This is a genomic window from Croceibacterium xixiisoli (assembly GCF_009827305.1).
Lineage (GTDB): Bacteria > Pseudomonadota > Alphaproteobacteria > Sphingomonadales > Sphingomonadaceae > Croceibacterium_C > Croceibacterium_C xixiisoli.
Map to the genome: position 1 here is coordinate 55,633 of NZ_WTYJ01000001.1, position 54,612 is coordinate 110,244.

The following is a 54,612-nucleotide window of genomic DNA, read 5'->3' on the forward strand; positions in this document are numbered from 1 at the left end:
GCCCGCGCAGACTGGATCGACGCCTGCCGGGCCAATTATGGCGATGCCGATTACGACAATGGCAGGCGCAGCAATGGTGGTGTGATCGGCGGCGTGGTCGGCGCGGTCGCCGGCGGCGTGATTGGCAACCGGGTCGGCGGGCGCGGCAATCGCCTTGCTGGAACGGCGATCGGGGCCGGTGTCGGCGGTGTGGCCGGCGCGGTCGCCGGTGACGCGATCGATCGCGGTAATCGCCGGCGCGACGACGAACGCCGTTATGACGAATGCGAGGATTACCTCTATCGCTACGAACAGGGCGCGTATTCCTATGGGCAGCCGGGCTATGGCCATCAGGCCTATGGATACGGCTATGGCTATCCGGTGATGATGGTCCCGGTGCCGATCACCACCACCTACCGCTATTCCGCACCCCGCGAGTATATCGTGGAAGATATTGAAATTGTTGAAGAAGAAGTGATCGAGGAGCGTCCTGCGGCACGCCCCGCCCCGCGCCGGACCATCCGCCGCGTCATGCCGGACAAGCGCGTACCGATCCGCTGATCTGCCAAAAAAAAGGGGCGCCGGCGGCGCCCCTTTCATATCGGTCTCAGATGTCGCCGCCGGTCAATCGCTGGCAGATCAGATCCAGCTGGTCGAGCGTGCGATAGCGGATCGTCACCGACCCTTGCTTGGGATCGTCATCGATCGCGATCTTCACCGGCAGGCCGAGAAATTCCTCCAGATGGTTCTCGACCGCTGCGATATCGGCATCCTGCGCGGATGAACTCCGCGCCTGGCGCGCCTGACGTCGTTCACCGCCACCATTTTCCGCCGGCTTGCGGCGCGCCAGCTTCTCGACATCGCGCACGGTCAGCTTTTGCGTGATTGCGCGCTCGGCCAGTTCCTCGGCCTGCTCGTGCCCGATCAGTGCGCGGGCATGGCCCATGTCCAGCCGCCCCTGTTCGACATGGTCGAGCACCACTGCGGGCAGACTCAGCAGACGCTGCAGATTGGCGACATGGCTGCGGGATTTTTCGACCAGCCGGGCGATCTCCGCCTGGGTCATTTCCTCGAATTCGGCCAGCCTCTGATAGGCGCGCGCTTCTTCAACCGGATTGAGATCTTCGCGCTGGATGTTTTCGATCAGCGCCAGAGCCATCACATCGCGTTCAGCCAGTTCGCGGATCAACGCCGGGATTTCGTGCAGCCGCGCCTTCTGCGCCGCGCGCCAGCGTCGCTCACCTGCGACCAGCTGATAACGTCCCCCGGCTATCGGCCGAACGATTACCGGCTGAATAACTCCGCGAGAGGCGATCGACGCCGCCAATTCGTTCAGCGCCTCTTCGTCGAAATGCCGCCGTGGCTGTTCGGGATGCGGTTCGATCAGCGCGACAGGCAGGTTCGCCAGCCCATCACTGGTCCGAATGCCCTGGTCGCCCGCCGCGTCATCGCCCGCTTCGCCGCCAAGTCCGTTCGTGGGTCGGCTCAGCGGCTGTTCGCGACGCACATCACCCAGCAGCGCGCCAAGGCCCTTGCCCAGCTTCCGGCGCGCCGGAGCCGGCGCTGGAGCTGCCGACTCAGCGGCCTTGGTTTCCTCACTGGTCATGCGGCTTCCCTTTTCTGTGGCGGCAGGCGCCCGATCAGCTCCCGCGCCAGTGCCATATAGGCCTTACTGCCTGCGCAGGCATGATCATACACCAGCGCCGGCAACCCATGACTCGGCGCTTCCGACAGGCGGACATTGCGCGGAATCACAGATTCAAACACCAGCCCGCCCAGGCACTCCCGCACATCGTCGGCCACCTGGTCGGTCAGGCGATTGCGCCGGTCGAACATGGTCAGCACCACGCCGATGATGCCCAGATCGGCATTAAACCTCTGCTGCACCTGTTCAACCGTCTGCAGCAACTGGCTCAACCCCTCCAGCGCAAAGAATTCGCACTGCAATGGGACCAGCAGCGTATCGGCCGCGCTCAGCGCATTGAGCGTCAACAGCCCGAGCGAAGGCGGGCAATCGATGAAGCAGACATCATGCCCGTTATGGCCGGCCAGCGCCGCGTCCAGCAGGGATGTACGCTTGTCGCGCATCACCAGCTCGACCTCGGCCCCGCTCAGGTCCACCGTTGCCGGCAGCACATCGAGCCCGGGAATGGAGGTTGGCACGATGCAATCGGCGACCGGCGCCCCATCGACCAGCACATCATAGCTGGACATGTCGCGCAGCGCGGCACCGATTCCCAGCCCGGTCGAGGCATTGCCTTGCGGATCGAGATCAATAAGCAGCGTCTTCCAGCCGGAAGCGGCCATGGCGGTGGCAATGTTGATGGCCGATGTGGTCTTGCCCACCCCGCCCTTCTGATTCGCGATGGCAATCCGGATCATGGTTTTACGGAGCCCCTTTGCCGACAAGAATACCGGCCTGCAGATCGGTTTTCGATTGTTCCACGTGGAACATCGCGCGGATATTGGCAGGCTGTTCCTGCAGTTCTTGCGCTGCCTTTCGCCCCTTGGGCAACAGCCAAATGCTCTCCCGTGTGGAAAAGCGGGCAGATAATCGCAGCAGCTTGTCCAGGGGTGCGAATGCGCGCGCAGAGATCACTCCTGCCGGCATGGATTCGACATCTTCCAGCTTGGAACCGATCACCCGGCACTGCGTCAGGCCCAGCTCGGCAATCACTGATTCCAGCCATTCGACCCGGCGCTTGCGGGATTCTACCAGTACGACCGGCCGTTCCGACAGCGCGATAGCCACCGCCATACCCGGGAACCCCGCCCCTGTCCCGAGGTCCAGCCACACCGATGTTTCACGTGGAACATATTCGATCAGTTGCAGCGAATCCGCAATATGCCGTTGCCAAGCCAACGCCAGCGTCGCGTCGGACACAAGATTCTGCCGTTCATTTTCGGCCACCAGCATTTCGACAAACCGGGCCAGCGCCGCCAGCTGGGCATCGCTGACCAGCGTCGCACAATATTCCCGGGCCTGTGCTTCTGTCTCGATCATTCGCCTGTCACCGTTGCAATATCCGACGTGCCGCTCAACGCCCTGCTCCTCCCCTTCGCATGGACCAGCAGAGCCGCCAGCGCGGCGGGTGTGATTCCGGGAATCCGACCCGCATCCGCCAATGTTGCCGGCTGCGAGGATAACAGCCTTTCGGTCATTTCACGTGACAGTCCGGGCACCTCGGCAAAGGGATATCCATGTCCCAGCTGCACACCATCGCTGGCCCGCAGTTCTTTCAGCTCGCTGTCCTGCCGCTGCAGATAGGGTGCATAAAACCCATCCTCGGCGATCTCGGCCGCCAGCTCGTCACCCTGGTCCAGATCATCGGGCAGCCATGGCGCCAGCCCGGACAGCGACACTTCGGGGAAGCGCAACCAGGAAAACAGGCTTTGCCTTGTGCCATCGGCCCGCACCCCCATCCCTGCCCCAGCCAGCTCATTGGCGGAAACCTCTCGCGCCAGTGCACCCTGCCACCGGTCCCGCACGGAACAGCGCTGGGCGAACCACTGCTGCCGTTCCGCACCCACGCATCCGGCGGCCAGCGCCAGCGGGGTCAGCCGTGTGTCGGCATTGCTGGCCCGCAGTCGCAGACGATATTCGGCCCGCGCGGTCAGCATGCGATAGGGCTCGCTCACCCCATGCAGCGTCAGATCGTCGACCATCACCGCCATATAGCTGTTGCCCCGATCGATCGCCGCCGGCTCTCGCTGCAGGGCAGCACAGGCTGCATGCATCCCCGCGATCAACCCTTGCGCCGCCGCCTCTTCATATCCAGTCGTGCCGTTGATCTGCCCCGCGCAGTACAATCCGCGCATCGCCTGCAACTGCAGATCCCGCCCCAGCGCACGCGGATCGATGTGGTCATACTCGACCGCATAACCCGGCACCGCCATTTCCACCCGTTCCAACCCCAAGATCGTGCGCAGGAAAGCCAGTTGCACATCGGCCGGCAGGGAAGTGCTGATGCCATTGGGATAGACCAACGGCGTATCCAGCCCCTCCGGCTCGAGGAAGATCTGATGTCCATCGCGATCGGCAAAGCGATGGATCTTGTCCTCAATCGACGGGCAATAGCGCGGCCCCGTCGCCCCGATCGCGCCGGTGAACAGCGGTGATCGATGCAGGTTGGCCCGGATGATCGCATGCCCCGCCTCATTCGTGCGGGTTATGCCGCAGAAGATTTGCGGGTTCACCCGTTCGCGCGACAGCGAGGACATGGTCCAGAAATCGTCGTCCGACGGCTGCTCATCCAGCACCGCCCAATTGATCGTTCGCCCGTCTAGCCGCGGCGGCGTCCCCGTCTTCAACCGCGCCATCGGCAGATCCGCTTCGCGCAGCTGTTCAGCCAGCCGCAACGCCGAGCTTTCGCCGATCCGCCCACCGGTCAAACGCTCTTCCCCACGGAACAAAGTCCCGCCCAGAAATGTCCCGGTACACAGCACCACCGCGCCAGCGCTCAGCATACCGCCATCCGCCAATTCGATGCCAGAAACGGTGCCGCCGGATTCCACCAGCGCCACCGCTTCGCCCTCCACCACGGCCAGTGTCGGCAGCGCGACCAGCATCGCCTGTACTGCCGCGCGGAACAGCTTCCGATCGGCCTGGATGCGCGGCCCCCAAACCGCGCTGCCCTTGGACCGGTTGAGCATGCGATAATGAATCGCCGCCGCATCCGCCGCACGCCCGATCAGCCCATCAAATGCATCGACCTCACGGACCAGATGCCCCTTACCCAATCCACCGATCGCCGGGTTGCAGCTCATCGCCCCCAGCGCCGTACGGTCGAATGTCACCAGCGCCGTGCGCGCGCCCATCCGGGCTGCGACCGCCGCAGCTTCACAACCGGCGTGGCCACCCCCTACCACGATAACATCGAATGTGCTCATGCTCTGGCCCTGTAAGCCCCGCGCTCGCGAACGCCAAGACCTGCCGGCCCCCCATCGCGTGCGAACCGATGTTTCACGTGGAACATCTACTTTCCGATGCAAAACCGACCGAACAGCGTGTCGAGCACATCCTCGGTCGCACTCCTGCCGATCAGCCGGTCAAACGCCACCCGGCATGCCCGCAGCGCTTCGGCCAGCAGCAACAGATCGCCCTGCCCTCTCGCCAGCACCAGCGCCCGCTCGGCATCACCGAGCAGGTCCCGCTGCCGCCGATTGAGCGCCGCCTCGCCTGGCCTGGGCATGGCCGCAGCAGCAAACCCAATCAGATCGCGCCGCAGCCCATCCATCCCCTCACCCGATCGCGCAGAGATGTAATGGCGGGCCTCCCGCTTGCGCGCGGCCGCCACATCATCGCGCATTGCCGATATTTCCCAGCTATCAGCCGGACCTTCGCCTTCATCGCCCAGCCACAGCACCAGGTCGGCGCGGGCAATCTCCCGCTCGGCGCGTTCAATCCCGATCGCTTCGATGTCATCGGCGCCCTCGTCGCGCAGCCCGGCCATGTCGATAAAGGTGAAGGCGATCCCGCCCAAGGCCACCGATCGCAACAGCACATCGCGCGTGGTGCCCGCGATTGGCGCGGTGATCGCCGCATCGCTTTCCACCAGCGCGTTGAACAGGGTCGATTTGCCCGCATTGGGCGGCCCGGCCAAGGCCACGCGAAACCCTTCGCGCAGCATCTCGGCGGCCGGTGCCATCAGCGCATCGCGCAATTCCTGAGCCAGCGCCTCGACCTCCCCCGCAAAGCCCGGCGGCACGTCGGCGACATCGTCTTCATCATCAAAGTCCAGCACCGCCTCGATCCGCGCCGACAGCATCAGCACGCGATCGCGCCAGCCTTCCACCTTGCGAGACAGCAATCCGCCCATCAGATCCATCGCCGCCAGGCGCTGCAGTTCGGTTTCCGCGCTCAGCAGATCCCCCAGCCCTTCGGCCTCGGTCAGATCGATCCGCCCATTGGCAAAGGCCCGCCGGGTGAATTCCCCCGCCTCCGCCGCGCGCAGTCCCGCCATCGCGGCCAGACGCGCCTGCACCGCCGCGACCACGGCCCGGCCACCATGCAGATGCAGTTCAGCCAGATTTTCCCCGGTCACCGTTGCCGGCCCGGGAAACCACAGCACCAGCGCTTCATCCAGCACTGCGCCGGCGGCATCGCGCAACCGTGCGAGGCTGGCCATGCGCGGCGGCGGCATGCGTCCCGCCAGCGCCTGCAGCGCATCGCCGGCCAGCGGCCCACTGATCCGGATCACGGCAATCCCCGCCGGCGGTGAACCGCTCGAAAGCGCGAAGATCGTATCCATGATCGTGAAAATCAGCCCTTGGGCTTGTCCTTGTCGGTGGTGTTGCTCGGGTCGAACGCCGTTGCCTGCCGTGCGGCGCTGTCCATCAAATTCTGAAACATCTTCAGCCCCATCTGGCCCATCGGCGCCAGCTGCTTGGCATAGGCTTCCAGCTGGTCGAGGCTGTTGGCACCCCCACCCGCCATACCGCCACTCATCGCTTGTGTGACAGCTTCGACATAGGCCGCATTGGCCTTCTCGACATCGGGCAGCCCCATGAAACGGCGGGCTTCTTCCGGCGAACAGTCGATTTCGACATGCACTTTCATAGCGGGCACCTTCTCCAGTCAAGGATCGCACCACGCTGCCCGTTGGCGGGTTCACGCGCACAATCTGCCACCACTATATGGACCACCCACCGGCTATTTCCAGCCTCGCCGTCATTGGCCGGCAATTGGCACGCAATCGGCCCCGCTCCATCGGGAACGGGGCCGATTTCGGTGACCGCCCGGATGGGCAGCGCTATTACTGGTTCATCGTCGCGAAGAAGTCTTCGTTGGTCTTGGAATCCTTCATCTTGTCGAGCAGGAATTCCATCGAATCCACCGTGCCCATCTGCATCAGGATCCGGCGCAGCACCCACATCTTGGAAAGCTGTTCCTTGGGCACCAGCAGCTCTTCCTTGCGCGTGCCGGACTTGCCGACATCCAGCGCCGGGAAGATGCGCTTATCCGCCACCTTGCGGTCCAGCACGATTTCCGAATTGCCCGTGCCCTTGAATTCTTCGAAGATCACTTCGTCCATCCGGCTGCCGGTATCGATCAGCGCCGTTGCGATGATGGACAGCGAACCGCCTTCCTCGATATTGCGCGCCGCACCAAAGAAACGCTTCGGCCGCTGCAGCGCATTGGCATCCACACCACCGGTCAGCACCTTGCCCGAAGACGGCACGACCGTGTTGTAGGCGCGGCCCAGGCGGGTGATGGAATCCAGCAGGATCACCACGTCCTTCTTGTGCTCGACCAGGCGCTTTGCCTTTTCGATAACCATTTCAGCAACTTGCACGTGGCGGCTCGCGGGTTCGTCGAAAGTGGAGGAAATCACCTCTCCCTTCACGCTGCGCTGCATGTCGGTCACTTCTTCCGGGCGTTCATCGACCAGCAGCACCAGCAGGAACACTTCGGGGTGGTTGTCCGTGATCGCCTTGGCAATATTCTGCAGCAGCACGGTCTTGCCGGTGCGCGGCGGCGCCACGATCAGGGCGCGCTGGCCCTTGCCCTGCGGGCTGATCAGATCGATCACCCGCGCGCTCTTGTCCTTCACGGTCGGATCGACCGTGTCGAGCACCAGCCGTTCCTCGGGGTAGAGCGGGGTCAGATTGTCGAAATTGGTCCGGTGACGCACGGCATCGGGATCATCGTAATTGACCTTCAGCAGCTTCGTCAGCGCGAAATAGCGCTCGCCGTCACGCGGGGCGCGGATTTCGCCTTCTACCGTGTCACCGGTGCGCAGGCCCCATTTGCGGACCTGATTGGGCGACACATAGATATCGTCGGGGCCGGCCAGATAATTCGCCTCCGGCGAACGCAGGAACCCGAAACCGTCCTGCAGCACCTCGATCGTGCCGATGCCCAGGATCTCTTCGCCCTCTTCGGCCACTTCCTTCAGGATGCCGAACATCAGATCCTGCCGGCGCATGGTCGATGCCCCTTCCACGCCGAGCTCCTCGGCCATGGACACCAGCTCAGCCGGCGCTCTTTTTTTCAGTTCTTTCAAATGCATGAGATATTTCCAGATCAGTGAGAAGCCGGCAGGTCTAAGGGCTTGGAGAAAGCAGACCCGGCTGCGCGAAGAATGGCAGCCTCAGCCGGAGAAGGCGCAAAATATGGCCTCCCCGTGATGGCGTCAATTCGCAATCACGCAGGAAAATTTCCATCCGCCGCAGATTCAGACCGGATGCAGGCCGCAGCGGTTTGTTTGAGGCCCCGGATCAGAAGGGCCCCATCGTCAGAAAGGATCCCTCATCAAAAAGGTCTGGCCACCACCAGGATCACGATCAGCGCTGCGGCAACGCCCGGCACTTCGTTCAGCATCCGCAGCGCCTTGCCGGAAAGGCTCCGCTCGCCCCGCGCCAGCTTCCTGGCATAGGACGACAGGAACCCGTGATAGCCGGACAGCACCAGCACCAGCATCAGCTTGGCATGGAACCAGCCCTGGGTGAAGGCGCCAGTCACATGCGCCAGCAACAGGCCCAGCACCCACACCACGATGATCGATGGCAGCATGATGATCTTCAGCAACCGCCGCTCGCGGTCGATCCAGACAGCATTGTCCGGGGAATCGGGGGCGGTTTCCTGATGATAGACGAACAGCCGGGGCAGCATGAACAGCCCGGCCATCCAGAAGATCACGAAAATGATATGACCGGCCTTGAGCCATATATAGGTCATCGCGAGCACGTCCTGCATGATTGGAAATGTAGTTGTCGTCGCGCCCGGCGTCATCCCCCCTGGCGAACAATCTCCAGCAGGCGTTCGACATGGGGAATGGGGGTTTCCTTGTCGATGCCATGCCCCAGGTTGAACACATGGGGGCGGCCTTCGAATGCCGCCAGCACGTCGCGCGCATGGGTTTCCAGCCCCGGCCCCCCGGCCAGCAATTGCAGCGGATCCAGATTGCCCTGCACGGGCAGATCAGCCGGCAGATTGCGATGCGCCCAGACCGGATCGATCGTTTCGTCCACCCCGATCGCATCGACCGTGGTTTCCCTTGCATAGGCCGGCAGTTTCTCCCCTGCACCCTTGGGAAATCCGATGATCGGCGTATCGGGATGCAGCGCCCGCACCGCTTCCACGATCCGCAGCGTGGGCGCGATCACCCAGCGTTCGAATTCATGCGGGGCCAGGCTGCCAGACCAGCTGTCGAACAATTGCACCGCCTCGGCCCCGGCGCGGATCTGGCCCGACAGATAGATCACGGTTGAATCCACGATCGCATCGATGATCGCCTGCACCGCTGCCGGGTCGCGATAGGCCAATGCGCGGGACGCATGATGATCGCGGCTGCCCTCGCCCGCGATCATGTAGGTGGCCACGGTCCACGGGCTCCCGGCAAAGCCCAGCAGCGTCGTCTCAGGGCCCAACAGGCCACGCACCAGGCTCACGGTCCGATAGATCGGCTCAAGCCGCTCTGGCACGGCTGTGAGCGCCTCCAGCGCGCTGTCTATCAGCGGGGGCGACAAGCGCGGTCCTTCGCCGGCCAGGAATTCCAGCTTCTGGCCCAGCGCATGTGGGATCACCAGAATATCGGAAAACAGGATCGCGCCATCCATCCCGAACCGGCGGATCGGCTGGATGGTCACCTCGGCGGCGGCCTCGCTGTCGTTCACCAGTTCCAGAAATCCGCCCTTTTCGGCGCGCAAGGCCCTGTATTCGGGCAAATATCTGCCTGCCTGACGCATCAGCCAGACCGGCTTTATCGCGCCATTGTGGCCGCGCAGGGTTTCGAGAAGCAAGCCGGGCATCGCGGGTCCAATCAAAATAATAAATTATATTGAGATAAGGATTCAGGACTCTGTTGGCCCTGTGGATATCGGGGAAAGCGCGCCCTTGCCCGATTTCTCCCGGGCTGAACAGGGGTTGCCGGTTACCCGACTCATGCTCGCGCCGCGTCAATGAATCATTGTCCCCATTATCCCCAGCCTGTCGATAAACCGGCAGGCCTGTCGATGGAGCGCTGGGCGGAATCCCGGGAAACGGGGATGCATCCTGTCCCTGATCTTGTCCCCATGCTTGTCCCGTGGTTTATGCTGCGGTTTATCCACATGGCTGCACTCCATCTCCACCTCCTGTCGGACTCTACCGGCGAAACGCTGGAAATGCTGGCGAAAGCGGCGCTGGCACAGTTCGACAATGCAGAGGTCATACGCCATTTCTGGCCCATGGTCCGCTCGCTCCAGCATCTGGACCGGATCATGGAAGAACTGGCCGCCAATCCCGGCCTGGTGCTCTACACGCTGGTCAATCCGGAAACCCGCGCCGCGCTGGAAGAACGCTGCCGCCTGCTTGGCCTGCCCCATGTCGCTGCGCTCGATGCCGTCACCGCCGCGCTCGAAGACCGGCTGGGGCAACAGGCGAAGGGGCGCCCGGGCAAGCAGCACGCCCTGGATGATGCCTATTTCGCGCGGGTCGATGCGATCCATTTCACCATTGCCCATGACGATGGCCTGGCCTGGGAAGACTGGGAAGAGGCTGACATTCTGCTCGCGGGCGTGTCGCGCAGTTCCAAGACGCCGACCAGCATCTATCTGGCCAATCGCGGCTACAAGGTCGCCAATATTCCGCTGGTCGTGGAAAGCCCGCCGCCGCCGCTGCTGTTCGATCTGCGACGGCCGCTGATCGTCGGGCTGACCACCGCACCGCAACGCCTGATCCAGATCCGCCGCAACCGCCTGCTCTCGCTCAATGAAATGAACGAAACATCCTATGTCGATCAGGAAAGGGTGGAACGCGAACTCGCCTTTGCCCGCCGCATGTTTGCCGACAATGGCTGGCCGGTGATCGACGTGACCCGTCGCTCGATCGAGGAAACCGCAGCCGCGATCATGCGCCTGTTCAACGAACGCAAGGCGCAGGGCAGCGCTGCACCGGCAGGAATCCGTCCGATATGATCGTGCTCGCCTCGCAAAGCGCCTCCCGCAAGGCGATGCTGTCGGCTGCCGGCGTGGCTTTCGAAGCCCGGCCGGCGGCGATCGACGAACGCGCGGTGGAATCGGCCCTGCCGCCATCCTCTGCGGGTGAGATTGCAGAGGCGCTGGCCAGGGCCAAGGCGCTGGCGGTCGATGCGCCGGGCCGGTTGGTGCTGGGCAGCGATTCCCTGGTGGTGTGCAACGGTCGCCGTTTCGACAAGCCGGGCAACCGCGACGAAGCGGCCGAACATCTGCGGTTCTTTTCCGGCCAACTGATGGAATTGCATTCGGGCGCGGCGCTCGCGCGCGATGGCGCCATCGTCTGGCAGCATCGCGACAGCGCGCTGCTGCATGTCCGCACGCTCAGCGATGATTTCATCGAAGGCTACCTCGCCGCCGAATGGCCGGAGGTCGGCTACACGGTCGGGGTTTTCCGGATAGAGGCGATGGGGGTGCAATTGTTCGATCGCATCGGCGGCGATCACTTCACCATCCTGGGCATGCCGCTGCTGGCCGTGCTCGGCGCGCTGCGCGATCTGGGGGAACTGCCGCAATGAACGCCAATTCGGATCGCCCGTATGTGCCCGGGAAACCCTATGCAGAGGTGATCGGTGATCCGATCGCCCAGTCCAAATCGCCTGCGATCCACAATTTCTGGATCGCCGGTCTCGGCATCGATGCCGAATATCGCCGCTGCCACGTCCACCCGGATGAACTGCCCGATTACATCGCCCGCGTTCGGCAGGATGCGGACTGGCGCGGCTGCAATGTCACCATGCCGCACAAGCAGGCGATCATCCCGCTGCTCGACCGGCTCGATCCGCTGGCGCGGCGGATCGGTGCGGTGAACACCGTGGTGCGCGCCGATGACGGCACGCTGACCGGATACAACACCGATGCCGGCGGCTTTCTCGAACCGCTGCGGCCGCATCTGGCCACCACCCATTTGTTCCGCATGGCCCGGATTCTCGGCACCGGCGGCGCGGCGCGGGCGATCATCGCCGCGCTGGCGGCGGAAAATGTCGTGATCGTGCTGGCCGGGCGCGATCCGGCGAAGGCACGGGCGCTGCTTGATGAACTCGATCCCGGCGGCGAACACCATGCTGTCGACATTGCCCATTTTGCCCAGCCGACCGATTTCGCCTTCGATGATCGGCATGGCTGTTTCGATGTCATCGTCAATGCCAGCCCGCTCGGCATGGCCGGCCAGCCCCCGCTGGCTTTCGATCTGACTCACGCCCCGCCCGGCAGCGTGGTCTATGATATCGTCACCCATCCGCTCGATACGCCGCTGCTGCAACAGGCGCACGCGGCGGGCCTGCCCACGGTCGATGGCCTGTCCATGCTGATCGGCCAGGCGGCCGAAGCCTTCGAACGCTTCTTCGGTCAGGCGCCGCTGCGCCAGGATGGGGACAGCGAGTTGCGCCGCCTGCTGACCGCGCCCAGCCAGCCTTGAAACCGGGTCTGATTCTGGGCCTGACCGGCTCGATCGGCATGGGCAAATCGACCGTGGCCGGCATGTTCGTCCGACTCGGCGTGCCGGTGTTCGATGCCGATGCCCAGGTTCGGCTGATGCAGGGCAAGGGCGGCGAATTGCTGCCCGCCATCGCCGCCGCCTTTCCGGGGACCGTCGGTCCGCAAGGGCTTGATCGCGCCGCCATGGGCGCGCTGGTGTTCGATGATCCCGCCGCCCTCGCCCGGCTGGAAGCCATCGTGCATCCTGCAGTGGCGGCCGCGCGGGCTGCTTTCCTGGCCGATCATGCCGATCGGCCACTGGTGGTGCTCGATATCCCGCTCTTGTTTGAAAAGGGCGGCGCCGAACATGTCGATGCGATTGCCGTGGTCTCCGCCCCGGCCGCGACTCAGCGCGAACGGGTGCTGGCCCGGCCGGGCATGACGCCCGATCGCTTCGCCGGCATTCTGGCATTGCAACTGCCCGACGCGGAAAAGCGCCGCCGGGCCGATCATGTCATCGATACAGGCGTATCGCTGGCCGAAACCGAAGCGCAGGTCCGGGCGCTGGTGGAACGGCTGACCGGGTGAGGCAATTTGTCCAGCGCATCCGGTCTTGTCATCTGGCGGACAAGGCAGGATAGTAAGCTCATGCGCGAGATCGTGTTCGATACGGAAACCACCGGGCTAGATCCTGCCAGTGGTGATCGCATGGTTGAAATCGGCTGCATCGAGCTGGTCAACCGGATTGCCACAGGCAACCATTTCCACGCCTATTTCAATCCGCAGCGGACCATGCCGTTCGAAGCGGAACGGGTGCATGGGCTGGGTGATGCCTTTCTGGCGGACAAGCCGCTGTTTTCGGTCCGGGTCCTCGAATTGCTCGAATTCATCGGCGATTCCCCGCTGGTGGCGCACAATGCGCAATTCGATTTCGGCTTTCTCAATCACGAACTGGGCCTGTGCAGCCACCCGGCGGTCGGGCTCGACCGGATGATCGACACGCTGGTGCTGGCCCGCCGGCGGCATCCCGGAGCCAAGCATTCGCTCGATGCGCTGTGTTCGCGCTACGGCATCGATCGCAGCCACCGGGTGATGCACGGCGCGCTGCTCGATGCCGAACTGCTCGCGCAGGTCTATGTCGAACTCACCGGCGGGCGCCAGATCGGCTTTTCTCTCGGCGCCGATATAGGATCGCACAATGGCAGTGCAGACCTCGAACCCCAGATCAGCCTGGTCGCCGCCGGGACGCGGGTCGTGCGGGTGCCCCGCCCGCATCAGGCCAGCGAGGCGGAGATCGCACGGCACAAAAGCTTTGTTGAAACGTTGAACTCTCCACTCTGGAGTAACTGACTTTGTAGAGAATTCTGCGTTGAACCAGAGATCCAAAACCAAAAATGGGAGCATTGCTCATGGACATTCGCGTTTCCGGCCATCAGATGGACACCGGCTCTGCACTGCAGGAACATGCCACGGATCGTATCACCGGAATTTGCGATAAGTATTTCAGCCGAGCGCTTTCCTCTGCCATCACTTTCGGCAAGGCACCGGCCAACGCGTTCGCCTGCGATATCGTGTTGCACGTCAACCAGGGCCTCATTCTCAAGAGCAGCGGCCAGGCGCAGGATGTTCACGTCGCCTTCGATCAGGCTGCCGACAAGGTGGAAAAGCAGCTGCGCCGCTACAAGCGCCGCCTGACCGATCGCCACGCCCAGGCCAGCCAGGCCGCCAAGGCGGAAGATGCCGCCTACACCGTCTTCGGGGTCGAGGAACCGGAAGAAGAAGTGGTCGCCGATGCACCGCCCGTGATCGCGGAAACCCGCATCGATGTTCCCGAAGTCAGCGTGTCCGACGCCGTGATGCTGCTCGATCTGCATCACACCAATGCGCTGTTTTTCAAAAATGCTGGTACGGGACGGCACAATATGGTGTATCGCCGCGACGACGGGATGATCGGCTGGGTCGAACCGCATTGATCGCAAGCCAGGCAATGCACATCTGATGCGGCATTGCCCGCTGACTGGATGGGCCGGCAGCCCCTGGTTGCCGGCTCCCCCCGGCCAGTCCCTAAACTAGAGTTCGAAATTTTCAGACAATGAGCCCTCTTTTCTCGATCAAGCCCGAGGCGGTCAAGATCGCCGACCCTGGCGACAAGCCCGCCATCTTCAGGGCGCTGAGCGAAATCTTCGCGCAAAGCTGGGATATCGACGCTGCGGCTGTGCTGGAACGGCTGGAAGAGCGGGAAAATCTGGGCAGCACCGGTTTCGGGCGCGGCGTGGCCATTCCCCATGCGCGATTCCCCGGCCTGGCCCGTCCGGTCACCGCGCTGCTGAAGCTGCGCCAGCCGACCGATTTCAACGCGGCGGACGGCATGCCGGTCGAACTGGTGTTCGGTCTGCTGTCCCCCGAAAACAGCGGCGCAACCCATCTGCACGCGCTGGCCGCCATTTCACGCCTGGTGCGCGATGAAAAGGTGCGCGATGCCCTGGTCGAGGCGCCCGATGCAGAGGCTTTGTTCGGCCTGCTGACCAATGCCACGGATCGTGACGCAGCCTGACGGCGGCGAACGGCCGTCTGCCCAAAATCATGCCTGACGATCTGCCGCCCCAGCCTGCCAGCGGAGCCGCGCTGCATTTCCGCGCGCTGGAATCGCTCTACGCCTCCGCGCCGATCAATGGCCTGTTCGAATCCCGTCTGGAAATCGTCGGCGAAGGCCATTCCCGGATCCGCTTCACCGTCAGCCCGGACATGTACCATGCCGCCCATGCCGCGCACGGCACGATCTATTTCAAGATGCTCGACGATGCGGCCTTCTATGCGGCCAATTCGCTGGTCACCGACCGTTTCCTGCTGACCACCGCCTTCAATCTCCATTTCACCAAGCCGGTCCGTGGCGGAACCGTCATTGCCGAAGGGCGCTGGATCAGCGGCAAGCGGCGCGTGTTCGTGGCAGAGGCCCATCTGACCGACGAAGAAGGCGAGGAAATCGGCCGCGGCACCGGCACCTTCATGCGCTCTCACATCGCGCTCTCCAGCCTCGCCGGCTACCGCACGCGCGGCTGAAGGGACTCGACCCGATGGATACGCGCCTGCCCGCCCATATCGAAGCGGGCGGCCTGCTGCGCGCGGTGGAAAGCGCGGGCGGCTTTGCCAGCGTCATCGCAAGAGGTGAACGCGATGCCGGTACCTTGCTTGTCATTTGTTGCGAAAAAGGCCGCGACGCGCGACTTTACGAACGCATGCCCCAGGCGGATGGCACGCGCTCATGGTCGGTGATTCGGGTCCAAGATTATGAAAATCCACGGGAATTTTGGGATTATTGCAGTCGGCGCCAGTTACAGGATCCCGATGTCTGGATCGTTGAACTGGATATCGCCAATGCAGAACGATTCATCGGGTTGTCGGGAACCCGCGATTGACTTGTTACATGTTATAGCTATTTGCCGGGCTGTCTCCAGCAGCGCAGACGATTTCGCATGATGGCATGTCTGCCATTGCGACGGTCGCGCAGACGGGGGGTGGCCGGCAGGCCGAGATCCGGGTCATCGGGGTTTCTCCCGATCTGCGCAGCAGATGACCGCCAGCCTGCGACGGGGCGCCAACCGCCTTGAGTTAAATTGCTAATGATGTTTTTCAGGCGGGCCGCGATTGGCGCGACGGCCCTTGTTTCTCTGCTCGCCCTTGGTGGCGCCGGGGCCTTTGCCCAGAGTGCAGAACCTGCCGCTTCGATAGAGGCGATGCCGATCGACCTGGACCAGAACATGGTCCGCTTTGTCGCTTCGGAGGTTGTCCAGCCGCTCCCCGATGAAACCGTGGGAACGACGGCGGAAACCGACAATGAAGATTCCGACACCATCGAGACCGCAGACAGCCTGCACGATCTCGTCGGTGCCATGCCCCCCGCCGGTGATATGAGCGGGGACGTCCGCTGCCTGGCCCAGGCGGTCTATTTCGAGGCTCGCGGCGAACCGCTCGATGGTCAGCTCGCTGTGGCCCGTGTGATTATCAACCGCGCCGAATCCGGATTGTTCCCGGACAATTACTGTGATGTCGTCACCCAGCGCGGACAGTTCTCCTTCGTCCGCAACGGTCGCATTCCCAGCCCCAACCAGGCTTCTTCGGCCTGGACCCTGGCCAAGGCGGTTGCCCGTATCGCCGATGAAGAACTGTGGGACAGCGAAGTGGAAGACGCGCTGTTCTTCCATGCCAAGCGCGTCCGCCCAGCCTGGGCCGCCCGCAAGATCGCCCGCGCCACGATCGACAGCCACATCTTCTACCGCTGAATCTTGATATAACCTCGCCCCGGCGAAGGCGCGCGTGAAAGCCAGGGCCGATCCGCGTTTCGAAAAATTGCGCTGACTGGATTCCCGCCTACGCGGGAATGACGATGGCAAGTTGTTGTTTTAATTCGTCATTCCCGCGAAGGCGGGAATCCAGGGGCAAGCTTTCGTCCCGGCACCTCAGCCCCCCATCGTCGCCCCGGCGAAGGCCGGGGTCGCTCTCAGCCTGGCACCGGAATCTACCCCGCCACACTCTCCACGCAGAACTGGCGGTTGGTCGTGACATTGGTGAAGCAATTGAACCCGGCTGACCGGGCCGGGCCTTCCGCAGCATGGCCATTGATCAGCCAGCGTCCGCCATCCTGCCTCAGCACGGTGCGTTCCTGGTCGGGCCAGACATAGATCGTCTCGCTCAGCGAATCCGCATCCTCGGTCCGCCCTTCATGATTGGGGAACCGTGTGATCGCGCGGCACTGGCGCGCGGTCGTGGCCGGCCCGCCGGGCGCGCGCACGAAACAGCGGGCGATCTGATACCCCAATTCCCCCGCCAGTTGGCGCTGCAACAGCGCCTCATTGGCTTCGCACGCCAGCGGGATATCGGTGGCGCAGCCGCGCTGGAACGCGCGCGATGCCTGCTCCAGCGCGGCCTGGGCAATCGGCGTGCCCGGACCGGCCGATTCTGCCACATCGCCGGAACGCAGCGCCGGGCGTTGCCGGTCCGCGATCAGGCGCTTGCCATACAACAGGCACCCCTCGCCATCGGCATCCGCCGCCCTGGGGTGGAAACAGGACTGCGCGTAATAATCGCGCGCCGCATCCGGATCAGCCGGAACCCCCAGCCCTCCTTCGTAAATCCGGCCCAGATATTTGCAGCCATAGGGGGCAAGGCCGGCGGTATCGCCAGAGCACACAATGGTGAACTCGCGCTGTGCGACGGCATAGTCACGGGTTTCCGCCAGCGCATATTTGGCCGCGTTGTAACAATCCCAATCCGACAGATAGATGCGATCGGCATCGGCCAGGCTGCGCGCATAGCGGCAGGCCCGCTCATGGGCGGCGCTTGCCCCGGCGCGGTCGCCAGCCTCTGCCAGCAGATCCGCCAGCCTGCCGCAGGTGTTGTATGTCGCGATCACCGCCCCGCAGCCCATGTTCAGCGCTTCACGCCGCCTCACCGGATCATTGATGCCGACCTGGATGCTCCCTTCCACGGAGCTGTTGCTGAACGGCTTATAGGCATCGGCCAGCGCCGAGCAGGCGGTCACCACCTCGGCCGTGCAATGCTGACGCAGCATGGCGATGACCGGGCCCAGATCCTCGTTGGAAACATCGCGGGCATAGTTGATCAGCGCGGTCAGGCAGTTGTTCTGATTGCCCCGGGCGCAGCCCTCGGCCGCCTGCACATAACGGGGCGACAGTTCCGCGCCCGTGTCATCGGCGGCCCAGGCCGCGCTTGCGGGCAGGAAGGCTGCCAGCAGCAGGATTATCGGCCACAACCGGATTCGTCCCATCATCCCATCCGCCATGGCGCGGCCTCCCCCGATTGTCGTGATCCTTGTCCCTGCGGGTCAGGCCCCGCCGACCGGGCGCAGCTCGACCCACACCGGCGTGTGGTCGCTGGCTTTCTCGCGCCCGCGATATTCCTTGTCGACCCCGGCGGCGACCATGCGGTCGGCGCATTGGGGAGACAGCAGCAGATGATCGATCCGGAATCCGTGATCGCGCTGCCAGCCGCCGGCCTGGTAATCCCAGAAGGTCCACACCCCGCCGCGCGGGTTCAGCGTGTTGATGGCATCGGTCCAGCCATCATTGAGCAGCCGGGCATAGGCATCGCGCGATTCGGGCTGCATCAGCGCATCATTGGCCATCGCCTTGGGGGACCAGACGTCCTTGTCCTCGGGAATGACGTTGAAATCGCCGACCACAACGGTGGGGATCTCGGCCGCCAGCAGCTCCTGCATGCGCGTGCGCAGCCGTTGCATCCAGGCCAGCTTGTAATCGAATTTGGGGCCGGGCTGCGGGTTGCCATTGGGCAGATAGAGATTCACGATCCGCACACCGCCGACATCGGCCTCGATATACCGGGCGTGATCGTCGTCAGCATCGCCGGGCAGTCCGCGCAGCACTTCGGTCGGCTGCTCGCCATCCACCAATATGGCGACGCCGTTGAAGCTCTTCTGGCCGTGCCAGATCGCCTTGTAGCCGATGGCCTCGAAGGCATCGATCGGGAAGCCTTCGTCCTGGCTCTTGATTTCCTGCAGGCAGGCGACCGTCGGCCGGCGTTCTTCCAGCCATTCGATCAGCCGGGGCAGGCGTGCCTTGACGCCGTTGATGTTGTAGGTTGCAATCCGCACGCGGCGGACTCTTAGATGCCGAAGCTCGATCCGCAACCACAACCAGCGGCCGCGTTCGGATTTTCCACCTTGAAGGCGGCCCCGCCCAGCGATTCGACAAAATCGACCACGCATCCGGCCACCAGATCCAGGCTTACCGGATCGACGACCAGTTTCACCCCGGCGGTTTCGCTCACCGTGTCATCCGCCTCAGCGGTATCGGCCAGGTCGAACTTGTACTGGAACCCGGAACAGCCCCCGCCCTCCACGGCCAGGCGCAGGATCGCGGGTTTCGACTGCCGTTTGGCAATCGCGTCGATACGTGCCGCGGCAGCTTGCGTCAGGGTGGGTGTGGTGTCGGCCATGACGGGAATGTAGGGTCTCCCCCCGTCCCGCTCAAGCATCTCCCATCAGGCGCTGTGAATATACTCGCGCATCGCCTGGGCCTCGCCTTCGATCAGCGCGATCCGATGGGCCACCAGATCGCCGATGGAAATGAAACCCAGCATCTGCCCGCTCTCGACCACCGGCAGATGGCGGATGCGCCGGCGCGTCATCAGCGACAGCGCCACCAGGACCGTTGTGTCCGGGGTGACCGTGATCGGCGGGGTGGTCATCACCTCGCCAATGGCGCGATAGAGCGCTGCATCGCCGTCGCGCGCCACGCAATAAGACAGGTCGCGTTCGGAAAAAATGCCGCACACTGCGCCGTTGTCGACCACCGGCATGGCACCGATCCGGTGCTCGGCCAGCATGCGGGCGACATCCAGCACGCTGTGCTTCGGCGTGCAGCTGATGACCGGGCGGTCGCGATTGGCGAGGATGCGGGCAATCGTCATCATCATTCTCCCAGTTAACAGCAATATTATGTCACACTCGGATCGCCCTGGCCACCGGTGCCGCGTGCCGCCGTTGCCAATCGCGCCCCGGGCGGGCATGGTCGCCCGCATGGCTGGCCGATCCCCCCTCGACGATCCCAAGATGGCTGCCCATGCATGGGCGCGCTACAAGCGGCTGATGATGCTGATGTTCGGCGTCACCACCGTGGTGGTGATCGTCGCGCTGGTCATGATGTATCGCGAAGTGGGCATGGTCTCGGTCCACTTCTTCATCGCCACCGCGCTCGGCATCAGTTTTTCGATGCTGCTGATGTCGGCCCTGATGGGGCTGGTGTTCCTGTCCAGCGGCACCGGGCACGATGAATCCGTGACCGAAAAGGATGACGACGAACAGCGCTGATGCGCAGGCCAGGCGCGTTCATGCGCAGGCAGCGCGTTCCCGTGCGCAGGCAGCGCGCACCCTATCGGGCCGGATGAAGCCGGAATTCTTCCACCGGCACCCCGCCGATCAGATGCTCCTGAATGATCCGTTCCAGCACCGGTTCGGTGCAGCTGTGGTACCAGACCTGATCCGGCCAGATCACCGCAATCGGCCCGGCGGCGCAGATCTGCAGGCAATCGGCCTTGGTCCGCTGAATGCCGCCCTTGCCGCTCAGCCCCAGCTCTTTCAGCCGCTTTTTCAGATATTTCCAGGCCTGCTCGCCGGTTTCGCGGCGGCAGCATTCGCCCTTCTCCGGCAGGGCGCACAAGAAAATATGCCGCACCGAAGCGCCGCCACCCACCGTGGCCAGCGCCCGCTGCGCCTTTTCGATCTCGCGTTCCGTCATAGGGGGGCCAAACGGCCGGAAATCAGCTCTTTTTCTGAGCGATTCTCGTGATTTCGGCCTTAACCAGCCGCTCCACGATCTCGGGCAGATTGTCATCCAGCCACTGCGCCAGCATCGGCCGGATCAGTTCCCGCACCAATCCTTCGAGCGAGGTTTCCCCCGACCGCACGATCTGCGGCGGCATCCCCGGCTCCGCCAGCATGGCCAGCGCCGCCAGCGAATCACGCATCGACCGCGTCGCTGCGTCATTGGTCAGGCCGGGTTGCGGTTCTTCGGCGATGATCGATCCCTCCTCTTCAAGATCCAGCACCCCGGCCGGATCGGCGGAAACTTCGGCCGGGGCCGGGGTATCGGCCACGGGGGGGGCGGATGTCTCCGTCACCGGAACTTCTTCCCTGATTACAGGCTGTTCCATGGCGATGACATGGTCGATCGGCTGGCGACGCTGGCGATCGGCCAGGGCCGAATCCCGGTTGTCCCGTGCAATCACCTTTTTGATTGAATCGAGGATTTCCTCGACTGACGGTTCGCCATCCTGTCGCATGCTGCCCCTGAATTCCCCGATCCTGTCCGGACCTACGGCCCTTGAACTTCCCCGTCCTGCGCCGGGATGTCAACGGTGCGCGTCGACTGGGTGGTCGGCGCGGGGTCGCGCGACCAGTCCCAGATGATGTTGCGCACCCGGTTGTAATTGGCTTCCGGATCGTAAAGCGCGACATCTCCTTCCAGTCCCAGGTCACGTGCTTCGGCCTTGCCCATGGCGGCCAGCAGGGTGAACCCGGCGACGTAGGAATTGCGCCGCGCCGTCACCAGCTGGACCTGGGTGCGCAGCAATTCCTGCTGCCCGTCCAGAATATCCAGAATGGTGCGGTTGCCCACGGTGTTTTCCGCCCGCAGCCCTTCCAGACTCAGCTCAGCCGCGCTGACGGCGGCCTGGCTGGAAGCGATGATCGCATTGGCCGCCTGCCAGCTGGCATAGGATGACCGCACCTGGGCAATGGTATTGCGTTCGGAAACCACGATATTTTCCAGCGCGACCGATTCCTGGGCCTGGGCCTGCCGCTGCCGCGCGGCCACGCTGCCGCCCTGGAAGATCGGAATGGTGGCGCGCACGCCGGCCTGCGCCGCCGTGGTGACCTGCACCGCGTCGAATCCGGTGCCGAGCGAACCCAGCGTGCCCAGATTGTTGTTGTAACTGCCGCCGCTGAACAGCTGCACGGTCGGCAATCGCCCGGCACCGGCAATCCGTACATCGTAACCTGCGGCAATGGCGCGTTCCTTGGCTGCCAGCAGGTCCGGATTGTGGTCCAGCGCGAAGCTGACGGCGGAATCGACATCGATCGGCAATCCGGGCAGCGGCGGCGGCGGGGCCAGCGCGTCCGGGGCGCTGCCGACCAACTGGATGAAGCGTTCGCGCGCAGACAGCAGATTGGCCTGGGCGGTGCGCAGATCGCCCCGTGCCAGCGCCAGCCGTGATTCCGATTGGGCGACATCGGTGCGGGTCAGATCACCGATTTCGAAACGATCGCTGGTAGCCTGCAGATTGACCGAAAGAACCTGCACATTGTTGGCCGACAGACCCACGATGGCTTCGTTCTGGATCACATCCATATAGGCGGCAACGACCTGGTTGAAGATCGCGCTTTCCGATCCGCGCAGATCCGCCCGCCCTGCGCCCACGCGCGTTTCTGCAGCCAGAATACCATTGCGGACACTGCCACCGGAATAGATCGGCACGGTCAGATCGATCCCGGCGGAAAATGTCCGATCCGGGGCGATGAAGCTGTTGGAATTCTGCTTTACGAATTCGGTGTGCTGGGCCGAAGCGCTCAGGTTCGGCAGGCTGGCCGCGCGCTGGATCGGCACATTCTCATCCGTCGCGCGCTGCTGGGCCCGCGCGGCCTGCAGCGTGGGATTGGCCTCATAGGCTTGCGCCAGGGCTTCCTGCAGGGTCTTGGCAGAGGCGGGCATGGCGGCCAGGATCATCGTCCCGGCCAGCGCCGCCCTGCTCAACACCGGCAGGCGCATGATCAGAAACTCCACCCCTTGGGCAGGTTGAACTCGGCGAGCACGGGAATACCCATCTCGATCACCGGAAGCAGCGATATCGTCGCACCGGATTTGCGCCCGATCGCCACGCTGGTGATCCGGTTGATCACCAGGCCGGTCACGATCCGGCCGGAATCGGCGATGCGCGCGGCCAGTGCGGCGGGCAGCTGTTCTACGGCGCCATCGATGAGCACCAGCGAATAATCACCAGTGGGCGTATCGGCAGCCAACGCCTGTTCGGGGGACACGACGTCCAGAGTCTGCACCAGCGGGCGCAACAGTTCGGCGAGATAGCCGCTGCCGCCATCCACCAGCAGGGCGCGATCGGCCTTGTTCGGGGCGGCTTCCTGCAACATCCGGCCCTGCACGACCGGTGCGGCCAGCTGGCGGCCGCCGTCCAGCGCGATGGCGCGGTCGATATAGGCAATGCCACGGGCGATGGAGGGGACGAAGTCTTCCCGTGCCACAACGCCCATGCGCTGCAGCACGAATTCGGCATTGACGCCGCTGGTGCGAAGCTGGCTGTCGACCATGGCCTTGCGGGCGAGTTCGTAACCGGCGCTGGGCCGTTGCTCCACTGTCGTCACACTACACTCTCTTGTCGACTAAATCTCTTGCCGCCGGGGGCCGCGCAGCCTTAGGCGGAACCGCCGGTTTGGCCAAGTGCTTTGACCATAGCGTTCAGGCAGGCCAAGGCGATTTGCGTTCGACAGGAAGGAGTGCTGGTTCGATGAGCGACATGGTGACCATTCGCGAGGATGATCTGATCGAAAGCGTTGCCGATGCGCTGCAGTTCATTTCCTATTACCATCCGATGGATTTCATCCGCGCGCTGGGCGATGCCTATGATGCGGAACAGGGCCCGGCGGCCAAGGATGCGATTGCGCAGATCCTGACCAACAGTCGCATGTGTGCCGAAGGGCACCGGCCGCTGTGCCAGGATACCGGCATCGTCAACGTCTTCATCAAATGGGGCCAGGATTGCCGACTTGAATCGCGCCGCAGCCTGCAGGACGTGGTCGATGATGGCGTCCGCAAGGCCTACAACCACCCTGACAACAAGCTGCGCGCCTCCATTCTGGCGGATCCAGCCTTCACCCGCCGCAACACGCGCGATAACACGCCCTGCGTGCTGTCGGTCGAAATGGTGCCGGGCGACAAGGTGCATGTCGATGTCGCAGCCAAGGGCGGCGGCAGCGAAAACAAGAGCAAGTTCAAGATGATGAATCCCAGTGACAATATCGTCGACTGGGTGCTGGAACAGATTCCGGCCATGGGCGCCGGTTGGTGCCCGCCGGGCATGCTGGGCATCGGCATCGGTGGTACAGCCGAACATTGCGTGCGCCTGGCCAAGCTGAGCCTGATGGAACCGATCGACATGGGCCAGTTGAAACAGCGCGGCCCGCAGAACGATATCGAAGCGATGCGGATCGAAATCTTCGACAAGGTCAACGCATTGGGCATCGGCGCGCAGGGGCTGGGTGGCCTGTCCACCGTGCTCGACGTCAAGATTCTCGACTGGCCCTGCCACGCCGCAGGCAAGCCGGTGGCGATGATCCCCAATTGCGCCGCCACCCGCCATGCGCATTTCACTCTGGACGGCTCTGGCCCCAGCTATCTGGAAACCCCCAAGCTCGATCAGTGGCCCGATGTTCACTGGAAGCCTGACAGCAGCGCGCGCCGGGTGGATCTCGATACGCTGACCGCTGAAGAGGTGCAGAGCTGGAAGCATGGCGATCGCCTGCTGCTCAACGGTCATATGCTCACCGGCCGCGATGCCGCGCACAAGCGGATCCAGGATATGCTGGCCAAGGGCGAATCCCTGCCGGTCGATTTCCGCGGCCGGGCGATCTATTACGTCGGCCCGGTCGATCCGGTGCAGGAAGAAGTGGTTGGCCCGGCTGGCCCGACCACGGCCACGCGGATGGACAAGTTCACCGATACCATGCTCGATCTCGGCCTGCTGGCGATGATCGGCAAGGCCGAACGCGGCCAGGCCACCGTCGCCGGGATCGCCCGGCACAAGGTTGCCTATCTGATGGCGACCGGCGGCGCGGCCTATCTGGTGGCGCGGGCGATCAAGGAAGCCAAGGTCGTCGGTTTCGAGGATCTGGGCATGGAAGCGATCTATGAATTCCGGGTCGAAGACATGCCGGTGACCGTTGCCGTCGACAGCGAAGGCAACAATGTCCACACGCTGGCGCCGCAGAAATGGCGGGAAAAGATCGCCACCGAAGGGCTGCTGCTCGACGCCTGATGAAAGGCTGCACCACTCGCGCAATCGACCAAGCGGCGATTCGCGTCGATTGCCGGGCTGGTGCGAGCAGGGCAAAGCCCGCTAGAGGGCGGTGAATGGATTTTCGCCGTTCTTCCGCTTCTGTTGGCCCAGGCTCTGTTGCGCCGGGTTCTGTCGCACATGTGCCGTTCCCCACGGTGCTGGCCTCCATCGTCGGCCTGTGGGTCTGCTATTTCCTGCTCACCACCCTGCGGTGGGATATTCAGGAAATCGGTTTCGCCCATGAAATGCTGTGGCGCCGTGCGGCTGCATCGGCGGCGGGCATTGCCATCACCCTGGGCCTGTGGGTGTTGTTGCGGCTGTTCGACGGGCGACCGTTGTGGTCCAAGATTGCGGCGGCGCTGCTGCTGTCGGCGCCGGCGGCGGTGCTGATCGCCCAGGCCAATCAGCTGGCCTTTGCCGACATGGCCGATCGCTACATCGAACGGCTGGTGGAACAGCAGGGTTACAGCGCGCATCGCAGCGAAAGCGGGGAAATCCTGATCGAGGTTCCCGGTATCGAGCTGGATGGCGTGGCGGATGAACAGCCCGATGCCGCAGCAGGCGAACCTGCCGGGCGCACCAGCTCGATCACCTTCAACACCAGCTCGCTGCAGGGATCATCCTGGCAACAGCTGACAGAGGTCGCCTTTGGCCGCTATTTCATGATGCTGGCCTGGTGCGCGCTCTATCTGGCGCTGGTCACCGGGGAAAAGGCGCGCGCGGCCGAACGGCGCGAAGGCGAATTCCGCCGCGCGGCCAAGGCGGCGGAACTGCGCAGCCTGCGTTATCAGGTCAATCCGCATTTCCTGTTCAACACGCTCAATTCGCTGTCGGCCCTGGTGCTGACGGGAAAGAATCAGGCTGCGGAACGGATGATCCAGACGCTCAGCACCTTTTATCGCCGCAGCCTGGCCGATGATCCCACGGCCGATGTGCCGCTGCGCGAAGAATTCGCGGTGCAGAAGATGTATCTGGATATCGAAGAGGTGCGCTTCCCCCATCGCCTGCGTGCGGATTATCATCTGCCGGCAGAGCTGGAGAATTTCCGCGTTCCCGGAATGATCCTGCAGCCGTTGGTGGAAAATTCGGTCAAGCATGCGGTGGCCAATTCGTCGGACCAGATCACCATCACCCTGTCCGCGCGGGAAGAATATGATCGGCTGGTGGTGACGGTGGCCGACAATGGGCCAGGCACCCAGGGCAATGATGGCACCAGCAGCCATGCCGGTCATGGCATTGGCCTGGCCAATGTGCGCGAACGGCTGGAGGCGCGCTTTGGCGATGCCGCCAGCCTAGTGTGCGGCCCGACGGAGGATGGCTACGCCACGATCCTGCGGCTGCCGATCATCGATCAGAAGGAGGATGGCTGATGGCTGGAGACAATGGACCTGCCCTGCGCACGCTGATTGTCGACGATGAACCGCTCGCGATCGAACGCATGCAGGTGCTGTGTGCGGAGATTGATCAGCTGTCGGTGATCGGCACGGCCAGCGATGGGGAGGCGGCGCTGCGGCTGGCCGAAAAGCTGAAGCCGGATCTGGTGCTGCTCGACATGACCATGCCGGGCATGGACGGACTGCAGGTGGCCAAACAGCTGGCACGGCGGACCAATCCCCCGGCGGTGATCTTCGTCACCGCGCATGACAATTTCGCGGTCGAGGCGTTCGATCTGGATGCTGTCGATTATGTGCTGAAACCGGTCGCGGTCGAACGGCTGGAACGCGCGGTCGAACGCGCGGTCAGCCGGCATGATCGGGTGGCGGTGGAATCGGGCAGCGACTGGCTCAGCGAGTTCTGGGTGCCGCACCGTTCCGAACTCTTGCGGATTGAGGCGGCGCAGGTCGACCGGATCGATGCGGAGCGCGACTATGTCCGCCTGCATGTGCAGGATCGCAGCTATCTGATGCTGCAGACGATCGCCAGCCTGGAAGCCCGGCTGGATCCGCAGCAGTTCATCCGCATCCATCGGTCCACCATTCTCCGGCGGGACTGCATTCGCGGGCTGCGGCATGAAGGGCTGGGGGTGTGGTCGGTCGAATTCGACAATGGCGATACGCTGCGGATCGGGCGCACCTATCTGCGCAAGGTCAAGGGCATGACCGGGCGGTAATCGCGGCGGTGCCTTATCCGGCGCCGGGTGCTTCACAAAAAACAGGGCGCCCGGTCAGGGCGCCCGCGTTGAGCATTCATTCTGCCTGTCGAGGGCATGGGCTCTGCCATGCCCGTGCGGGGCTTATCCGCCCAGGCGGCTGTTTTCGATCAGGGCAGCGACCTTGGGGGTCATTTCTGCGCGGATCTGGCGGGTGCAGGCCTGGGTGACATAGGCATTGCTCAGGCGGCCCTGGTCATCGAACAGGCAAATCCGGCGGATGGCGCCATCGACGCGCTGCTGCAGCTTCTGCTGGCCTTCGATCGTGTTCAGATCCAGATCGGCGTGCGTAACCCGGACCGTTTCGGCGGCGGCCGGCGTGGCGATCATGGCGGTGGACAGCACGGCGGCGGCGAATGCAGGGATCAGTGCGAATTTCTTGGCAATCATGGTGGTTCTCCTCCTCAACCTTCGGGTTGCGCCGCGGCCCTGTGGGACTGCATTGGGCCGCGGCGCAGGAGGAGAAGTAGCCCGGTTGCCCGCCGGTTTCCTGCCGGCTTCGATCGCGGCCGGGTGTCGTTCGACGAAGGAAACGGGGTCAGGACGAATGGTTGTCGCCGCCCGCTGAACAGCGTTTGTCAATCGACGAACATTGCGACATTGTGCAGCGCCATGCCGCTATTCTTCACCGCACTGCTCGGAATCGGCAATTTTGCCCTGCACAAGGCTGTGCTGGAAAGCGGGCATCCGATGCTGGCGAAGGTTCCCTGGCTGGCCGGCGGACGTGCTGGAACGTTCAGCATGGTGGTGGAGTTTCTGGTACTGGTGGTGGCGCTGTGGCTGGTGGCCGATGGCCAGTCCGGCTGGGGCTTCGCCTATCTGATCTATTCGCTGGCCAACGGGTTCAGCGCGTGGCTGATTCTGTCCAATCGGGTTTAGCAGGAAGAACAATGGCGACGATGATAGCTGCCGGCCCGACGCCGGTGCCGGACCCGGGCAGGCGGATCTGGCTGATCAACAATGCGGCCAGCGGCAGCAATGATGCCGCTACGCTGGCCGCGCTGGAACAGAGTTTCCAGGATGCCGGTTTCCAGATCGCCCACCGCACGGTGTTCCCGGCGCAGGAATTGCCCGACCCGGCCCTGCTGGATGCTGCGCAGATCGATCTGGTCGCAATCTTTGCCGGCGATGGCACTATCAACCGGCTGGTCACCTCGCTCTATGGCTGGAATGGCGCGGTGCTGATCCTGCCGGGCGGGACGATGAATCTGCTCTATCATCGGCTGCACGGGCAGCGCACGCCCGATGAAACGATCCGCGCGGTGGCCAGCGGGGCAGTTTCGCGTCGCCGTCCGTCTGTCATCCGTTGTCCATCCGGCGATGCGCTGGCGGGGCTGATGGCGGGGCCGGGCACGAGCTGGAACCAGGTTCGGGAAGCCATGCGCGATGTCGCGCTGGTGGCCATGGCCAACAGTGCGGCGCTGGCGATTGGTGAAACCTTCAGCGGAGCGCCGATCCTCTGCCAGCAGCCCCAGCTCGGCCGTCGTGAGGGCTATCCGCTGATCATGCTGACGCCAGAGGATGGCGGCATGCTGGTCGAAGGCTTCTATTCGGATACCGCAGGCGCATTTCTGGAACAGACCTGGGCCCTGCTGCGGCGCAATTTCCGCGAAGGTCCGCGAGAGGATCTCGGGCGACTCAATCATATCCAGCTTGCGGTGACCGATGGCCAGGCCTTCGGCCTGTTGCTGGATGGTGAGCCGGCGGAAGCGGCTGGTGCGATGGAATTCGTGCTGGTCAGTTGCGAAGTCGATCTGCTGGCGACCCAGGGGAATGACACCTAGCATGCTTCTCTATCACCTCTCCGACATCCATTTCGGGCTGGCCGACCAGCAGGCGCTGGATTGGGCCCGGCGTGAAATCGCGGAAAAGCAGCCTGACGCAGTGGCGATCACCGGTGATTTGACCATGCGCGCGCGGCACCGTGAATTTGATGCGGCCTGCCGCTGGATCAACAGCCTGGATGCGCCGGTGACGATCGGGGTGGGCAATCATGACCTGCCCTATTTCAACCTGATCGAGCGCTTCTTCGATCCATACCGGCGGTTTGAGGCCATTTCCGACCGGATCGAGCGGGAAATCGATCTTCCCGGGCTGGCCATCATTCCGCTGAAGACCGTCTGCCGCTGGCAACCTCGACTCAATTGGTCGAAGGGCTGGGTCTCGCGCGCGTCACTACGGCGCTGTCTTGCCGCGATCGATGCCTTGCCTGCTGGCACGAAGGTGCTGGTTGCGGTCCATCACCCGCTGCGCGAAGTCGGCACGCGCGGCACGGCGCTGACGCGCAATGGCAATCGGGCGCTGGCTGAACTGGCGGAAAGGCAGGTGCTGGGCGTCCTCAGCGGCCATGTGCATGATCCCTTCGATCTGATGGAAGACACGCCGCATGGGCCGGTTCGGATGATCGGCGCTGGCACGCTGTCGCAGCGTGTGCGCTCGACCCCGCCCAGTTTCAACGAATTGCGTTGGGATGGGGACGTGCTGACCGTAAAGGCGCGCAATCTGGAACATGTGCCCACACCTGCAATGCAGATTTCGGATGTACCGCCCGATGCGCTGCCCCCGCGCAGCCCGGATGAGCCCGTGGCACCAGTAGGCAATGTTCCCGCAATCGATCCGCCGGTTCACTGATCCTCTGCCATGGGACTTGTCCCACAGTCGGCAAAGGCACACAGTCTGATCCGGCGCAGCATCATGCTGTGCTGAAGGGGGCTCTGCGCGGGGCCAGGGAATTCGCGCAGGGCAGCGGGGCCAGGCATGACCGATATCGCTGTTGAACGTGATGCGCTGCGCCTGTTCGAACAGGCGCTGGAAATACCCGACCATCAGCGTGCAGGCTGGATCGCCGAGCAATGTGGCGCCGATCCGGCGCTGCGCGCCCGGGTGGAAACCCTTCTTCGGGCAGAAGCATCGGGTTCGCTGCGCACCGGCGGTGCGGTCGATGAGATAGAAGAGGCTCCGCTGCCGGCGCGGATCGGCGCCTATCGCATTATCGAACGGATCGGGCGCGGAGGCATGGGTTCGGTCTATCGCGCCGAACGTGATCAGGATGATTTCCGTCACAAGGTGGCGGTCAAGGTGATCAAGCCGGGCCTGCTGTCCGACCGGCTGGTCGAACGCTTCCGCGCGGAACGGCAGATCCTGGCCGAACTGAGCCATCCGCATATCGCCCAGCTGTTCGATGGCGGGGAGACCGAGGATGGTTCGCCCTATATCGTGATGGAATTTCTGGCTGGGACCACTCTGCGCGACTGGGCGATCGATCAGGCGCCGTCTCGTGGAGAACGGCTGGCCATGTTCCGGCAGATCGCATCGGCCGTGGCCTTCGCCCATGGGCATCTGATCGTTCATCGCGATATCAACCCCTCCAACATCCTGGTGGTGGATGGGCGTGCCAAGCTGATCGATTTCGGAATCGCCCGCCCCGTGGAACTGATGCGCCCTGATGACGGGGTGATGGGCGCCAGGGCATTGGTCGGTGAGATGGCGGGCGTGCAGGATGCGCCGGCGCTGCAGAATCTGACCCTCACCCCCGGCTATGCGGCGCCCGAACGGCTGACCGGTGCGGATATTTCGACCTCGGTCGACATCTATTCGCTGGGCAAGCTGCTGGCGGCGCTGTTTCCCGATACCGGTGCTGGCAAGGGGCGTGGTGCGCGGGGCGATGAAATCTCCGCCATCATCGCGCGGGCTTCGGCCGAAGATCCGGCCGATCGTTATCCCACCGCTGATGCGCTGATCGGCGACATCGATGCGCTGCTGGATGGGCGACCGGTGTCGGCCATGCCGCAGACGAAGCTTTATCTGGTGCGGCGCTTTGTCGCGCGCAACCGGCTGCTGGTGGCGGCATCGTCCACCGCCCTCGCCCTGATTCTGGTCGCCACCGGGGTAACGGCATGGTCGTGGTACCGTGCGGAAGAAGCCGCCCGGCAGGAAGCGCGCCGGTTTGGCGAATTGCGCAGCCTGGCCGGCTTCATGATCTTCGATCTGGAAGAACAGCTGGCACGCACCGTGGGCAATATCAGCGCCCGCCGGGCACTGGTGGAACGGGCACAGGCCTATCTGCTGGCGCTGGCGGCAACCGAAAATGCCGCGCCTGATGTGAAGGCCGATGCGGCTGACGGGCTGATCCGCCTTGCCCGCGTTCAGGGTGTGCCGGGATCACCCAATTTCGGGGATAATGAAACTGCGCGCACGAATCTGCTGCAGGCGATCCGCCTGCTCGATGATCCGGCCATCGGCGGTGGCCGGCAGGCTGCGGCCCGGGCAGAGGCGCTGTCCAGCCTGGCGATGATCCTGGCCCATTCGGACAGCGATACGGCGGCGGCAGGTGAACGGTTGCAGCTGGCGCTGGCCGGGCTGGCCGATGTTCCGGCGGGGGAACGGGGGGAAGCCTGGTTTTCTGCCCAGCGCCGCACCCGCCATGTCGAACTGGAACTGGCCCTGCTGGCGGAAGATGTGGAGCAGCTGACCCGGCTGGCCGATGCGCTGGATCGCGATGTCACGACCCGGCCGGTGCCAGCCACCATAAAAGCGGCGGACAGAATGACTGCGGAATTCGATCATGCGCTGGCGGATTATTATCGCGGTCTGGTCGGCTATATCACCGATGATCTGACCGGTGCCGTCGCGCGGGAAAATGCATCGGTGCAACGGCTGCAGCAGCTGGATCGGCAATTGCCCAATGATCCGCAGCTGTTGTTCCAGCTCGCTTGGTCGGCCTATACCGGCCACGGCGCGGCCAGCTCTTCACCCGCCATGGCCCGCGATGCGGACAATTTCCTCGATATCGCGCGTTCCACCATCGACCGGCTGGTGCTGCTCGAACCGCAGGATCGGTCGATCCGATCGTTTTCTGCCAATGTCCGCAGTGCCCAGGCGCATGCGTTGACCGATCAGGGCAAATTCGCCGAAGCGATCGCGCTGCAACGCACGGTGATCGCCCAACTGGAAACGGCATTGGGCAGCGATCGGAAGGCGCCGGCGCTCAACCGGCTGGTGATTGCCCATGGCATGCTGGCCGGTTTCGCGCTGCGGGCTGATGATGTGAAGCTGGCCTGCACCCATTTCGCCAACGCGCAACAGCTGTTCGAAGAACTGGTCCGGCGCGACAAGGTGCTCGGCTTTGTGGAACAGCGGGTCCGCAATGTTCAGGCAAATCTGGAACTGTGCCGCAAGGGCGCGCCGGCTTCCGCTCTGACGCCGCTGGTCGAATGATCGATCAGCCCGGCTGCGGGGCGGTTGCCGCCAGCGCCAGGATGGTGCGGGCAATTTCCTTTTCACCCATGATCACGTGGTTGGCCCCGACCTTCTTTAGATAGATCACTTCATCATCGGAATGGGCATGGGCAAAGATCATGATGTCCGGATTCAGCCGCCGGGCGTGTTCGGCAATCGCTCCGCTTTCGAAACCGGCGGGAATGGCGATGATCAGCTTGCTGGCATCGTGAATGCCCGCTTCTTCCAGCACATGCGGGCTGCTGCCATTGCCGATCACCACATCCCGCCCGGCGTCCTGTGCATCGCGCGCGAAATCTGCCTGTTCCTCGATCACCACCAGCGCCCTGCCCCTGTTGCCCGCGCCTTCCGCGATCAGCCGGCCCACCCGGCCATGGCCGATCAGGATCACATGTTCGCGCCTTTCGCGCTGGCGCATGGCTTCCCGTTCGGCGGCGGCGGCATCGGCCACCTTGCGGACCGCATTCAACCGGCCGGCGACAGCGGTGAAGATGAAGGGGTTGGCCAGAACGGAAAAGATCGCCCCGGCCAGGATCAGATCATGCGCTGCTTCGGGCAACAGGCCGATATTCATTCCCAGGCCCGCCAGAATGAAGGAAAACTCCCCGATCTGGGCCAGGCTGGCGGCAACGATCAGCGCGGTGGTGTTGTCATGGCCGAAGGCGCGGACGATGCCATAGGCGGCCAGCGATTTGCCCACCACGATGATCAGCACCGTCGCGGCCACCGGGCCAGGCTGTTCCACCACCACATGCGGATCGAACAGCATGCCGACCGATACGAAGAACAGCACCGCAAAGGCATCGCGCAGCGGCAGGGTTTCTTCAGCCGCGCGGCGGCTCAGCTGGGTCTCGCCCAGGATCATCCCGGCAAAGAATGCGCCCAGGGCAAAGGAAACATCGAACACGATCGCCGCGCCAAAGGCCACGCCCAGCGCGATCGACAGCACGGCCAGGCGGAACAGTTCGCGTGATCCGGTATGCGCCACCCAGTGCAGCGCCCCGGGGATGATCCGCCGCCCGACGATCAGCATCAGCGCGATGAAACCGCCGACCTTCAGCAGGGTGATGCCCAGCACCTGGATCAGCGCGTTGAGATCGGCCTGGCCCCGGGAAATCCCCGCCAGCGCCGGCAGCAGCACCAGCGCCAGCACCATGGCCAGATCTTCAACGATCAGCCAGCCAACGGCAATCCGCCCGCGCTGGGTTTCGACCAGATTGCGGGCCTGCAGGGCGCGCAGCAGCACCACCGTGCTGGCCACCGACAGTGCCAGGCCGAACACCAGCCCTGCGCCGACCGACCAGCCCAGATAGAGCGCCAGCGCCAGGCCCAGCACGGTCGCCACGGCGATCTGCAGCATGGCGCCGGGGACGGCGATATTCTTGACCGACAGCAGATCCCGCAGGGAAAAATGCAGCCCCACGCCGAACATCAGCAGGATCACGCCCAGTTCGGCCAGTTCATTGGCCAGCGCCGCATCGGCCACGAATCCGGGGGTGTAGGGGCCGACGATCACCCCGGCCAGCAGATAGCCGGCAACCGGCGACACTCGCATCCGCTGGGCAATCGCGCCCATGATGAACGCCATGACCAGGCCGGCGACAATCGTTCCGATGAGCGGCGTATGATGCGGCATTCGCTCTCCCTTGTCGTTGCCGCATGTTCAGCCACGTGGGCCTGCGGGTCAACGCCGGAGAATCGGCAAATGCGGCAGATGCAAAAAGGGCGGCCCCGCAGGACCGCCCCCATTGTCTGATTTTCCAATGCGGGCTGGCTGGCAGCCCGTGGCGGAAAGATCAATCAGCGCTTCGAGAACTGGAAGCTGCGGCGTGCCTTCGCACGGCCATACTTCTTACGTTCGACGACGCGGCTGTCGCGGGTCAGGAAGCCGGCGGCCTTGACGGCGCTGCGCAGGGCCGGTTCGAACTTGGCGAGAGCCTGGCTGATGCCATGCTTCACGGCACCGGCCTGGCCGGACAGACCGCCGCCCTTGACGGTGGCGATCACGTCGTACTGGCCTTCGCGTTCTGCGACCTGGAACGGCTGGTTGATCACCAGGCGCAGGGTCGGACGGGCGAAATAGACGGTCTGATCACGGCCATTCACGATGACCTTGCCCGAACCCGGCTTGATCCACACGCGGGCAACGGCGTCCTTGCGGCGGCCGGTTGCATAGGCGCGGCCCAGCGAATCGATTTCCTGTTCGCGCAGCGGAGCCGACGGGGTCGGCGTGCTGGTTGCAGCTGCGTCGGTGGTCAGGTCCAGGTCCTTGAGGCCCGCGAGATCGGACACGGTGTTGGTTTCGTCTGCCATCACTTGGCTGCCTTGTTCTTGCGGTTCATCGAAGCGACGTCGAGCACCTGGGGCTGCTGCCCGTCATGCGGATGCTCGGAGCCGGCGTAGAGGTGGAGTGCCTTCATCTGCTGACGGCCGAGCGGGCCGCGCGGAACCATGCGTTCCACAGCCTTTTCCAGCACGCGTTCCGGGAAACGACCGGCCAGAACCTTGTCTGCGGTCACTTCCTTGATGCCGCCGGCATAGCCGGTGTGCTTGTAATAGGTCTGCTGCTTCAGCTTGTTGCCGGTGAACTTCACCTTTTCGACATTGATGATCACGACGTGATCACCGCAATCGACATGCGGGGTGTAGCTTGGCTTGTGCTTGCCGCGCAGAATGTTGGCGACGATCGAAGCGAGGCGGCCAACGACCAGCCCTTCCGCATCGATCAGATGCCAGTTCTTTTCGACCTCGGCCGGCTTGATAGACCGGGTCTGTGTGCTCAGCGCCTTCATGGCCTGTGTTTCCTTGGCTGTGCGTTCGAATCTTTCATGCGCCGGATTCGCTCCGGCAGCACGGGATGCGCGCAGATGTCTTTGGCGGGTGATTAAGTCAAGAAAATCCGGGCGTTTGCGTGGAGGTAAAATAATACCGTCAGCAATCAGCCTGCTAAATTCCGGCCACCAGATCGCCCAGCCATGTGCGGGTGGCTGCCGGGGCGCTGTCTGCGCGCCAACCGATTATTGCCGGTGTATCATAGGGATGCAGTTGTTCCAGCCGGGCGCAGGCGCGATCCAGCAGTGTCGCATCGGTCTTGAACAGCACGCCCACCTCGTGCCCTTCGCCCCGTTCTCCGCCCCACATATAGAGCGATCGCATGGACGGCAGAATGTTGGCGCAGGCGATCAGCCCTTCGTCCAGCAGGTGCGAAGCGACCTCAGCCGCGCTGGTTTCATCGGCAAAGGGGCACCAGATCAGCGCCGGGCCGCCCGGTGCAGGCAAGGGGGCAGGCAGGGGTGCAGGCCCAGGATCAGTCATCGGATCAGGCGCGCCGGCCAACGGCATGGGCGGCCCAGGCGGTGGCGCAGACCAGCAGCGCACCCACCAGTTGGTGCAGGACCGCCAACCACAGTGCCACGCCGGTCAGCACGGTGGCGATGCCCAGAATGATCTGAATGCCGAATGCGCTGTGCAGGGCCACGGATGCCGGACGATTGCCCCCGCGTTTGGCGGTGCCGGCCAGCACGATCAGCGCGCCGACCGCGATCCAGGCCCACCAGCGGTGCAGGAAATGCAGCAGAAACGGTTCATGGGTGAAGGCCCAGCCCACCCCGTGCGACCAGTCCACTTCGGGGAAGAAGCGTTCCTGCATCAGCGGCCAGCTGTCCGAAGCGAGCCCGGCATTGAGCCCGGCGACCCAGGCCCCCAGCAGCAATTGCACGAACAGGATCACGCTGACGATCAGCGCCATCGTGCCGAACCGTGCCGGCCGTGCAGCCCGGTCACGCGCCAGCGCCATCAGGTCCAGCGCGGTCCACACCAGCCCGGCCAGGGTCAGGAATGCGGTCAGCAGATGGATCGACAGCCAGAAATGGCTGACATCGGTGACCTCTGCCGAAAGTCCCGACCGGACCATGTACCAGCCGAACACGCCCTGCAGCCCGCCCAGCGCCAGCAGCGCGAACAGCCGCGGCTTGTAACCGCGCGGAATGGCCCCGCGAATCCAGAACCAGGCAAAGGGCAGGGCGAAGGCCAGCCCGATCACCCGCCCCAGCAGCCGGTGAAACCATTCCCAGAAGAAGATGAACTTGTAATCGGCCAGTGTCATCCCGGCCGGACCGTTGATCTGCCGATATTCGCCGATTTCCTGATAGCGTTCGAACTGCGCCTGCCATTGCGCTTCGGTAAGCGGCGGCAGGGCGCCGGTCACCGGCTTCCATTCGGTGATCGACAGGCCGGATTCGGTGACCCGGGTGATGCCGCCTACGGCCACCATCACGACCACCAGCAAGGCAACGAACAGCAGCCATTTGGCCAGCGCCACGGGGCGAATAAGGGAATCATTCCCGGCGGAACCAGCCGCCGCAGCTGTCGCTTGCTGTACCATGGCGGGGCTCTGCATCGGACGCATGACAAGTGCAAGTGGGGCAAATTGTCCAGCAGGCTTGCGTAATGTTATAGGGTTACATATTTGTGATGCCATGAGTGCGATGTTTCCCTGGATTCGTGCGCGGCTGGATCGGCTGGGCATTCTGCTGTCCTGCCTTTGTGTGATTCATTGCGTCGGCGGGCTGGTGCTCGTCGCCGGGCTGGGTCTGGGCGGTTCGTTGCTGCTCGATCCGGTGTTCCATCACGTTGGTCTGCTGCTCGCGACGATCATCGCTGCTGTTGCCATCGGCCTTGGCGCCCTGCGCCACCGGCGGGCCAAGCCCTTCGTCATTGCTATGACCGGCCTCAGCTTCATGGGTGGTGCGCTGGCCGCTCCGCATGGCGCGGAAGAGGCGGTGTTGACGATCATCGGCGTGATTCTCGTTGCCATAGGGCATGTGCTGAACTTGCGCCGCGCGTAACAGGCGCTATCTCGCCGGGTCATGACTGATACCCGCACCTTCACCGTCAACGGCGAAACTCGCCGCAGCACCGCCGGCACCATTGCCCAGCTTGTCAGCGAGATCGGGCTCAATCCTGAAAAGGTGGCCGTGGAACGCAATGGCATCATCGTGCCGCGTTCGACCCTGGCCGATACCGCTCTGGGTGATGGCGATGTGCTGGAAATCGTCCATTTCGTGGGCGGTGGCAGCGATGATGACAGCTGGACCGTGGCCGGGCGCACATTCTGTTCCCGCCTGATCGTCGGCACCGGCAAATATCGCGATTTCGCTGAAAATGCCGCAGCGGTAGAGGCCAGCGGTGCCGAGATCGTCACCGTGGCCGTGCGCCGGGTCAATATCTCCGACCCCAGCCAGCCGGTGCTGATGGATTACATCGATCCGAAGAAATACACCTATCTGCCCAACACCGCCGGTTGTTTCACCGCCGACGATGCGATCCGCACCCTGCGTCTTGCGAGGGAGGCTGGCGGCTGGGATCTGGTCAAGCTGGAGGTGCTGGGCGAAGCCCGCACGCTCTATCCCGACATGCGCGAAACGCTGAAGGCAACCGAAGTGCTGGCCAAGGAAGGCTTCCTGCCGATGGTCTATTGCGTTGATGATCCGATCGCGGCGAAACAGCTGGAAGATGCTGGCGCGGTGGCGATCATGCCGCTGGGCGCGCCGATCGGTTCGGGCCTGGGCATCCAGAACCGCGTCACCATCCGCCTGATCGTGGAAGGGGCCAAGGTTCCCGTGCTGGTCGATGCCGGTGTCGGCACGGCATCGGATGCGGCTGTGGCCATGGAACTGGGCTGCGACGGGATTCTGATGAACACCGCCATTGCCGAGGCCAAGGATCCGGTCCGCATGGCCCGTGCGATGCGCTATGCGGTGGCGGCCGGGCGCGATGCCTATCTGTCCGGGCGGATGGGCAAACGCATGTATGCCGATCCGTCGAGCCCGCTGGCCGGAATGATCTGACCTGACTGGATTTGCGGCCTGAACCCGGCCGCAAATCCATATCAAACGGGTTTAACGCGACGCTAACCAAACTGCGCGACACTCGCCTTCGTAACAGAACGGAGGCGTACCATGGCCAGAACCGGGACCGCATCGCTGACGATCGCCGAAATGCGCGAATTCGCCAGCTTCACCGAAGCCGAGCAGATCTTTATCGAACGCGGGCTCGATATCGGGCTGGGCCGGGGCGATGCCTTCAAGCGCTGGTCCTATGCGCCCGGCGACAGCGGGGCGATCCGCGCGCAATATCTGGCCTATCGCGAATTGCGCGGCATGCGGCAGGATATGCCTGACGGGGCTGCGCTGGCAGATCTCGATAGCTTCATCGGTTCCCTGTTGCGGATCACGCTGCAGGATCTGATGCAGGAACAGATTTCCAGCTTCCCGGCCTATCGCTTCCTTTACGAACGCCTGCTCGGCGCGCGGGTCCGCCCGTGGTTGCCCGGCGCGTTCTGCGGTGCGGCCGCCCTGCCCCAGATCCGCCCGGCACGGCGCAAGATGCTGCTGCAATCGCTCAGCGAAGCGGCGGCCATGGCGCCGGGCTGGTCCGATCGCGAACCCACCTTCTTCCCGGAAAAGATCGAATCGGAAGCGGCCTGATCCGGCTGCGGATCAGGCTTTGTAGAGTGCCTCCATCCGGTCGCCATAAACCTCCCGGATCTTGTGGCGGCGGATCTTCATGCTCGGGGTCATCATCTCGTTGTCGATGGCGAAGGGGCCATCGGCAAAGGCGAACTGACGCACCTTTTCGATGACGGACAGATCGACATTCACCCGATCGACCGCCGCACGGATCGCCGCGCGGAAAGCCGGGTTCTGCTGCCATCCCGGCAGATCGCCGGTCAGGCCCTGGGCTGCAGCGAATTCGCGCGCCCATTCCGCATCCGGCACGATCAGCGCCACCACATAGGGGCGCCGGTCACCGGTGATCATCGCCTGGCCGATTTCCGGCTGCAGGGTCAGCATGCCTTCCACCTTCTGCGGGGCGATGTTGTCGCCCTTGTCGTTGACGATCATGTCCTTCTTGCGGTCGGTGATGCGGATGCGGCCGCCATCGTCGAAATGGCCGATATCGCCGGTATGCAGCCAGCCATCCTGAAGCACCTTGGCGGTATCTGCCTCGTTGCGCCAATATCCCTGCATCACCAGTTCGCCGCGCACCAGAATCTCCCCATCTTCGGCGATCCTGACCTCGACATTCTTCAGCGGCGGCCCGACCGTGTCCATACGCACGCCGGCGGCGGGGAAATTGCAGCTGACCACTGGGGCGCTTTCGGTCTGGCCATAACCCTGCAGCAGGGTGAGGCCGAGAGCCTGGAAAAAATGCCCGATTTCCGGATTCAGCGGCGCCCCGCCCGATACCAGCGCGCAGATCCGCCCGCCGAAACGGGCGCGGATCTTCGGGCGCAATGTCCGTTCCAGCACCTGATCGATCAGCCAGTCCCCCGGCCGCCAGCGCCCCGCAGCGCGCCTTTGCTGCAGCTTCAGCGCCTGATCCAGCAGGAACTGGGCGGCTTTTCCCTGCTTTTCGATCTGTTTCAGGATCCGGCTGCGCAGCACTTCGAACAGGCGCGGCACCACCACCATGAAGGTCGGTTGCGCCTGTTCCAGATTGGCGGAAAGCTTGTCCAGGCTTTCGGCATACCAGATTTCCGCGCCCAGCCCGACCGGCAGAAACTGCCCCGCCGTGTGTTCATAGGCATGGCTCAGCGGCAGGAAGGACAGAAACCGATGCGCGCCCCATCCATAATCGGCCACCAGCGCATCAGCGGCGGAATCGACATTGGACAGGATGGCACCATGCGATTGCATCACCCCGCGCGGGGCGCCGCCGGTGCCGCTGGTGTAGATGATGCAGGCCAGATCCTTGCGGGTGACGGTGGCCATGCGATTGTCGACCGCCTGCCGCGCGGCGGCCGCATCGCCTTGGATCAGACCTTGCCAGTCATGGATTGCCAGCCGGCCGTGCTGCCCGGTGCGCAGCGGTTCCATTCCGATCAGATGATCGACGCTGTTGGTCCGGAAGATGGCGGAAACCAGCGGTTCGGCCAGCTTGGCGGTGGACACGATCACCGCCCTTGCGCCGGAATCGGTCAGCACATGCAGATGGTCGCGCTCTGTATTGGTCGTATAGGCCGGGGTCGTGATGCAACCGGCGGCCATGATCGCCAGATCGGCGATGCACCATTCGGGGCGGTTTTCCGACACCAGCAGCACCCGGTCGCCGCTCTGCAGCCCCATGGCGCGCAGGCTTTCCGCCAGCAGGCAGACCTGCCGTGCGACATCCTCCCAGCTTTGCGATTGCCAGCTGCCGTCGCGCTTTGCTGTCAGGAAGGGTTTGCCCGCCTGACTCTTGGCCCGGTCGAGGAACAGCCCGACAAGGCTGGTCGCGGATGCAAAATCCGTCAGCTGCACGTGCAGGTCTCCATCCTCTCTGCTGGCCGAACCGGTCTGTCGATTCCTGCCGTTCTTCGCAAGCTGACTGTACCCATCAGCTGTGCAGCGGTTCCTTCGAAGCGGAAGCTATTCTGCGGCCCAGCTGCCCTCGCTGCGTGGATCGGCCGCCCCGATCCAGCGGGTGCCGACCACCTGCGCAGCATTGGCCTTGAACGGCATGGCCCGTTGTTCGACCTTGTGCCCCAACGCTTCGAGCGCTGACTGCATCGGCAGCAGCGCCGATCCCGGTTCGATGAAGATGGTGTCACCTGGCGAATAGAGGCCCGGCAGGGCGATTGCATCCTGCGCCGACAGCTTCCAGTCGAGCACCCCGATCAGCGCCTTGGCCACCTGAACCGGAATGGTGCTGCCGCCTGCTGCCCCCAATGCCAGCACGATCCGGCCATCCGCGTCATAGACGATGGTGGGCGACATGGAACTGCGCGGGCGCTTGCTGCCTTCGACCCGATTGGCCACCGGGCGACCCGCCTCACCCGGCATCCAGCTAAAATCGGTCAGTTCGTTGTTGAGGTAGAACCCGCCGTACATCACGCCCGAACCGAACGGCCCCTCCACGGTGGAGGTATAGCTGACGACATGGCCATCCTTGTCGGCGGTCACGAAATGGCTGGTACCGCGCTCTTCCGGTCCCTGCCCCGCGCCCCAGCTCAGCGTCACCCCCTCAGGGCGGCCGGGCGCCACGCTGGCCAGCGTCGAGCCGGCGGAAATCAGCGCGCCGCGCGTGGTCAGATAATCGGACGCAGTCAGGCCAGCCAGCGGCACCTGCACGAAATCGGTGTCAGCCAGATAGCGATCACGGTCAGCATAGGCGAGCCGCTGGGATTCGGCGAACAGATGCCAGGCCGTGGGCGATTGCGGGCCCAACGCTGTCAGGTCGAAATGTTCCAGTTGTTTGAGGATGGCGTAGACCGTGGATGCGCCGGCCGATGGCGGCCCCATGCCGCAGATGCGGTAGGTCCGGTACTGGCCGCAGATCGGTGGCCTGTCCTTGGCCTGATAGGCAGAGACATCGGCGGCAGTCATCCGCCCGTCCTGCGGCGTCGCTTCGGCAATGCGGGCGGCCATGGCGGCGGCTTGGGATCCATTGTAGAAACTGGCCACGCCCGTTTCTGACAGCCGTCGCAGGGTCACGGCCAGGTCGGGATTGCGGACCAGCGTGCCGACCGGCAGCGGTTGGCCATTGCCGTTGAAAAACAGCGCCCGGCCTCCCGCGTCGCGCGCCGCGCGATCCCTGGCCGATGTCAACGCCGCATGCAGGCGGGGGGTGATTTCGAACCCGTTGCGGGCCAGTGCGATGGCCGGCTGGAACAGCAGTGCCCAAGGCAGCTTGCCATTGCGCCGATGCGCCTCTTCCGCCAGCCGCAGATTGCCGGGCACGCCCACGCTCAGCCCGCTCACCACCGCCTGTCGGAATTGCAGCGGCTTGCCATCCTGACCCAGGAAGCGGTTGGGCGTTGCCGATGCCGGAGCGGTTTCGCGCCCGTCGATCGTGTCGATCTGATCCTGGCCGCTGCTGTGCACATAGAAACCGCCGCCGCCGATGCCGGAACTCTGCGGTTCGACCACGCTCAGCGCCAGCATGGTGGCGATGGCCGCATCGGTGGCGCTGCCGCCCTGGCGCAGCATCGCCATGCCGGCCTCGACGGCGCGGGGGTCGGCCGCGCTGACCACACCCATGGCCGGGATGTCGGTGGATGCGGTGGTCGGGGTAATCGCGACATCATCCGCCGGAAGGGTCGCGCAGGCGGTCAGAAACAGCGGCGCGGCAAGCATCAGGCGATTTCGGAACATGCGTTAACGCTATCCGGTTCCGACCGCTTCGGCAATGGCGCTGAACCCGTCGCGGCGCATGCGTTCTGCGAGCCCGCGCGTGATCTGCCGTGCGATGCCCGGCCCGTGATAGACCATGGCGCTGTAGAGCTGGACCAGGCTGGCGCCGGCACGGATCCGCTGCCAGGCATCATCCGCATTGGCGATGCCGCCCACCCCGATCAGCGGCATGGTGCCGCCGGTCGCGCTGCGGAAATCGCGCACCCTTTGCAGCGCCATGTCGCGCAGCGGTGCACCGGACAGGCCGCCCTGTTCCCCGGCATGGCGTGATTGCAGCGCCGGGCGCTCGATCGTGGTGTTGGATACGATCAGCGCGCCCAGTGCGCGGTCGATCGCGATGCGCGCGATGGCATCGACATCGGCCGGCTGCAGATCGGGCGCGACCTTCAGGAACACCGGCGGACCATTGCCCCCCCTCGCGGACAATACGGCATCCAGCAACTCGCTCAGTGCCCCTTCATCCTGCAGCGCGCGCAGGCCCGGTGTGTTGGGGCTGGAGATATTGACTGCCAGATAGGAAGCATAGGGCGCCATCAGCGTCGTCATATGGGCATAATCGGCCACCCGATCGGTCGAATCCTTGTTGGCACCGATATTGATGCCCACAATCCCGCCGCGCCCGAAACGCGCCTTCAGTCGCTTCAGCGCGGCCTGCCCGCCGTGATTGTTGAAGCCCATGCGGTTGATCACCCCCTGGTCTTCTTCCAGCCGGAACAGGCGGGGGCGCGGATTGCCGGCCTGTGGCAGCGGCGTGATCGATCCGACCTCGGCAAAACCGAAACCCAGCCGCAACAGTGGGTCGGGCACTTCGCCATCCTTGTCGAAACCGGCGGCCATGCCCAGCGGATTGGGAAAATCGAGACCGGCCACACGGCAGGCCAGCGGTCCCTGAGCCGGGGCAGGTTTGCCCGCTGGCAGCAGACGCAGCCCCTGCAAGGCTAGACCATGTGCCTTTTCGGCATCAAGCGCGAACAGCGCGGGGCGCAGCAGACGATAAAGCATGGCTCGCCAATGGCAGGGCGCAGGGGGCCTGTCGATCCATTCGGAGCGTCCAGTATCTGCGCGATGCGCTTTTTGCCCATGTCACCCGGTTGCCGTGCAAAAACAGCGCAATGCTGCACTCGCAAAAATTTTATCAAGCTTTCCAACGTGTCGCTTTCGTACAAGCGCGAATCTGGAACGCGGACTATCGGGGGCTTGCGACCCGAAGGGCTCGAGGCTTTTTTGCAACGAGTTCTTGACTTCAGGGGCGGTCCCGCCATGCGGAACCGCCCCTTTCTTTTGTCCATTTGAAATCCAGTCGCGAGCTCCCTAGATGCAAACCGGAGCGAATCGCTCCTATTTGAAGTCAGACGGAACGATGCGCCTTTCAAACATGGCCGATTATGCCGTTGTCACGATGGGCGCCGCCGCGCGCCGGGGGGAAGCTGCGCGCTTTTGCGCGGCCGATTTGGCCAGCGACACGGGTCTGCCGCTGCCGACCGTGCAGAAACTGGCCAGCCTGCTGGGGCGTGCGGGCCTGCTGCTTTCGGTTCGCGGCGCCGGGGGCGGGCTGCGGCTGGCTCGGTCGGCACAGCAGATTTCGCTGGCCGATATCGTTGAGGCGGTGGAAGGGCCGATTGCCCTGACCGCCTGCGTCGAAGCGGGTCGGCATGATTGCACGCTGGAACAGGATTGCTCGCTCCGCCCTCGCTGGGGTGCGGTCAATGCGGCGGTTCGCGGCGCGCTCGCCGGCATGTCGCTGGCGGATATGGCACTGACTGGCCCGGGCGTGGCTGCCGGGGCGCAGGTGAATTTGGATCAAGCTTCGGTACTCGAAGCCAATGGAATCGGGTTATGACACAGGACGTCGACATCAGGGACCGCGAAGCCAGGGAAGCAGCTGCAAAGGCGGCTGACTATGAACATGGTTGGTCGGCCGATATCGAAACCGAATTCGCGCCCAAGGGCCTGAGTGAAGACACCGTGCGCTTCATCAGCGCCAAGAAGAACGAACCCGAATGGATGCTCGACTGGCGTCTGAAGGCATTCCGCCTGTGGCAGACGATGGAAGAACCCGACTGGGCCAAGCTCGGCTATCCGAAAATCGATTATCAGGATGCGTTCTATTACGCCGCCCCGCGCAAGAAGCCGGCGTTGAAGAGCCTGGACGAACTCGATCCGGAAATCCTGGCCGTTTATGAAAAGCTCGGCATCCCGATCGAGGAACAGAAGGTTCTCGCTGGGGTGGAGGGCGCGCGCAAGGTGGCAGTGGACGCCGTGTTCGACAGCGTCAGCGTTGCCACCACCTTCCGTGACGAGCTGAAGAAGGCCGGTGTGATCTTCCTGTCGATCAGCGAAGCGATCCGCGAATATCCCGAACTGGTGAAGAAGTGGCTCGGCCGTGTGGTGCCGCAGCGCGACAATTTCTTCGCCACGCTCAATTGCGCGGTCTTTTCCGACGGCACCTTCGTCTACATTCCCGAAGGCGTGCGCTGCCCGATGGAACTGTCGACCTATTTCCGCATCAATGCTGAAAACACCGGCCAGTTCGAACGCACGCTGATCATCGCGGAAAAGGGCAGCTATGTGTCCTATCTCGAAGGCTGCACCGCGCCGCAGCGCGATGAAAACCAGCTGCATGCCGCCGTGGTCGAACTCGTTGCCATGGAAGATGCAGAAATCAAATATTCGACCGTGCAGAACTGGTACCCCGGCGATGCCGAGGGCAAGGGCGGAATCTATAATTTCGTCACCAAGCGCGGCCTGTGCCAGGGCGCGCGCAGCAAGATCAGCTGGACCCAGGTGGAAACCGGCAGTGCCGTCACGTGGAAATATCCCAGCTGCGTGCTGAACGGCGAAAATTCGGTCGGCGAATTCTATTCTGTCGCCGTGACCAACAATTTCCAGCAGGCCGATACCGGCACGAAGATGATCCACAATGGTCGCGGCAGCCGCTCGACGATCATTTCCAAGGGGATCAGCGCCGGGCGCAGCAACAATACCTATCGCGGGCTGGTGCGCGTGGCGGCCAATGCCGATGATGTGCGCAATTTCACCCAGTGCGACAGCCTGCTGCTGGGCAGCACCTGCGGCGCGCATACGGTGCCCTATATCGAAGTGAAGAACCCCAGCGCGCAGATCGAACATGAAGCCACGACCAGCAAGATCAGCGATGATCAGCTGTTCTACGCCATGCAGCGCGGGCTTGATCAGGAGGCCGCCGTGGCGCTGATCGTCAATGGTTTCGCCAAGGAAGTGCTGCAGCAGCTGCCGATGGAATTCGCGGTGGAAGCACAGAAACTGCTCGGCATCAGTCTGGAAGGAAGTGTGGGTTAATGTCTGAACGCAAGACGCTGACGCTGGCAGACGCCCGGGACGATTCCGATCGTTCGCCCGATGCGCGCGCGCGCAGCTGGACGGTGTCCCCCACCCGCGCCGCCGCGCTGAAGGATCGCGCACGCGTCATGCGCCGCAATCCCACCGAAGCGCAGAAGCTGCTGTGGCAGCATCTGAAGGACAAGCAGTGCGGTTTCACCTTCAACCGCGAAGTGGTGATGGGTTCCGCCATTGTCGATTTCGCCTGCAAGACGCGCTGGCTGGTGGTGGAAACCGGCGGCACCGGCGATGATGCCGAAGCCACGCTGGGCGCGCTGTCCGATGGCAAGCTGCAGGATGTCGGCGTGCGGGTGCTGCGCTTTTCCGAAGATCAGGTGCTGACCGATCTCGACAGCGTGGTGAAGCAGATCAAGGATGAACTGCAGAAGCCATTCGACAAGCCCCGGATCAGCCAGCCCGGCACCGGTCGATCTGGAGAAGGCCGGCCTGGCATGGGTTCCGGCCGCAGCCAGTCGGATGGCTATTCCGATCGCAACAATTATCGCAACGCAGACCGGGGTGCCGGGCGTGGCCCTGCCCGCAATGGCGGCGGCCGCAATCCCGGTCGCAACGCGCGCTGACCCGCTGACATCAGGCAAGATACTGAAAAGACATGATTGAAATCACGAATCTGCATGCCGAAATCGACGGCAAGAAAATCCTCAACGGCCTGAACCTGCGCGTCGATGCGGGGCAGGTGCATGCGATCATGGGCCCCAATGGCGCGGGCAAATCCACCCTGGCTTATGTGCTCGGCGGTCGGCCCGGCTATGAAATCACTGCAGGGTCGGTGGTGTTCGACGGGCAGGATCTGCTGGCACTCGATCCGCATGAACGGGCCGCTGCCGGCTTGTTCCTGGGCTTCCAGTATCCGGTCGAAATTCCCGGCGTTTCCAATGTGCAATTCCTGCGCGAAGCGCTGAATTCGCAGCGCAAGGCGCGCGGGGAAGATCCGCTGTCGGGCGGGGATTTCCTGAAGCTGGCACGGGAAAAGGCCGGGCTGCTGCGGCTGGACATGGATATGCTCAAGCGGCCGGTGAATGTCGGTTTTTCCGGCGGGGAAAAGAAGCGCGCCGAAATGGTCCAGATGGGCATTCTCGATCCGAAATTCGCCATTCTGGATGAAACCGATTCCGGCCTGGATATCGATGCGCTGCGGATCGTGGGCGAAGGCATCAATGCGATCATGCGCCGCCCGGACAAGGGCGTGCTGCTGATCACCCATTACCAGCGCCTGCTCGATTATGTCCGGCCCGACGTGGTGCATGTGCTGGCTGCCGGCCGCATCGTGAAGAGCGGAGGCGCGGAGCTGGCGCTCGAACTCGAACGGGACGGCTATGAGGCGGTGGTCGCGTGAGCAGTTTCGTGCGCCCGACCTGGAAGGATGAGGAATGGCGCTATGCCGATTTCGGCGCGCTTGACCGCATAGAGCCGGCGGATTTCGACGGCTGGCGCCAGGTCGATGTCCCGGCTGGCGAAACCTTCCGCGACAGCTTCGTGCTGGACGGCACCACGCCCGATTTGCGCCGCTTGCGCATCCAGGTGGGCGAAGGCGGCCGGGCCGAAATCTTCGCCGTCAATTCCGGCAGCGACTATGCCCGGCTTGAGGTGGAGGTGCGGCTGGCCCGTGGCGCCCATTTCCAGTTCGGCGGCGTCACTATCGGTGGCGGCGAAACAGTACGCGAATTCGTCACCCGCATCGCCCATGCCGAACCCGAAGCGACATCGGACCAGGTGATCCGTGCGGTCCACTGGAACCAGGCAACCGGCAATTTCCTCGGCCGCATCGAAGTGGTGCGCGACGCGCAGAAGACCGACGCAGCGCAGGATTTCAAGGGCCTGCTGCTGGATCGCGGCGCCTCTGCCAATGCCCGGCCGGAACTGGAAATCTACGCCGACGATGTGAAATGCGCCCATGGCGCGGCCATCGGCCAGCTGGATGAAATGGCCCGCTTCTACATGGCCGCGCGCGGCATCGCGCCCGATGTGGCCAAGAAGCTGCTGGTCCGCGCCTTCATCGCCGATGCCTTTGCCGCGCTGGAAGACGACGATCAGCAGGAACGCCTGCTCGATGCTGCGCTGGCGGTGCTGGGCGATACGCTGGAAGGCGACGCGCTGGACGTTATTGCCTTGGCCGGTGAAACCGCATGAGTGATCTGGCCGCCATCAGCCGCAAGGCGAATTTCCCCGGTCTGGTGAATGCCGACGGCAGCGTGTGGCATTATCTCGATTCGGCTGCCACGGCGCAGAAACCGCAGATCGTGATCGATGCCGTGGCGCGCGCGATGGGCGCGGACTATGCCACTGTCCATCGCGGGGTCTATGCCCGCTCGGCCGACATGACGCTCGCGTTCGAGGCAGCCCGTCGCCGTATTGCCCATTTCATCGGCGGACAGGAAGAAGAGCTGGTCTTTACCCGTGGCGCGAGCGAGGCGATCAACCTCGTGGCGCAGAGCTGGGGCGCGGCCAATCTGAAGCAGGGCGACCGCATCCTGCTGTCGCAGCTGGAACATCATTCCAACATCGTGCCCTGGCAATTGCTGCAGGACCGGATCGGCTTTGCCATCGACGTCTGCCCGCTGACGGACGAAGGGCTGATCGATCTCGATGCCGCCGAACGGATGCTGACACCGCAGCATCGGCTGGTCGCCTTCGCGCATGTGTCCAACGTGCTCGGCTCCATGCTTGATGCGCGCCGTGCGGCCGATCTGGCCCATGGCGTAGGCGCGCTGCTGCTGCTCGATGGCTGCCAGGCGCTGGCCAGGCTGCCGGTCGATGTCGCGGCGCTGGATTGCGATTTCTACGTCTTTTCCGCGCACAAGCTCTATGGCCCCACCGGCATTGGCGGGCTGTGGGCGAAGCGCGATATACTCTCGCAGATGCCGCCATGGCAGGGCGGCGGATCGATGATTGATCGAGTCACCTTTGCCCGCACCACCTATGCCCCGGCACCGCAGCGTTTCGAAGCCGGGACCCCGGCCATTGTTGAGGCAATCGGCTTTGCGGCCGCCTGCGATTACGTCGCTGGCATCGGTCTGGAGGCGGTGCATGCGCATGAATCGGCGCTGGTTGAACAGACCCGCGCCGCCCTGCGCGGCATGAACGATGTCACGCTGTTCGGGCCGGAAGACAGCGCCGGAATCGTCAGCTTTGCGATCGATGGGGTTCATCCGCACGATCTGGGCACCATATTGGATGAAGAACATGTCGCCATCCGCGCCGGGCACCATTGTGCTCAACCGCTGATGGAGCATCTGGGCGTTCCCGCCACCGCGCGGGCCAGTTTCGGCATTTACAGTGATGAAGACGATGTCGCGGCGCTGCTGCGCGGCATCGAGAGAACCAAGAGGATCTTCGGATGAGCGAAGGGGCAAGACAGTTCGAGGTCGAGGAAGTGGACGGCGTACCGCCGCCGCCGCGTGCCCGCGTGGAAGATGGGGCCGAAGACGGCGTGAACCATGCCCATGACCACAGCGATCATGATCACGCCCCCACAGCAGAGCCGGCAGTAGTTGCCGAAGCTCCGGCACCCCGGCAGAAGGATTATCTGACCGGTTTCCTGCAGCAGACGCCGAGCGATGTTGCATCGGGTGAACCGGGCGGCGCGCTGTATGAATCGGTGATCAATGCGCTGAAGGACATCTTCGACCCGGAAATTCCGGTGAACATTTATGATCTGGGCCTGATCTATGGCGTCGACATCACCGATGATGGCGATGTGGCGATCACCATGACGCTGACGACGCCGCATTGCCCGGTGGCCGAATCCATGCCGGGCGAAGTGGAAATGCGCGCCAGTGCCGTGCCCGGCGTGCGCGATGCGCAGGTCAATCTGGTGTGGGATCCGCCGTGGGACCCCGCGAAGATGAGCGATGAGGCTCGCCTCGAACTCGGAATGCTGTGACGCAAAAGGACAGCCGATGACTGAAACTGCAACCCGCGCCCGCCCCGCCGCCGTTCTGCTGACGCCGTCGGCCGAACAGCGCGTGGCCGATCTGATGTCCCGCGCGCCCGAAGGTGCGATCGGGGTCAAGCTGTCGACCCCGCGCCGGGGCTGTTCGGGCCTCGCCTATTCGGTCGATTACGTCACGGATGAGGTGGCTTTCGACGAAAAGATCGAAACCCCTGGCGGCACTTTCTACATCGATGGTTCGAGCGTGCTCTATCTGGTGGGTAGCACGATGGATTGGCAGGAAGACGATTTCACCGCCGGTTTCGTGTTCACCAATCCCAATGCCAAGGGCGCCTGCGGTTGCGGGGAAAGCTTCATCGTCTGATCTGGCCTGACTTGATTTGGTAGGGTGGCAGGCGTTCGTTGCTGCCGTTCATCTGATCTGCGCTATGATGGGCGCATGGCCGCTGTATCCCCACGCTTCGCCCGCCGCCTGACGGCACTGGTTCTGCCCCTGGCTGCTGGCGTGGCCGGATGTACCGGGCCGACAGAACCTGCACCCGGTTCCTCGCCTCCGGCCGTCGGCATGGCCAATCCGGCTTCGGTCTATTGCACGCAACAGGGCGGCCGGCTGGAAATCCGCAAGGGCGACGGTGGCGACGCCGGATTCTGCCATCTGCCGGATGGGCGCGTGGTGGAAGAATGGGAATTTTTCCGCGCCAGCCAGTCTGCCGCGACCGAAGAACCCGAACGGATCACCGAAAAATACTGGAAGCTGGTCGAACTCAATGGCCAGCCGGTCCCTGCACTGGAACGCGAACCGCATCTGATCCTGAAGGCAGAGGGCGGTCGCGTAAACGGCTACAGCGGCTGCAACAGCTTCAGCGGCGCCTATACGCTCGATGAAGCCTCATCGCGGATCAGCTTTGCCCATATCGTCTCCACGCAGCGCGGCTGCGCCGAGGGGGCGGATGTCGAACGGGCATTCGGCGAAGCGCTGAGCCGCGCCGACAGCTTCTCGCTCAAGGGCGATCACATGACCCTCAACCGCGCGCGCATGGCGCCGCTGGCCCGGTTCGAAGTGGTCTGGCTGCAGTAAGGGCGGCTTACCGCCGTCGCAGCGCATTGGCGCAGGCGACCCGATCGACATCCTGGCCATCGCTGGCACGGCGTGCCTCAACATAGGTCGCGGTCGGTTCGGCATTGGGGCGCATCGGATAAAGAAACACATCCAGTACGCAGGCATCGCCGCTGAACTGCAGCTTGCGCATATCCTCCTCCCGCACATCCAGCCGGGGGTTGCCGAACAGCCGGGTCAGATCGGCAGTGTTGCGTCCGATCACCTGTTCCAGCCCCGGCAGGTTGAGCACCTGCGGCGTGCGAAACCCTGCCGTGGGCGGCGGCGGGGGCTGACGGGGTGGCGGGGGCGGAACGGTCGGGGATTGGCCACCGCTGCTGCTCGGCGGCTGGGTCGTGCCCGGCGGGCGTCCTTCCGGAATGCTGGCACAGGCTGAAAGAAGTGACAGCAACATGATCGCCGGCGCCAGGGTACGGCGTGGCGCCCATGGCAGGGCTGGGGATGGATCAGTCCGCATGGCGGGCACTTTCCTTGCGATGAATCAGATGGGTGGCTGCCGCTGCGCCGAGCACCGGGGCCAGAAATTGCACGATCGGCACAGCCATCAATGCGGCGATGACTCCGCCGAGCACGAAACGCTCTGTGCGCGAAACGGGCGCTGAGACGGATGGATTTTTCTCATCCGCATGGGTCGAAGCATGCCGCAGCCACACCATGTCCTGCAATTCACGCCCGAGCAGCACGGCATTGACCGCCCAGAACAGCAGCGCCGGGCCAATGGCCGTCGCCAGCAGGATCAGGGCAAATGGCAAGGCCAGCAGGTTGAACAACAGGGCGCGCCCGGCTGCGACCAGACTGTTGAGGAATTGTCGAGACAGCGGCAGATCGCGCGCTGTCTTGGCAGCGTGCGGATAATGCCGCTCCTCCACCGCCTTCACCACGTCCTCGGCGTAGAACTGGATCACGGCCATCGCGGTGATTCGCCACACCAGCCACAGCCCGGCCAGCGCCAGCAACAGTGCCGCCAGCTCGCGCAATTCTCCTGCCCCGGTAAACCAGCCATCGGCCAGCCCGGCCCATTGCAGCAATGCGTCGATCGCATACCAGCCTGCGCTCGCCACCAGCGCGAAGATGATCAGGGTCACGGCAAAGGATTTCAGCAGGATGCGCAAGATCCGCCGATCGAACAGCTGGTTCAGCGCCAGCATCAGGGCAGGAAGGATTGCAGGCATCGGTGCTTGCGATTGCGCGCGCAGCAGGCCAAGTCAACGCCCAGCTACTGCCGCCTCTTCGGGCGGCGCGGTCTTCAGGCAAACAAACGGGAATTTTCATGCGCGAACCCAGATATGACGTGATCGCGATCGGCAATGCCATCGTCGACGTGATGGCGCCCTGTACGGATGAACTGATCGAGGAACTGGGCATGCAGCGCGGCGGCATGACCCTGATCGATGATGATCAGGCACGCAGCCTGTATGATGCCATGGGCCCGGCGCGGGAAATTTCCGGCGGTTCGGCCGCCAACACGCTGGCGGGCCTTGCCGCTCTGGGCGCGCAATGCGCCTTTGTTGGCCAGGTGGCCGATGATCAGCTGGGCGCGGTCTTTGCCCATGACATCCGCGCCGCCGGGATCGATTTCGATGTCGCCGCAGGCGCACAGGAACCGGCCACCGGGCGCTGCCTGATCTTCGTGACGCCCGATGGCCAGCGCACGATGAACACCTTCCTCGGCGCGTCGCAGCTGCTGCCGGCGGCGGCGCTGAACGAAGATGCCGTCAGCGCCGCGCAGGTGCTCTATCTCGAAGGCTATCTGTGGGATCCGGAAGAACCGCGCGCCGCCATGCGCCACGCGATCGAAACGGCCCGCGCCGCCAACCGCAAGGTCGCGCTCAGCCTGTCGGATGCCTTCGTCATCTCCCGCTATGGCCCGGATTTCCGCCGCCTGATCGAAGACGGCCTGATCGACATCCTGTTCGCCAATGAAGTCGAACTGGCGGCGCTGACCGGGGTCGAGGATTTCGACGCCGCCATTGCCGATCTCGCCCCGCTGCTGCCGGTGCTGGTGGTCACGCGCGGTGAAAACGGCGCCGTGGCGATCAGCCAGGGCGAACGCGCCGCTGTGCCCGCCGAATCAGTCGATAAAGTGGTCGACACCACGGGCGCTGGCGATCTGTTCGCGGCCGGTTTCCTCTACGGCTATACCCGTGGCGAACCGCTGGAACGGAGCCTGCGCCGTGGCGCGATTGCCGCTGCCGAAATCATCAGCCATTTCGGCGCCCGGCCGGAAGCGGATCTGACCCAGCTGATGGCCGAAAAGCTCGGCTGAAACAACAAATGCAGCCGGTCATACGGGCCGGCTGCTGTCATGCAGGGATCACGGGCCGGTCATTCCGGCCCGTTTCTGTGTGCCGACTGCCCCAACCGGGGCCGTGCAGCTCAGGCGCGGGCTTCTTCCACTCCGGCGCTGTTGTGGCGCAGGGCCGACAGCACGGTATCGACGATATGTTCGGCATTCAGCCGCGCTTCGTCATACTGCTTTTCGGGTGCGTCCTGATCCTGGAATATGTCGGGCAGGCGCATGGTGCGGATCTTCAGCCCGGCATCGGTCAGCCCCTCATCGCTGGCCAGCGTCAGCACATGCGCGCCCAGCCCGCCGATGCTGCCTTCTTCCACGGTCACCACCACTTCATGCGTAGTCATCAGCTTGCGGATCAGCGTCTGGTCCAGCGGCTTGACGAAGCGCAGATCGGCCACCGTGGTGGACAGGCCGCGTGCTTCCAGCTGGTCGGCAGCTTTCAGCGCTTCGCCCAGGCGGGTGCCCAGCGACAGGATCGCCACCTTGCTGCCATCGCGCACGATGCGGCCCTGGCCGATGACCAGCCGTTCGGGTGTTTCGGGTATCGGCACCCCGGTGCCGCCACCGCGCGGATAGCGGAAAGCGATCGGGCCGTCGTCATGGCAGGCGGCGGTGTAAGTCATGTTCGCCAGCTCCGCCTCGTCAGCGGGGGCCATCACCACGAAATTGGGCAGCGCGGCCAGGCAGGCGACATCGAAGCTGCCCGCGTGCGTCGCCCCATCGGCACCGACCAGGCCAGCGCGGTCGATGGCAAAGCGGACCGGCAGGTTCTGGATCGCCACGTCATGCACCACCTGGTCGAAGGCGCGCTGCAGGAAGGTGGAATAGATGGCGCAGAACGGCCGCATCCCCTGCGCAGCCAGACCGGCGGCGAAGGTCACGGCATGCTGTTCGGCAATGCCGACGTCAAAGGCGCGATCGGGGTGCTGCTTGGCGAATTTGTCGACCCCGGTGCCGCTGGGCATGGCGGCCGTGATGGCGCAAATGCGCGGATCGCTGTCCGCCAGACTGGCCAGCGTTTCACCAAAGACATTCTGATAGGCGGGCGGGCCGCCGCTCGATTTGGTCTGTTCGCCGGTGACGACGTTGAATTTCTGCACGCCGTGATATTTGTCGGCGCTGTTTTCGGCCGGGGCATAGCCCTTGCCCTTCTGCGTCACGACATGCACCAGCACCGGGCCTTCGGCCGCGTCGCGGACATTTTCCAGCACCGGGATCAGATGATCCAGATTGTGCCCGTCGATCGGCCCGACGTAATAGAAGCCCAGCTCTTCGAACAGGGTCCCGCCGGTCACCATGCCACGGGTGAATTCTTCCGCCTTGCCCAGCGATGTGTGCACGCGGCGCGACAGCCTTGCCGCCACCTTGGAGGCAAGATTGCGCAGGCCCAGATATTCGGAAGAGGATATCAGCCGT

61 protein-coding genes (2 of these 61 cut by a window edge) are annotated in these 54,612 nt (G+C 63.9%); 32 read left to right on the plus strand and 29 right to left on the minus strand.

Annotated elements, in window-relative coordinates:
* On the plus strand, nt 1-540 hold the 3' portion of the coding sequence (locus GRI97_RS00295) for a glycine zipper 2TM domain-containing protein (protein ID WP_161389170.1). Its footprint begins 408 nt before the window's first position; the window shows 540 of its 948 coding nt (coding positions 409-948); the start codon falls outside the window, past its left edge; the stop codon is at nt 538-540.
* Nucleotides 541-586: 46 nt separating this feature from the next.
* Here GRI97_RS00295 and GRI97_RS00300 read toward each other — a convergent pair whose 3' ends face one another.
* The 9 genes from GRI97_RS00300 to hemE form a co-directional block, all read right to left on the minus strand.
* A complete protein-coding gene (locus GRI97_RS00300) occupies nt 587-1,585 on the minus strand; it encodes a ParB/RepB/Spo0J family partition protein (RefSeq protein ID WP_161389171.1) in 999 nt (332 codons plus the stop codon).
* Entirely contained in the window at nt 1,582-2,361 is a 780-nt protein-coding gene (locus tag GRI97_RS00305; RefSeq protein ID WP_161389172.1) for a ParA family protein, read from the minus strand. Before GRI97_RS00305 ends, GRI97_RS00300 begins: the two co-directional genes overlap by 4 nt.
* A gap of 4 nt (nt 2,362-2,365) precedes the next feature.
* Nucleotides 2,366-2,983, minus strand: coding sequence for a 16S rRNA (guanine(527)-N(7))-methyltransferase RsmG (rsmG, locus tag GRI97_RS00310; RefSeq protein ID WP_161389173.1), 618 nt, complete (start codon nt 2,981-2,983; stop codon nt 2,366-2,368).
* Entirely contained in the window at nt 2,980-4,869 is a 1,890-nt protein-coding gene (gene mnmG, locus GRI97_RS00315; protein ID WP_161389174.1) for a tRNA uridine-5-carboxymethylaminomethyl(34) synthesis enzyme MnmG, read from the minus strand. Before mnmG ends, rsmG begins: the two co-directional genes overlap by 4 nt.
* Nucleotides 4,870-4,955: 86 nt before the next feature.
* On the minus strand, nt 4,956-6,233 hold the full coding sequence (gene mnmE / locus GRI97_RS00320) for a tRNA uridine-5-carboxymethylaminomethyl(34) synthesis GTPase MnmE (RefSeq protein ID WP_161390728.1): 1,278 nt from the start codon (nt 6,231-6,233) through the stop codon (nt 4,956-4,958).
* 8 nt (nt 6,234-6,241) lie between these two features.
* Entirely contained in the window at nt 6,242-6,538 is a 297-nt protein-coding gene (locus GRI97_RS00325; protein ID WP_161390729.1) for a DUF6489 family protein, read from the minus strand.
* A 196-nt stretch (nt 6,539-6,734) separates the two neighbouring features.
* The gene (rho, locus tag GRI97_RS00330; RefSeq protein ID WP_161389175.1) at nt 6,735-7,991 is read right to left on the minus strand and encodes a transcription termination factor Rho; all 1,257 of its coding nucleotides are present in this window, start codon (nt 7,989-7,991) and stop codon (nt 6,735-6,737) included.
* A gap of 242 nt (nt 7,992-8,233) precedes the next feature.
* Complete coding sequence (locus GRI97_RS00335) at nt 8,234-8,677, minus strand: CopD family protein (protein ID WP_161389176.1); 444 nt, start codon at nt 8,675-8,677, stop codon at nt 8,234-8,236.
* Between the two features lie 32 nt (nt 8,678-8,709).
* Complete coding sequence (gene hemE, locus GRI97_RS00340; protein WP_161389177.1) at nt 8,710-9,732, minus strand: uroporphyrinogen decarboxylase; 1,023 nt, start codon at nt 9,730-9,732, stop codon at nt 8,710-8,712.
* A 300-nt stretch (nt 9,733-10,032) separates the two neighbouring features.
* On the opposite strand from hemE, the gene GRI97_RS00345 reads away from it, so the two are divergent.
* The 10 genes from GRI97_RS00345 to GRI97_RS00390 all read left to right on the plus strand — a co-directional run bounded on the left by GRI97_RS00345 (nt 10,033) and on the right by GRI97_RS00390 (nt 16,631).
* Entirely contained in the window at nt 10,033-10,878 is an 846-nt protein-coding gene (locus GRI97_RS00345) for a pyruvate, water dikinase regulatory protein (RefSeq protein ID WP_161389178.1), read from the plus strand.
* Nucleotides 10,875-11,453: a Maf family protein gene (locus GRI97_RS00350; protein WP_161389179.1), complete on the plus strand. Its 579-nt coding sequence runs from the start codon at nt 10,875-10,877 to the stop codon at nt 11,451-11,453. Before GRI97_RS00345 ends, GRI97_RS00350 begins: the two co-directional genes overlap by 4 nt.
* Entirely contained in the window at nt 11,450-12,352 is a 903-nt protein-coding gene (gene aroE / locus GRI97_RS00355; protein WP_161389180.1) for a shikimate dehydrogenase, read from the plus strand. The genes GRI97_RS00350 and aroE overlap by 4 nt, the downstream gene beginning before the upstream one ends.
* Nucleotides 12,349-12,939 (plus strand): dephospho-CoA kinase, encoded by a 591-nt coding sequence (gene coaE, locus GRI97_RS00360; RefSeq protein ID WP_161389181.1) that lies wholly within the window; start codon nt 12,349-12,351, stop codon nt 12,937-12,939. Before aroE ends, coaE begins: the two co-directional genes overlap by 4 nt.
* Nucleotides 12,940-12,999: 60 nt before the next feature.
* Complete coding sequence (dnaQ, locus tag GRI97_RS00365) at nt 13,000-13,701, plus strand: DNA polymerase III subunit epsilon (RefSeq protein ID WP_161389182.1); 702 nt, start codon at nt 13,000-13,002, stop codon at nt 13,699-13,701.
* A gap of 59 nt (nt 13,702-13,760) precedes the next feature.
* Nucleotides 13,761-14,324 carry a ribosome hibernation-promoting factor, HPF/YfiA family gene (gene hpf / locus GRI97_RS00370; protein ID WP_161389183.1) on the plus strand — a complete coding sequence of 188 codons (564 nt, stop codon included), beginning with the start codon at nt 13,761-13,763 and terminating at the stop codon, nt 14,322-14,324.
* 119 nt (nt 14,325-14,443) lie between these two features.
* Entirely contained in the window at nt 14,444-14,905 is a 462-nt protein-coding gene (locus GRI97_RS00375; RefSeq protein WP_161389184.1) for a PTS sugar transporter subunit IIA, read from the plus strand.
* 29 nt (nt 14,906-14,934) lie between these two features.
* Nucleotides 14,935-15,411: a PaaI family thioesterase gene (locus GRI97_RS00380; RefSeq protein ID WP_161389185.1), complete on the plus strand. Its 477-nt coding sequence runs from the start codon at nt 14,935-14,937 to the stop codon at nt 15,409-15,411.
* A 14-nt stretch (nt 15,412-15,425) separates the two neighbouring features.
* The gene (locus GRI97_RS00385; RefSeq protein ID WP_161389186.1) at nt 15,426-15,767 is read left to right on the plus strand and encodes a DUF1491 family protein; all 342 of its coding nucleotides are present in this window, start codon (nt 15,426-15,428) and stop codon (nt 15,765-15,767) included.
* Between the two features lie 207 nt (nt 15,768-15,974).
* Entirely contained in the window at nt 15,975-16,631 is a 657-nt protein-coding gene (locus tag GRI97_RS00390) for a cell wall hydrolase (RefSeq protein WP_235917551.1), read from the plus strand.
* 236 nt (nt 16,632-16,867) lie between these two features.
* Here GRI97_RS00390 and GRI97_RS00395 read toward each other — a convergent pair whose 3' ends face one another.
* Genes GRI97_RS00395 through GRI97_RS00410 form a run of 4 tightly spaced genes read right to left on the minus strand, consistent with a single transcriptional unit; the run spans nt 16,868 to nt 19,797 of the window.
* Nucleotides 16,868-18,139 carry an SEL1-like repeat protein gene (locus GRI97_RS00395; protein ID WP_235917552.1) on the minus strand — a complete coding sequence of 424 codons (1,272 nt, stop codon included), beginning with the start codon at nt 18,137-18,139 and terminating at the stop codon, nt 16,868-16,870.
* A gap of 54 nt (nt 18,140-18,193) precedes the next feature.
* Nucleotides 18,194-18,979, minus strand: a complete 786-nt coding sequence (gene xth, locus GRI97_RS00400) for an exodeoxyribonuclease III (RefSeq protein WP_328598463.1) — start codon at nt 18,977-18,979, stop codon at nt 18,194-18,196.
* An 11-nt stretch (nt 18,980-18,990) separates the two neighbouring features.
* Nucleotides 18,991-19,323, minus strand: coding sequence for a HesB/IscA family protein (locus tag GRI97_RS00405; RefSeq protein WP_161389190.1), 333 nt, complete (start codon nt 19,321-19,323; stop codon nt 18,991-18,993).
* A 45-nt stretch (nt 19,324-19,368) separates the two neighbouring features.
* Complete coding sequence (locus GRI97_RS00410; RefSeq protein WP_161389191.1) at nt 19,369-19,797, minus strand: CBS domain-containing protein; 429 nt, start codon at nt 19,795-19,797, stop codon at nt 19,369-19,371.
* A gap of 109 nt (nt 19,798-19,906) precedes the next feature.
* On the opposite strand from GRI97_RS00410, the gene GRI97_RS00415 reads away from it, so the two are divergent.
* The gene (locus GRI97_RS00415; RefSeq protein ID WP_161389192.1) at nt 19,907-20,197 is read left to right on the plus strand and encodes a hypothetical protein; all 291 of its coding nucleotides are present in this window, start codon (nt 19,907-19,909) and stop codon (nt 20,195-20,197) included.
* 61 nt (nt 20,198-20,258) lie between these two features.
* On the opposite strand, the gene GRI97_RS00420 is transcribed toward GRI97_RS00415, so the two are convergent.
* The 4 genes from GRI97_RS00420 to GRI97_RS00435 are packed head-to-tail and all read right to left on the minus strand — an operon-like array spanning nt 20,259 to nt 23,260.
* The gene (locus GRI97_RS00420) at nt 20,259-20,624 is read right to left on the minus strand and encodes a (2Fe-2S) ferredoxin domain-containing protein (protein ID WP_161389193.1); all 366 of its coding nucleotides are present in this window, start codon (nt 20,622-20,624) and stop codon (nt 20,259-20,261) included.
* A 22-nt stretch (nt 20,625-20,646) separates the two neighbouring features.
* Complete coding sequence (locus tag GRI97_RS00425; RefSeq protein ID WP_161389194.1) at nt 20,647-21,168, minus strand: DUF2497 domain-containing protein; 522 nt, start codon at nt 21,166-21,168, stop codon at nt 20,647-20,649.
* A 32-nt stretch (nt 21,169-21,200) separates the two neighbouring features.
* Nucleotides 21,201-22,652: a TolC family outer membrane protein gene (locus GRI97_RS00430; protein ID WP_161390730.1), complete on the minus strand. Its 1,452-nt coding sequence runs from the start codon at nt 22,650-22,652 to the stop codon at nt 21,201-21,203.
* Between the two features lie 2 nt (nt 22,653-22,654).
* Nucleotides 22,655-23,260: a protein-L-isoaspartate O-methyltransferase family protein gene (locus tag GRI97_RS00435; protein ID WP_328598464.1), complete on the minus strand. Its 606-nt coding sequence runs from the start codon at nt 23,258-23,260 to the stop codon at nt 22,655-22,657.
* A 143-nt stretch (nt 23,261-23,403) separates the two neighbouring features.
* Here GRI97_RS00435 and GRI97_RS00440 point away from each other — a divergent pair, with 143 nt between their 5' ends.
* The 3 genes from GRI97_RS00440 to GRI97_RS00450 all read left to right on the plus strand — a co-directional run bounded on the left by GRI97_RS00440 (nt 23,404) and on the right by GRI97_RS00450 (nt 27,061).
* Complete coding sequence (locus tag GRI97_RS00440; protein WP_161389195.1) at nt 23,404-24,930, plus strand: fumarate hydratase; 1,527 nt, start codon at nt 23,404-23,406, stop codon at nt 24,928-24,930.
* A gap of 95 nt (nt 24,931-25,025) precedes the next feature.
* Nucleotides 25,026-26,321, plus strand: a complete 1,296-nt coding sequence (locus GRI97_RS00445; protein ID WP_161389196.1) for a sensor histidine kinase — start codon at nt 25,026-25,028, stop codon at nt 26,319-26,321.
* Nucleotides 26,321-27,061, plus strand: coding sequence for a LytR/AlgR family response regulator transcription factor (locus GRI97_RS00450; RefSeq protein ID WP_161389197.1), 741 nt, complete (start codon nt 26,321-26,323; stop codon nt 27,059-27,061). The genes GRI97_RS00445 and GRI97_RS00450 overlap by 1 nt, the downstream gene beginning before the upstream one ends.
* Nucleotides 27,062-27,184: 123 nt before the next feature.
* On the opposite strand, the gene GRI97_RS00455 is transcribed toward GRI97_RS00450, so the two are convergent.
* Nucleotides 27,185-27,490, minus strand: coding sequence for a UrcA family protein (locus tag GRI97_RS00455; protein WP_161389198.1), 306 nt, complete (start codon nt 27,488-27,490; stop codon nt 27,185-27,187).
* Between the two features lie 222 nt (nt 27,491-27,712).
* Here GRI97_RS00455 and GRI97_RS00460 point away from each other — a divergent pair, with 222 nt between their 5' ends.
* The 4 genes from GRI97_RS00460 to GRI97_RS00475 all read left to right on the plus strand — a co-directional run bounded on the left by GRI97_RS00460 (nt 27,713) and on the right by GRI97_RS00475 (nt 32,317).
* Nucleotides 27,713-27,979, plus strand: a complete 267-nt coding sequence (locus tag GRI97_RS00460) for a hypothetical protein (RefSeq protein ID WP_161389199.1) — start codon at nt 27,713-27,715, stop codon at nt 27,977-27,979.
* 11 nt (nt 27,980-27,990) lie between these two features.
* Entirely contained in the window at nt 27,991-28,884 is an 894-nt protein-coding gene (locus tag GRI97_RS00465) for a diacylglycerol/lipid kinase family protein (RefSeq protein ID WP_161389200.1), read from the plus strand.
* A 1-nt stretch (nt 28,885) separates the two neighbouring features.
* A complete protein-coding gene (locus tag GRI97_RS00470) occupies nt 28,886-29,731 on the plus strand; it encodes a metallophosphoesterase family protein (RefSeq protein WP_235917553.1) in 846 nt (281 codons plus the stop codon).
* 126 nt (nt 29,732-29,857) lie between these two features.
* On the plus strand, nt 29,858-32,317 hold the full coding sequence (locus GRI97_RS00475) for a serine/threonine-protein kinase (protein ID WP_161389202.1): 2,460 nt from the start codon (nt 29,858-29,860) through the stop codon (nt 32,315-32,317).
* 4 nt (nt 32,318-32,321) lie between these two features.
* Here the strand turns inward: GRI97_RS00475 and ybaL are convergent, their stop codons facing one another.
* From ybaL to GRI97_RS00500, 5 genes are all read right to left on the minus strand, one after another.
* Nucleotides 32,322-33,974 carry a YbaL family putative K(+) efflux transporter gene (ybaL, locus tag GRI97_RS00480; RefSeq protein ID WP_161389203.1) on the minus strand — a complete coding sequence of 551 codons (1,653 nt, stop codon included), beginning with the start codon at nt 33,972-33,974 and terminating at the stop codon, nt 32,322-32,324.
* Nucleotides 33,975-34,138: 164 nt separating this feature from the next.
* Nucleotides 34,139-34,651, minus strand: a complete 513-nt coding sequence (rpsI, locus tag GRI97_RS00485) for a 30S ribosomal protein S9 (protein WP_161389204.1) — start codon at nt 34,649-34,651, stop codon at nt 34,139-34,141.
* Nucleotides 34,651-35,130 (minus strand): 50S ribosomal protein L13, encoded by a 480-nt coding sequence (gene rplM / locus GRI97_RS00490; RefSeq protein WP_161389205.1) that lies wholly within the window; start codon nt 35,128-35,130, stop codon nt 34,651-34,653. The genes rpsI and rplM overlap by 1 nt, the downstream gene beginning before the upstream one ends.
* A gap of 154 nt (nt 35,131-35,284) precedes the next feature.
* A complete protein-coding gene (gene cutA, locus GRI97_RS00495; protein WP_161389206.1) occupies nt 35,285-35,653 on the minus strand; it encodes a divalent-cation tolerance protein CutA in 369 nt (122 codons plus the stop codon).
* A gap of 4 nt (nt 35,654-35,657) precedes the next feature.
* Nucleotides 35,658-36,722 carry a COX15/CtaA family protein gene (locus GRI97_RS00500; RefSeq protein ID WP_161389207.1) on the minus strand — a complete coding sequence of 355 codons (1,065 nt, stop codon included), beginning with the start codon at nt 36,720-36,722 and terminating at the stop codon, nt 35,658-35,660.
* 94 nt (nt 36,723-36,816) lie between these two features.
* On the opposite strand from GRI97_RS00500, the gene GRI97_RS00505 reads away from it, so the two are divergent.
* From GRI97_RS00505 to GRI97_RS00515, 3 genes are all read left to right on the plus strand, one after another.
* Nucleotides 36,817-37,185 carry a MerC domain-containing protein gene (locus GRI97_RS00505; protein ID WP_161389208.1) on the plus strand — a complete coding sequence of 123 codons (369 nt, stop codon included), beginning with the start codon at nt 36,817-36,819 and terminating at the stop codon, nt 37,183-37,185.
* 21 nt (nt 37,186-37,206) lie between these two features.
* Entirely contained in the window at nt 37,207-38,187 is a 981-nt protein-coding gene (gene thiS / locus GRI97_RS00510) for a sulfur carrier protein ThiS (protein WP_161389209.1), read from the plus strand.
* A gap of 111 nt (nt 38,188-38,298) precedes the next feature.
* A complete protein-coding gene (locus tag GRI97_RS00515) occupies nt 38,299-38,826 on the plus strand; it encodes a hypothetical protein (RefSeq protein ID WP_161389210.1) in 528 nt (175 codons plus the stop codon).
* A 12-nt stretch (nt 38,827-38,838) separates the two neighbouring features.
* Here GRI97_RS00515 and GRI97_RS00520 read toward each other — a convergent pair whose 3' ends face one another.
* The 3 genes from GRI97_RS00520 to GRI97_RS00530 form a co-directional block, all read right to left on the minus strand.
* Nucleotides 38,839-40,641 carry an AMP-dependent synthetase/ligase gene (locus GRI97_RS00520; RefSeq protein WP_161389211.1) on the minus strand — a complete coding sequence of 601 codons (1,803 nt, stop codon included), beginning with the start codon at nt 40,639-40,641 and terminating at the stop codon, nt 38,839-38,841.
* A 108-nt stretch (nt 40,642-40,749) separates the two neighbouring features.
* Nucleotides 40,750-42,474, minus strand: a complete 1,725-nt coding sequence (gene ggt, locus GRI97_RS00525; RefSeq protein WP_161389212.1) for a gamma-glutamyltransferase — start codon at nt 42,472-42,474, stop codon at nt 40,750-40,752.
* Nucleotides 42,475-42,483: 9 nt separating this feature from the next.
* A complete protein-coding gene (locus GRI97_RS00530; protein WP_161389213.1) occupies nt 42,484-43,515 on the minus strand; it encodes a quinone-dependent dihydroorotate dehydrogenase in 1,032 nt (343 codons plus the stop codon).
* A 358-nt stretch (nt 43,516-43,873) separates the two neighbouring features.
* Between GRI97_RS00530 and GRI97_RS00535 the strand changes: the two genes are divergently transcribed.
* The 9 genes from GRI97_RS00535 to GRI97_RS00575 all read left to right on the plus strand — a co-directional run bounded on the left by GRI97_RS00535 (nt 43,874) and on the right by GRI97_RS00575 (nt 50,861).
* Entirely contained in the window at nt 43,874-44,353 is a 480-nt protein-coding gene (locus GRI97_RS00535) for an SUF system Fe-S cluster assembly regulator (RefSeq protein WP_161389214.1), read from the plus strand.
* Nucleotides 44,350-45,831: a Fe-S cluster assembly protein SufB gene (sufB, locus tag GRI97_RS00540; protein ID WP_161389215.1), complete on the plus strand. Its 1,482-nt coding sequence runs from the start codon at nt 44,350-44,352 to the stop codon at nt 45,829-45,831. Before GRI97_RS00535 ends, sufB begins: the two co-directional genes overlap by 4 nt.
* Nucleotides 45,831-46,451 carry an endonuclease domain-containing protein gene (locus tag GRI97_RS00545; RefSeq protein WP_161389216.1) on the plus strand — a complete coding sequence of 207 codons (621 nt, stop codon included), beginning with the start codon at nt 45,831-45,833 and terminating at the stop codon, nt 46,449-46,451. The genes sufB and GRI97_RS00545 overlap by 1 nt, the downstream gene beginning before the upstream one ends.
* A gap of 32 nt (nt 46,452-46,483) precedes the next feature.
* Nucleotides 46,484-47,227, plus strand: coding sequence for a Fe-S cluster assembly ATPase SufC (gene sufC / locus GRI97_RS00550; RefSeq protein WP_161389217.1), 744 nt, complete (start codon nt 46,484-46,486; stop codon nt 47,225-47,227).
* Nucleotides 47,224-48,021 (plus strand): SufD family Fe-S cluster assembly protein, encoded by a 798-nt coding sequence (locus tag GRI97_RS00555; RefSeq protein WP_161389218.1) that lies wholly within the window; start codon nt 47,224-47,226, stop codon nt 48,019-48,021. Before sufC ends, GRI97_RS00555 begins: the two co-directional genes overlap by 4 nt.
* Nucleotides 48,018-49,232 (plus strand): cysteine desulfurase, encoded by a 1,215-nt coding sequence (locus GRI97_RS00560; protein WP_161389219.1) that lies wholly within the window; start codon nt 48,018-48,020, stop codon nt 49,230-49,232. Before GRI97_RS00555 ends, GRI97_RS00560 begins: the two co-directional genes overlap by 4 nt.
* Complete coding sequence (locus tag GRI97_RS00565; RefSeq protein ID WP_161389220.1) at nt 49,229-49,774, plus strand: SUF system Fe-S cluster assembly protein; 546 nt, start codon at nt 49,229-49,231, stop codon at nt 49,772-49,774. The genes GRI97_RS00560 and GRI97_RS00565 overlap by 4 nt, the downstream gene beginning before the upstream one ends.
* Before the next feature lie 16 nt (nt 49,775-49,790).
* Nucleotides 49,791-50,147, plus strand: coding sequence for a HesB/IscA family protein (locus tag GRI97_RS00570; RefSeq protein ID WP_161389221.1), 357 nt, complete (start codon nt 49,791-49,793; stop codon nt 50,145-50,147).
* A 75-nt stretch (nt 50,148-50,222) separates the two neighbouring features.
* On the plus strand, nt 50,223-50,861 hold the full coding sequence (locus GRI97_RS00575) for an META domain-containing protein (RefSeq protein WP_161389222.1): 639 nt from the start codon (nt 50,223-50,225) through the stop codon (nt 50,859-50,861).
* Nucleotides 50,862-50,868: 7 nt separating this feature from the next.
* Here GRI97_RS00575 and GRI97_RS00580 read toward each other — a convergent pair whose 3' ends face one another.
* Both GRI97_RS00580 and GRI97_RS00585 read right to left on the minus strand, forming a co-directional pair.
* Nucleotides 50,869-51,294: a hypothetical protein gene (locus GRI97_RS00580; protein WP_235917554.1), complete on the minus strand. Its 426-nt coding sequence runs from the start codon at nt 51,292-51,294 to the stop codon at nt 50,869-50,871.
* Between the two features lie 52 nt (nt 51,295-51,346).
* Nucleotides 51,347-52,072, minus strand: a complete 726-nt coding sequence (locus GRI97_RS00585; protein WP_161389224.1) for an EI24 domain-containing protein — start codon at nt 52,070-52,072, stop codon at nt 51,347-51,349.
* Between the two features lie 98 nt (nt 52,073-52,170).
* On the opposite strand from GRI97_RS00585, the gene GRI97_RS00590 reads away from it, so the two are divergent.
* Entirely contained in the window at nt 52,171-53,166 is a 996-nt protein-coding gene (locus GRI97_RS00590; RefSeq protein ID WP_161389225.1) for an adenosine kinase, read from the plus strand.
* 110 nt (nt 53,167-53,276) lie between these two features.
* On the opposite strand, the gene dxs is transcribed toward GRI97_RS00590, so the two are convergent.
* Nucleotides 53,277-54,612: the 3' portion of a 1-deoxy-D-xylulose-5-phosphate synthase gene (dxs, locus tag GRI97_RS00595; RefSeq protein ID WP_161389226.1), read on the minus strand. It continues 587 nt past the right edge of the window; 1,336 of the gene's 1,923 nt are visible here — the last part of the coding sequence; its start codon lies beyond the right edge, outside the window; it ends in the stop codon at nt 53,277-53,279.

Excerpts from the sequence above, each read along its gene's own strand:
- GRI97_RS00450 (WP_161389197.1), top strand. The coding sequence starts at position 26,321 with ATGGCTGGAGACAATGGACCTGCCCTGCGCACGCTGATTGTCGACGAT.
- GRI97_RS00455 (WP_161389198.1), bottom strand. The coding sequence starts at position 27,490 with ATGATTGCCAAGAAATTCGCACTGATCCCTGCATTCGCCGCCGCCGTG.
- GRI97_RS00420 (WP_161389193.1), bottom strand. The coding sequence starts at position 20,624 with ATGACGGAACGCGAGATCGAAAAGGCGCAGCGGGCGCTGGCCACGGTG.
- hpf (WP_161389183.1), top strand. The coding sequence starts at position 13,761 with ATGGACATTCGCGTTTCCGGCCATCAGATGGACACCGGCTCTGCACTG.
- GRI97_RS00425 (WP_161389194.1), bottom strand. The coding sequence starts at position 21,168 with ATGCGACAGGATGGCGAACCGTCAGTCGAGGAAATCCTCGATTCAATC.
- mnmG (WP_161389174.1), bottom strand. The coding sequence starts at position 4,869 with ATGAGCACATTCGATGTTATCGTGGTAGGGGGTGGCCACGCCGGTTGT.
- GRI97_RS00305 (WP_161389172.1), bottom strand. The coding sequence starts at position 2,361 with ATGATCCGGATTGCCATCGCGAATCAGAAGGGCGGGGTGGGCAAGACC.
- GRI97_RS00500 (WP_161389207.1), bottom strand. The coding sequence starts at position 36,722 with ATGGTACAGCAAGCGACAGCTGCGGCGGCTGGTTCCGCCGGGAATGAT.
- GRI97_RS00515 (WP_161389210.1), top strand. The coding sequence starts at position 38,299 with ATGGCCAGAACCGGGACCGCATCGCTGACGATCGCCGAAATGCGCGAA.
- GRI97_RS00570 (WP_161389221.1), top strand. The coding sequence starts at position 49,791 with ATGACTGAAACTGCAACCCGCGCCCGCCCCGCCGCCGTTCTGCTGACG.
- GRI97_RS00530 (WP_161389213.1), bottom strand. The coding sequence starts at position 43,515 with ATGCTTTATCGTCTGCTGCGCCCCGCGCTGTTCGCGCTTGATGCCGAA.
- ybaL (WP_161389203.1), bottom strand. The coding sequence starts at position 33,974 with ATGCCGCATCATACGCCGCTCATCGGAACGATTGTCGCCGGCCTGGTC.
- GRI97_RS00575 (WP_161389222.1), top strand. The coding sequence starts at position 50,223 with ATGGCCGCTGTATCCCCACGCTTCGCCCGCCGCCTGACGGCACTGGTT.
- sufB (WP_161389215.1), top strand. The coding sequence starts at position 44,350 with ATGACACAGGACGTCGACATCAGGGACCGCGAAGCCAGGGAAGCAGCT.
- GRI97_RS00345 (WP_161389178.1), top strand. The coding sequence starts at position 10,033 with ATGGCTGCACTCCATCTCCACCTCCTGTCGGACTCTACCGGCGAAACG.
- GRI97_RS00535 (WP_161389214.1), top strand. The coding sequence starts at position 43,874 with ATGCGCCTTTCAAACATGGCCGATTATGCCGTTGTCACGATGGGCGCC.
- GRI97_RS00580 (WP_235917554.1), bottom strand. The coding sequence starts at position 51,294 with ATGTTGCTGTCACTTCTTTCAGCCTGTGCCAGCATTCCGGAAGGACGC.
- hemE (WP_161389177.1), bottom strand. The coding sequence starts at position 9,732 with ATGCCCGGCTTGCTTCTCGAAACCCTGCGCGGCCACAATGGCGCGATA.
- GRI97_RS00545 (WP_161389216.1), top strand. The coding sequence starts at position 45,831 with ATGTCTGAACGCAAGACGCTGACGCTGGCAGACGCCCGGGACGATTCC.
- GRI97_RS00565 (WP_161389220.1), top strand. The coding sequence starts at position 49,229 with ATGAGCGAAGGGGCAAGACAGTTCGAGGTCGAGGAAGTGGACGGCGTA.
- GRI97_RS00445 (WP_161389196.1), top strand. The coding sequence starts at position 25,026 with ATGGATTTTCGCCGTTCTTCCGCTTCTGTTGGCCCAGGCTCTGTTGCG.
- ggt (WP_161389212.1), bottom strand. The coding sequence starts at position 42,474 with ATGTTCCGAAATCGCCTGATGCTTGCCGCGCCGCTGTTTCTGACCGCC.
- rho (WP_161389175.1), bottom strand. The coding sequence starts at position 7,991 with ATGCATTTGAAAGAACTGAAAAAAAGAGCGCCGGCTGAGCTGGTGTCC.
- GRI97_RS00475 (WP_161389202.1), top strand. The coding sequence starts at position 29,858 with ATGACCGATATCGCTGTTGAACGTGATGCGCTGCGCCTGTTCGAACAG.
- rplM (WP_161389205.1), bottom strand. The coding sequence starts at position 35,130 with ATGAAGGCGCTGAGCACACAGACCCGGTCTATCAAGCCGGCCGAGGTC.
- GRI97_RS00505 (WP_161389208.1), top strand. The coding sequence starts at position 36,817 with ATGAGTGCGATGTTTCCCTGGATTCGTGCGCGGCTGGATCGGCTGGGC.
- GRI97_RS00375 (WP_161389184.1), top strand. The coding sequence starts at position 14,444 with ATGAGCCCTCTTTTCTCGATCAAGCCCGAGGCGGTCAAGATCGCCGAC.
- GRI97_RS00415 (WP_161389192.1), top strand. The coding sequence starts at position 19,907 with ATGGCTGGCCGATCCCCCCTCGACGATCCCAAGATGGCTGCCCATGCA.
- GRI97_RS00380 (WP_161389185.1), top strand. The coding sequence starts at position 14,935 with ATGCCTGACGATCTGCCGCCCCAGCCTGCCAGCGGAGCCGCGCTGCAT.
- rsmG (WP_161389173.1), bottom strand. The coding sequence starts at position 2,983 with ATGATCGAGACAGAAGCACAGGCCCGGGAATATTGTGCGACGCTGGTC.
- GRI97_RS00470 (WP_235917553.1), top strand. The coding sequence starts at position 28,886 with ATGCTTCTCTATCACCTCTCCGACATCCATTTCGGGCTGGCCGACCAG.
- GRI97_RS00560 (WP_161389219.1), top strand. The coding sequence starts at position 48,018 with ATGAGTGATCTGGCCGCCATCAGCCGCAAGGCGAATTTCCCCGGTCTG.
- GRI97_RS00325 (WP_161390729.1), bottom strand. The coding sequence starts at position 6,538 with ATGAAAGTGCATGTCGAAATCGACTGTTCGCCGGAAGAAGCCCGCCGT.
- GRI97_RS00465 (WP_161389200.1), top strand. The coding sequence starts at position 27,991 with ATGGCGACGATGATAGCTGCCGGCCCGACGCCGGTGCCGGACCCGGGC.
- GRI97_RS00335 (WP_161389176.1), bottom strand. The coding sequence starts at position 8,677 with ATGCAGGACGTGCTCGCGATGACCTATATATGGCTCAAGGCCGGTCAT.
- GRI97_RS00585 (WP_161389224.1), bottom strand. The coding sequence starts at position 52,072 with ATGCCTGCAATCCTTCCTGCCCTGATGCTGGCGCTGAACCAGCTGTTC.
- rpsI (WP_161389204.1), bottom strand. The coding sequence starts at position 34,651 with ATGGCAGACGAAACCAACACCGTGTCCGATCTCGCGGGCCTCAAGGAC.
- GRI97_RS00350 (WP_161389179.1), top strand. The coding sequence starts at position 10,875 with ATGATCGTGCTCGCCTCGCAAAGCGCCTCCCGCAAGGCGATGCTGTCG.
- cutA (WP_161389206.1), bottom strand. The coding sequence starts at position 35,653 with ATGACTGATCCTGGGCCTGCACCCCTGCCTGCCCCCTTGCCTGCACCG.
- GRI97_RS00390 (WP_235917551.1), top strand. The coding sequence starts at position 15,975 with ATGTTTTTCAGGCGGGCCGCGATTGGCGCGACGGCCCTTGTTTCTCTG.
- GRI97_RS00410 (WP_161389191.1), bottom strand. The coding sequence starts at position 19,797 with ATGACGATTGCCCGCATCCTCGCCAATCGCGACCGCCCGGTCATCAGC.
- aroE (WP_161389180.1), top strand. The coding sequence starts at position 11,450 with ATGAACGCCAATTCGGATCGCCCGTATGTGCCCGGGAAACCCTATGCA.
- GRI97_RS00395 (WP_235917552.1), bottom strand. The coding sequence starts at position 18,139 with ATGATGGGACGAATCCGGTTGTGGCCGATAATCCTGCTGCTGGCAGCC.
- GRI97_RS00405 (WP_161389190.1), bottom strand. The coding sequence starts at position 19,323 with ATGGCCGACACCACACCCACCCTGACGCAAGCTGCCGCGGCACGTATC.
- dnaQ (WP_161389182.1), top strand. The coding sequence starts at position 13,000 with ATGCGCGAGATCGTGTTCGATACGGAAACCACCGGGCTAGATCCTGCC.
- GRI97_RS00460 (WP_161389199.1), top strand. The coding sequence starts at position 27,713 with ATGCCGCTATTCTTCACCGCACTGCTCGGAATCGGCAATTTTGCCCTG.
- GRI97_RS00430 (WP_161390730.1), bottom strand. The coding sequence starts at position 22,652 with ATGCGCCTGCCGGTGTTGAGCAGGGCGGCGCTGGCCGGGACGATGATC.
- GRI97_RS00385 (WP_161389186.1), top strand. The coding sequence starts at position 15,426 with ATGGATACGCGCCTGCCCGCCCATATCGAAGCGGGCGGCCTGCTGCGC.
- GRI97_RS00300 (WP_161389171.1), bottom strand. The coding sequence starts at position 1,585 with ATGACCAGTGAGGAAACCAAGGCCGCTGAGTCGGCAGCTCCAGCGCCG.
- GRI97_RS00440 (WP_161389195.1), top strand. The coding sequence starts at position 23,404 with ATGAGCGACATGGTGACCATTCGCGAGGATGATCTGATCGAAAGCGTT.
- thiS (WP_161389209.1), top strand. The coding sequence starts at position 37,207 with ATGACTGATACCCGCACCTTCACCGTCAACGGCGAAACTCGCCGCAGC.
- sufC (WP_161389217.1), top strand. The coding sequence starts at position 46,484 with ATGATTGAAATCACGAATCTGCATGCCGAAATCGACGGCAAGAAAATC.
- GRI97_RS00590 (WP_161389225.1), top strand. The coding sequence starts at position 52,171 with ATGCGCGAACCCAGATATGACGTGATCGCGATCGGCAATGCCATCGTC.